This is a genomic window from Xanthomonas hortorum pv. cynarae (assembly GCF_002939985.1).
Taxonomy (GTDB): domain Bacteria; phylum Pseudomonadota; class Gammaproteobacteria; order Xanthomonadales; family Xanthomonadaceae; genus Xanthomonas; species Xanthomonas hortorum_D.
This window is the reverse complement of the sequence record NZ_MDFM01000011.1, coordinates 1-57671: the sequence shown is the minus strand read 5'-3', so window position 1 is coordinate 57671 and position 57671 is coordinate 1. Positions and strand designations below refer to the sequence as shown.

Sequence of the window (57671 nt, the reverse complement as noted above, 5' to 3'; positions counted from 1 at the left end):
CTGTGGGCACCCATCGCCGCGCACGGCATCAACAACGCCACGGCCCTGGCCGCGCTGTACTTTTTCGGGGTCGGCTGACCCGTTTGACGAAAAGTTAAGACGAGCCTGCCAAAATGCCCACAGGGTTCCAGGGGGAATGAATGAAAGCCAGGCTGTTGATCGTTGTTGCCGTCCTTACGCTGACGGCATGTGCCACCACAACTTCGCCGACCGGCCGCCGACAGGTGGTGGGAGGCGTCACGCAAGACCAACTCGACAAGCTTGGCGCGGAGTCGTTTGCGCAGACCAAGGCCAAGGAAAAGGTCAGCACCGACGGCAAGCAGAACGCCTACGTGCAGTGCGTGGTCAATGCGCTGGTGGCGCAATTGCCGCCGCAATGGCGCGAAACCCGCTGGGAAACCGCGCTGTTCGTCGACGACGAAGCCAATGCGTTCGCGCTGCCCGGCGGCAAGGTCGGCGTGAACACCGGTATCTTCACCGTCGCCAAGACCCAGGATCAGCTGGCCGCCGTGCTCGGTCATGAAATCGGGCATGTGATCTCGCGCCACCACGAAGAGCGCATCACCCGCCAGCTCGGCGCGCAGACCGGCCTGGGCATCATCGGCGCGCTGGCTGGCGCGGCCTACGGCGATGGCGCGGCCAGCGCGGTGAACCAGGTCGGCGGCATGACTGCGCAGACGGTGTTCCTGCTGCCCGGCTCGCGTACCCAGGAGAGCGAGGCCGACGTGGTCGGACAACGCCTGATGGCGCAGGCCGGCTTCGACCCTGCCCAGGCGGTGACGCTGTGGCAGAACATGATGGCCGCCAGTGGCAACCGCCAGCCGCAATGGCTGTCCACTCACCCCGATCCGGCCAATCGCATCCGCGAACTGCAGGCCGACGTCAATCAGCTCGAGCCGGTCTACAAGCAGGCGCGACAAGACGGCCGGGCGCCACGCTGTGGCTGAAACCGCCCCTGATACGTACCGAATATCGCAACACAGCATGGAAACCGTTTTCGGGAACTGAGACTTTCTGCTAAGTTTGCCGGCTCAGATTTTTCGTACAGCTTCCATTCCGCTTTTCGTACCGCCCGACGGCGGCTCGTCCGAGGTGAATCATGAAACTGCTCAAGCGCAAGCAAGCCCTGTTGTCCCTGTTCATCGCCGCGTCGCTGGGCGGGGCTGTCGTCGCCGATGCGGTCGCGCAGTCGGATCGCTCGTCCGAGCGTGCCAGCCGCAAGTCCAAGAGCAGCGGCAAGGCCGAAGAGCTGTACCCGCAGTCCACCCGCGCCGCGCCGACGATCAAGCCCTCGTCCAAGCTGGGCAGCAAGCTGCAGAAGCTGATCGAAACCTTCAACAAGGGCGAGGACTACCCTGGCGTGCGTACCCAGGCCGATGAAATCCTGGCCAATTCCGCTGCCAATGAAGCCGACAAGGCGCTGGCCGCGCAGCTTGCTGCACATGCTGCGTACAACACCGACGACACCGCCGCTGCCAAGAAATACCTGCAGCAGGCGATCGGTCTGAATGCGCTGGACAACAACGGCCAGTTCCAGTCGATGCTGATGCTGGCGCAGTTGCAGATGCAGGACGACCAGCAGGCCGAGGGCCTGGCCACGCTGGACAAGTACCTGGACGAAAGCAAGTCGCAGCGCCCGGAAGATCTGATCCTCAAGGGCCAGGCGCTGTATCAGGCCGAGCGGTACAAGGAGGCGATTCCGGTGCTGAAGCAGGCCATCGCCGCCTCGCCCGAGCCGAAGGACACGTGGAACCAGTTGTTGATGGCTGCCTACGCCGAGGCCGGCCAGACCGGCGAGGCCGTCGCGACCGCCGAGGCGATCGCCGCCAAGACGCCGAACGACAAAAAGGCCCAGCTCAATCTGGCCAGCATGTATATGCAGGCCGACCAGATGGACAAGGCCGCAGCCGTCATGGACAAGCTGCGCGCTGCCGGGCAGTTGACCGAGGAGAAGGAGTACAAGCAGCTGTACTCGATCTACGCCAACACCGAGAACAAGGAAAAGGACGTCATCGCTGTCATCAACGAAGGTATGCAAAAAGGCATCCTCAAGCCTGATTATCAGACATACCTCGCGTTGGCGCAGTCGTATTACTACAGCGAGGACGTGCCCAAAGCAGTCGAGAATTGGCAGAAAGCCGCACCACTTTCCAAGGACGGCGAGACCTATCTGAATCTGGCCAAGGTGCTGCATTCGGAAGGGCGTATCCCCGAAGCCAAGCAGGCTGCCCAGCAGGCGATCGCCAAAGGCGTCAAAAAACCTGAAGACGCAAAGAAGATCATCAACCTGAAGTAAAAAAGAAAATAAACCCCCGAAATCCCTGTGTTTTTAGTGGTTACAGGACTCGGGATTGGTATAAGCTTGGGAGTTCCTGCGGTGTCAAAGCCGTCCGAAAACCTGGGGATCATCACCGTGATCCGGGGCCCCCACTGAAAGAGCCATTGGCGCATGACGGAACAACTCGTTATCCACAGGCATGACTATGATGCCGGGAACCAGGGTCTGAGCTGGGCCCGCATTATCGGCATCGCGTTTGTAATTGCTTTGCACCTCACTGCACTGATGATGTTGCTGATCCCTGCAGTGGCGCCGAAGGCTCCGGCTGAGAAGGAGCGCACCACCATGGTCACCTTGGTGGATGCACCGCCTCCTCCCCCGCCGCCGCCGCCGCCGCCACCGCCGGAAGACAAGCCGCCGCCGCCGGTCAAGAATCTGTCGCCGCCGAAGCCGTCACCGGTTCCGCCGCCGCCGGAAGCTCCGGTAGTCGACGTTCCCGAACCCCGTCCCAGCGATATCGTCACGCCGCCGAGCCCACCGTCTCCGCCGCAACCGCCGAATGACATCGGCGCCAGTGTCGATATCTCGTCCAAGAACATGAACCCGCCGAAGTATCCGCCGGCTGCATTCCGTGCCGGTGTACAAGGTGAGGTCATCCTGATCGTGGATGTGGATGCAAGCGGCAACGTGACCAATGTGTCGGTCGAAAAGTCCAGCCGCAACCGCGACCTTGACCGTGCCGCGATGGACGCAGCACGCAAGTGGAAGTTCAATGCTTCCACTGTCAACGGGCAGAAAGCCGCCGGACGTGTCCGCGTCCCGGTCAACTTTGCTCTGAACTGATCCACGGGCCGGCTACGGCCGGCCCAGGATCCTGTCTTCCTTTCGCTCCACCCTTCATCACCACACACAACAAAGGTAAGCGTCATGCTGCAGGAATTCTTTATCGCCGCCGCTGCAGGGGGCTCCAATCCGTCGGCCGCTCTTTCGCAGATGGGCTTCGAGCATCTGATCACCGAAATGACCTCTCAGCCCGGCGACTTCGCCGTGTCCTGGGTCGTTCTGATCACCCTGATCGCCATGTCCGCTGCCTCCTGGTACTGGACCGTCATCAACATTTTCCGCGCCACCCGTCTGAAGAGCGCGGCTGACCGCGTCACCACCGCGTTCTGGGATGCCCCGAATGCACAGGACGCCATCCGCGCCATGGAAGAGCAGCCCGCTTCCGAGCCGTTCTCCAAGATCGCGCTGGACGCAGCCCAGGCTGCCGCTCACCACCAGCGTGCCGAAGGCACCAGCGCCGGCGGTCTGGGCGAGAGCCTGAGCCGTTCCGAGTTCGTCGATCGCGCCCTGCGTCAGGCCGTGACCCGCGAAAGCACCCGTCTGCAGTCCGGCATGACCCTGCTCGCCACCGTCGGTGCGACCGCACCGTTCGTCGGTCTGCTCGGTACCGTGTGGGGCATCTACGGCGCGCTGATCAAGATCGGTGCAACCGGTTCGGCTTCCATCGACGCCGTTGCCGGCCCGGTGGGTGAAGCGCTGATCATGACCGCGATCGGTCTGTTCGTCGCTATCCCGGCGGTGTTCGCGTTCAACTTCTTCTCCAAGGTCAACAGCTCGGTGATCGCCAAGTTCGACACCTTCGCTCACGACCTGCACGACTTCTTCGCCACTGGTTCGCGCGTTCGCTAATCCGTAGTAAAGAACGACTTCGCAACGATTTAGACGGAGCCCGTTATGGCCTTCAGTAGTGGAAACAGCGGTGGCCCGATGGCCGACATCAATGTGACGCCCCTCGTGGACGTGATGTTGGTGCTGCTGATCATCTTCATCATTACGGCACCGCTGATGTCCCATAAGGTCAAGGTGGAGCTGCCCGAGGCCAACCTGGTCCAGAAGGAAGAGCCGGAGAAACGTGCCGCGCCGATCACCCTGGCCGTCAAGGAAGACGGGTCGCTGTACTGGAACGACGAGCCGGTCTCCAAGGAAGCCTTGGAGTCGCGCCTGTCCACCGCCGCACAGCAGACACCGCAACCGCCGCTCAACCTGCGTGGCGACCGCACGACCAAGATGCGTACGATCAACGAGATCACCAAGATCGCGCAGGGTCAGGGCATGTTGGACATCGGCTTCGTCGCGACCAAAGAGAAGGGGCAGTAAGCCATGGCATTCAGTACCGGTGGAAACCGTGGCCCGATGGCCGACATCAACGTCACGCCCCTGGTGGACGTGATGTTGGTGCTGCTGATCATCTTCATCGTGACCGCGCCGATCATGACCTACCCGATCGCCGTGGATCTGCCGCAGCGGGTGCTCAACCCGCCACCGCAGACGACCGAACCGCCGCCGCCGATCGAGTTGCGGATCGACGCCAGCAACCAGGTGTTCTGGAACAACAGTCCAGTGCCGGTGGCTCAGTTGCAGCAGAAGATGGAAGAAGTGATCGCCAGCGATCCGACCAACCAGCCGGAACTGCGCATCGATGCGAACCAGGACGCGGAGTACGAGGTGATGGCCAAAGTCCTGGCTGCGGCAAAGAACTCGCAGATGAAGAAAATCGGCTTCATGCAGTAAGACATCGCAAGACCGCAACACAACAGTCATGACGCGACTGCAAACGCCACCGGAAACGGTGGCGTTTTTTTAAGCGTGATCGATTCGCAGCGCGACGCTTCGGCTTGCTGGTCGAGCATTGTTTTTGCACTGCGGCCAGTGCAGATGCGGAGTATTCAGTGATGGCCAAGGTATTGGCTGCGGTGAAGAACGCGCAGGCCGATCGCATCGGTTTTATGCAGTAGATAATGCAGTTACTACTGAAGTAAATGGTGCAGTAAATAGCGCAACGGGGCAGAAAAACTCTGCTCCGTTGCGAGTAATGGGATGCATAACGTGCAGCTGCCTTAAAGCAACCGAGAAAAACGACAAAACGCAGCGGCCGGCGCCATCAGGCGTCTGGACCGCATGTGAGAATTCGGTGTTATCTAAGACCTCAACACCGCCGAGCTACGTGTTTCGGTAAGTGCCGTTGCTTCGATAGACGCGCTTAGACGATTGAATCTCTCAAACGCTAGCCGACGCGCTGCGCAATATCTCCAGATACGCACGCACAGTCGCATCCAGACCTCGATACAAGGCTTCGCTGATCAGCGCGTGGCCGATCGAGACTTCGAGCACGCCGGGGACGGCGTTGAGAAAATCGCCAAGGTTGTCCTGCGACAGATCATGCCCGGCATTGATGCCCAGACCTGCGGCGCTGGCACGTTGCGCGGCGCCGGCAAACAGCGCGAATGCAGCGTCTGGCTGCCCGCTCAGATGCGCCTGCGCATACGGGCCGGTGTACAACTCGATGCGATCTGCACCAAGCACTGCCGCTTGAGCGATCTCGGCATTACCGGCATCGACAAACAAACTGACGCGCGCACCAATCGCCTTGAACGAGGCAATCAGTGCGGCGAGCTGTGCGGGGTCTTGCGCAAAATCGAAACCGTGGTCGGAGGTCAGTTGCCCGTCGCCATCGGGCACCAGGGTGACCTGCTCGGGGCGCGTGAGGCGACACAGCTCCAGCAGTCCCGGATAACCATCGCGCGGTGGCGCGAACGGATTGCCTTCGATATTGAATTCGACGCCGTGCTCGCGCGTCAGCGCGCTCAGCGCCAGCACGTCGTCGGCGCGGATATGCCGCTGGTCCGGGCGCGGGTGCACGGTGATGCCGTGCGCGCCGGCTGCGATGCAGGTGCGCGCAGCCTGCACCACATCCGGATCGTGCCCGCCGCGCGAATTGCGCAGCACTGCGATCTTGTTGACGTTGACGCTGAGCTGGGTGGTCACAACGTCGCTCTCAGGCCTGCGGCTCGCCGTCGCGCGTGGCTGCCAGTGCGGCGGCCTTGCGGGCCTCGGCGATCTCGCGCAGGCGGCGCAGCTCTGCCGGGTCGATCATGCTGCTGGTATCGCGCTGGGTATCGTCCATGCGCGATGCGAACCAGCCGCGCGTCCACAGCAGCAGCAGCAGCAAAGCCACCAGCAGCGAGACAACCAGCAACCACACGTGCGGCGTGCTGAAAGCCAGCACCAGCGCACCCAGTGCCATAAGCAGAAACAGCCAGTGCATGACGAGCTCCCCAATCAGTGGCGGCAGTGTAGCGCCGCGCCCGGCGCGGTTCCACGTGGGTGCGGCGCGTGCGGTTCAGAGCAGTGGCGACAGCAGCCGTGCGAAGGCTTCGGGAAGGCGCGAGCGCCACAGGGGGCGGCGGCGTACGAAGCGCACTTCCTGGGCTTTTTCCAGGTCGCTGCCGATCAGCCCGGCCAGTTCCGCCGCCACCGCCTGGTCGCGAAACAGCATCGACAACTCGAAATTCAGGCGGAAGCTGCGGCTGTCGAAATTGGCGCTGCCGACGATACTGATCTCATCGTCGACCAGCAGCGCCTTGGTGTGCAGCATGCGCGGACCGTATTCGTAGATGCGCACGCCGGCTTCGAGCAGTTCGTCGAAATACGAGCGTGCCGCGTAGGTGACCAGGCGCGAATCGCTGACGCGCGGCACCAGCAGGCGCACGTCCAGGCCGCCCAATGCGGCCGAGGTCAGTGCCATGCGCGCGGCCTCGCCTGGGACGAAGTACGGCGTGACCAGCCAGACCCGATGCCTGGCTTCGTGGATCGCAGCGACCATCAGCCGATGGATCGCCTCCCACGAGGAGTCCGGCCCCGACACCAGCACCTGCGCATCGACATCGCCTTGCGCGCGGGTTGGCACATCCTCCGGCCACAGCTGTTGACCGTGGAAGGCCGGGCGGCCCTGCCGGGTGGCGTAGAGCCAGTCTTCCAGGAAGACCAGCTGCAGGCTGCGCACCACGTGGCCCTGCAGACGCACGTGCAGATCGCGGTAGGCGTCGCTGCGCACCTGCTCGTTCTCGTCGTCGGTGACGTTGATGCCGCCGGTGAAGCCGATCCGCCCATCGATGACGATCACCTTGCGGTGGGTGCGCAGGTTCAACCACGGCCGCTTGAACGGCTTGAGCAGCTGCGAGGGATGGAACCAGGCGGTCTCCACCCCGGCCTCGCGCAGCGTGCGCAGGCTGCGCCGTGTCATCGCCGAAGAACCCACCGCATCCAGCAACAAGCGCACCTTGACGCCGGCGCGCGCGCGTTCCATCAGGGCCTCGCAGATTGCGGTGCCGCTGCGGTCCGGCTGGAAGATGTAGTACTCCAGATGGATGTGGTCGCGCGCGTGACTGATCGCCTCGATGATGGCGGCGTAGGTGGCCGCGCCGTCGACCAGCCAATGCACTTCGGTGGCGCTGCTGGGCGCCAGGCCGGTGGTGGACTGGGCGATCTTGGCCAGCTCGGTGCAGTCGGCATCGGGTGGGCAGACGCTGTCGTAGCTTTCCATGCCCGAGCGCGAACGGCCGCGACGCAGGCGCTGGCGTTTGACCTTCTGCGGGCCGAGCCAGTAATAGATCAGCAGGCCCAGATACGGCAGCGCGGCCAGCGACAGCACCCAGCTCAGCGTGGCCACCGGCTCGCGCTTCTGCAGCACGATCCAGCTGGCGATCCACAGCAGGTACAGCACGTAGGCGGCGAGGAGAAGCGCTTCGAGGTGGGGAATGGTGGCCAGCCAGTCCCACGCGCCCTGTGCAGATGCGAGCATGCGCGGATTCTACGGCCCGCACGCCTTACTGCGATGACCACGCGGCCAACGCAATGGCGGAGCACGGGTCTGAACGCTGCATCGTGTAGCTTGCGTCGTCGCGGCGTGTGAGATCTGCCGGCCGTACGATGGCGCGATGGCAACTGCAATCAAGGGCCGGGGTGCGACCGGCCATCTGCCCGGACGCTTCGAAACCACCACCCAACAGGCGGTGGACGACGGCTGGTACGCGGACGACAGCGAGGAGTTCGCCGCGCCGGCATTGCGTACGCAGGTCACCGAGGAAACCGCGCGCAGCATCATCAGCCGCAATCAATCGCCGGATATCGGGTTCTCGCAATCGGTGAATCCGTATCGTGGCTGCGAGCATGGGTGCAGCTACTGCTTTGCGCGGCCCTCGCATGCGTATCTCAATCTCTCGCCCGGACTGGATTTCGAGACAAAGTTGTTCGCCAAGACCAATGCGCCGGAGGTGTTGCGGCGCGAGTTGTCGCGGCCCAGCTATGTACCCAGCCCAATCGCATTGGGCATCAACACCGATGCGTATCAGCCGATCGAACGTAAGCACGCGCTGACGCGGCAATTGATCGAAGTGCTGTGGGAGACGCGGCATCCGTTCACGCTGATCACCAAGAACGCGTTGGTGACGCGCGATCTGGATCTGCTTGCGCCGCTGGCGCGCGAGGGGCTGGTCAACGTGTATTTTTCGGTGACCACGCTCGACCCGCACGTGTCGGCCAAGCTGGAACCGCGCGCGTCCGCGCCGCATGCACGCCTGCGCGCGATGCGTGCATTGCACGAGGCCGGCGTGCCGGTCGGGGTGATGGCCGCGCCGGTGATTCCGTGGATCAACGACCACGAACTGGAAGCGATCCTGCAGGCCGCCGCCGATGCTGGCGCCGACAGTGCCGGCTACGTATTGCTGCGGCTACCGCATGAAGTGGCGCCGCTGTTCCGCGACTGGTTGCAGACCCATCATCCACAACGCGCCGAGCATGTGATGAGCACGATCCAGCAGCTGCGCGGCGGCAAGGATTACGACAGCGCCTTCGGCACGCGCATGCGCGGACAAGGCGTGTATGCGGATCTGCTGGCGAGACGCTTCGCGCTGGCCCACCGCCGCGCCGGTTTCGATGCACGCCAGATGCCGCCGTTGGACACAGGCAAGTTTCGGCGCCCTGCTCCGCCGGCCAAGCCGGTCAAGGAGTCGCCGCAGGGGCAGTTGTTTTAGGGGCGGGGATTTGTGATTCGGGATTGGGGATTTGTAAGAGCAGCTGTGATTCGGCAGTTGGGATTAGAGATGCGTAACAGCAGCAGCACTGCAGTGCCCGCTCTTGCGAATCCCCAATCCCCAATCACGCATCCCCGCCGTACAGCGCCTGCGCCGACTGAAACAAAATCCAGCTCGTCGCAATGAACTTGTCGCCGCCGACCGGGCGGTTGCCGCGGTGGGTGTGGGTGAACGCGGTGGGAGCGATCAGCAGGCTGCCGGTGCGTGGGCGGGCCTTGCGCTGCTGGAACAGGAATTCGGTTTCGCCCTGCTCGAACTCCTCGTTGAGGTAGAGCGTCCACAGCAGATGGCGGTGCAGCGTTTCGGCGCTGGCATCGCGTGGATACAGCTCGCAATGCCAGTACGGATAACCGCCCTGGTCAGCGGTATACCACTGCAGATTGATCGCTGCCGGGCGCAGGCAGGTGCGCGCCAGATCGCCCAACGCCTGATCGCTCATCTGCACGATGTCTTCGGCAACCAGGCGATGCGGGCTGCCGTCGTCGGTGGTGACCTGCAGCATCAGCGGCGAGACCAACGCTTGCGGATAGCGCCGCAGATAGCTGAGCAGGCCTTCGAATACTGCTTGTTGCAGGCGGTTTTCCACCTCGGCCCACTCGGCCACACCGCTGATGCGCAGATCGCGGCTGTGTTTGAGTTCGGGAAACACGCCGCTGCCGATGCGCCCGGGTTGCAGCTGCTGGCTGTCGCGCATGCGTTGCACGATGGCGGCGCAATCCTGCCGCGACACCGCGTGGTCGGTGATCTGGATGAAATCGGGTTGGTCCATGCCATGACGATAGCAACCTCAACATCGGCCTGCACAGTTGGTGCCTCGATCGCACCCCACCTGGATCGTTTCGCTGCGCCATATCGCAGATTCAAGAGCTTCGGTTCGATGCAATGGTTGGAAGCAACTCGCTAGCCTTGCGTGTTTCGTTGATCAGCAGGATGAGTGGATGCCAAGGCCAAGCGTGAAAACTCCGCACGGCGTTGTTCCCCCGTCGCTGTCCCTGTCGATGACGAATGACGATGCTGCGCTCCGACAAGGCGCTGTAAGCGGCTGCAGCGTGTGCACGACAGAAAAAGAAAAACCCCGCCGAAGCGGGGTTTTTCATCACGCGTACCGGGAAGCGTCGATCAGAACTTGTAGTTGATCGAAGCGGCCAGCACGTCGCCCTTCACCTTGTAGCTGCCAGCCAGACGGTCGCCGGTGGCGCTGACGGTATCGCTGGTCGGGTCGCTGGTGAACAGGTGGGTGTAACCGAAGTTGTATTCGGCCTGCTGCGACGGACGCCAGCTCAGACCCAGCGACACCCACTTGCGGCTCGCATCCGGCACGCGCACGTCGCGATGCTCGGCGGTGGTCGGGGTCTGGTCGTACGCCACACCGCCACGCAGGGTCAGCGTTTCGCTCATGCGGTAGTCGGCACCGATTGAGGCGAAGGTGGTATCGCGGTAGGAGAAGTCCAGCACGGTATTGGGCTGATTGGAGGCGAAGTCCAGCGTCACCTGGTCGAACTTGCTCCAGGCGGTGCGGGTGACATCGGCCATGATCGACCACTGTTCGTTGACGTTGTGGGTGAAGCTGGCCGTGGCGCTGGCGGGCAGCTTCACGGTGGCGCGGCCGCTGGTGTCAATGAAGGTGCCGGGTGCTGCGTTTGCGAACACCGCCGAGGCGTTGCCCGGCATTGTGAAGTCGACATCGGCGCCAGTGATTTTGTGCTCCACTTCCGAGCGATAGGACAGACCGATGTGGGTGTTCTCATCGATGCTGAACAAGCCGCCCAGGGTAAAGCCCACTTCGGTGCTGTTGCCCTTCATCTTCAGCGAACCATCGGCATTGCCTGGTGCAAAGCCCGGAACCCGCGAGCGGGCCAGGATCGAACCGGCGTCCACCGCGTTGCGCAGTTGGATATCCAGACGCTCCGCAAACACCGAGGCGCCGAAGGACACGTACGGGTTCACGTCGTAGGAGAAGGCGACGTTGAAGTCGATCGCCTGCAACTCGGTCTTGGTGCCGTGGTAACGGCCGACCCAGTCGCGGTCGTATTCGGTCTTGAAGCCGAACGGCACGGTCAGCGAGGTACCCAGGTGCATGTTGTCGTTCTCGCCGAACGGCACATGGAAGTACATCGCCGGGACCGGCGCGATCATGCCGGCGTCGCCGCCATTGCCGCCGGAGACCGGGGCGCCGTTGGCATAGTTGCCGCTTTCAGGCTGGAACTTGGCCGAGAAGCTGATGGCGCTGACGTCGGCCTGGAACAGGCGACCGTCGAGCTGACGCATGCCGGCCGGGTTGTTGGCGATGATCGAGGCGTCATCGGGGGCGCTGCCGGAACCGGCGAAGGCGCGGCCAAGACCCTTGGCGCTGTTTTCCTTCAGCTGGAACGCGGCGCCGTGGGCCTGGCCAACGGCCAGCACACCGGCGATACCAACGGCCAACAGGGTGGCGCGGCCGAGAGTGGAAGCGGTAGACATAAGTTGTTGCTCTCCGGATAAAGACTGCAGTGGTCGGTACAGCGCCCGCGCCCAGCGCCGAACAGCAGCTGGAGCGCGCCGGAGACCCCCCCCCGACATACGACGCCGTACGCAGTATAACCACGACGATTAACCGAACAATAACGAAGTGCGTTTTGGCTGGCTGGACAGGTTGGGGATGGGTTCAGGAGCGTGAACCCGCTAGAGTGCCACTCCGATGTTCGTCTCTCTCCCCTCCCGCAAGAAACCTACCCCCCGCTGGGCGGTACCGTTGCTGTTCGCAACCGTCTGGCTGGCCTACCTGTGGTCGATCAGCCGGCCGGGCGAGGCACGCAACACGCTATGGCTGGACTGGGGCGCGCTGTCCAGCGGCGTCTCCAACTTGGGCGACTGGTGGGCGACCCTGCGCGACGGCAGCGTGCTGCGGCTGTTCACGGCCCTGTTCCTGCACGCGGACTGGTCGCACCTGCTCGGCAACCTGGTGTTCCTGCTGATCTTCGGGCTGCCGGCCGAGCGCATTCTGGGGCCGTGGCGGTTGTTGCTGCTGTTTCTGGTCGGCGGCGCGGCCTCCAACCTGGCGGCGATCTTTGCGATCGGCACGCCGGACCGGGTGATCATCGGCGCCTCGGGCGCGGTGTCGGCATTGATCGGCACCTATCTGGCGCTGTTTCCCGGCGCCAAGTTGGGCGTGGTGCTGCCGCTGGGGGTGTTTCTGGAATTCATCCGGGTGCCGGCGCCGTTGCTGATCGGGGTGTGGGCGATGCTGCAGGTGGTGTTCGCCTACATCGGCCCGGCGTTCGGCATGGTGGCGTGGTCGGCGCATATCGCCGGTTTCGTGTTCGGCATCGTCTATGGCCTGTACGTGCGCGCGGCGATCGCGCGGCGGCTGCGCAAGCGCCACGGGTTCTAACGCGGCGAGCGACGCGTGGTGGATGGCCCGACGACGCTGATGCAGGCGTTGCGTGCTGGCAGTGACCGGTTGCGCTGCCTTGGCCATGCTGGCGCGCCTATAATCGCCGGCATGGTCAAGCCTTTGTACAAAGTCACCTTCCTCAATCACGGCAAGGTGTACGAGCTTTACGCGCGTGAGGTCACCAGCAGCCATCTGTGGGGCTTCAACCAGATCGGCGAGCTGGTGTTCGACGTGCACGACGGGTTGGTGGTGGATCCCACCGAAGAACGGTTGCGCGAAGAGTTCGGCAATACCAAGACGCTGCACCTGCCGATGCAGAGCATCGTGCGGACTGCACGGGCGCACCTTGGGCATCTGGAGTTATGGGCGGATCGGCCAGCGCGTGGCCGGCTTCGGGCGTGCGTTCGGCATGCAGGTGCTGGTGTGGGGCGGCGAAGCCTCCTGCGCGCAGGCCGCGCGCGATGGGTTCGAGATCGCCGCCAGCCGCGAGGACCTGTTCGAACGCAGCGATGTGCTGTCGCTGCATCGGCGCCTGAGCGCGCAGACACGCCATCAGGTGACCGTGGACGATCTGGCGCGCATGCGCCGCGATGCCTTGCTGGTGAACACCAGCCGGGCCGAATTGATTGCGCCAGGTGCGCTGTTGGCCGCGTTGGACGCAGGCCGTCCGGCGCAGGCGGCGGTGGATGTGTTCGAACGTGAGCCGGTGCTGGATGCGCGCGATGCGTTGCTGCAGCATCCGCGCGTGTTGGCCACGCCGCATCTGGGCTATGTGGAACGCGACAGCTACGCGCTGTACTTCGAAGCGGCATTCGACAATGTGCTGGCGTTTGCCGCTGGCACGCCGCGCAATCTGGTCAATCCCGAGGCGTTGGCGATTGCGCGATAGCGGTTGTTTGAGTGGTGATCGCGTTCGGGAAGGCTTCTCGCGACTAGGGTCGCTCCTACAAAAGCATTCGCACTGCGGCACGGCTCGTTGCGTGACGTTACATCCGGTCAGCGCTACGGTTGACGGGTGATCGAGATGTGCGGGTAGATGGCGTTGCAGTGCCAGCGCACATTGATCGCGCCGAGTGCGCAGCGGGTGTAGCTCACCCGCTGCGCCGTGTCCGGATCACTTGACCGGTTCGGCCGGTTTGGGTTTTTCCGCAGGCGCGGTCGGTTCGGCTGGCGCCGCTGGCTTGGCTTTTTCAGCCGGCTCGGTGGGCTTGTCGGTGGGCTTGGGCTTGTCGCCGGTCGCCGGACGCGCTGCTGCCGGCTTGGGTTCGGCCGCTGTCTTGGCGGCCTTGGCCTTCTGCGCGGCCTGCGCCTTGGCTTTGAGCGCGGCTTGGGCCTTGGCTGCCGAACCGGGCTGCTTGAGTTCGGCCAATGCAGCAGCGATCGGGCCGTCGCCCGGCAGTACGTCGCCGGCGCTATAGCCCTCTTCGCCCTCGGCATCGCCACGCAGATGGCCGGGCAAGGTGGCTTCGCTGTAGTCGGTCAGGCTGGCCGGCAGGTCGGCATCGCCCGGTTGCTGTTCCGGGGTGAGCAGCACTTCCGGCACTATGCCGCTGGCCTGGATCGACTTGCCGCTGGGCGTGTAATAGCGCGCGGTGGTGAGCTTGACCGAGTCGCCGTTGTCCAGCGGCAGCACGGTCTGCACCGAACCCTTGCCGAAGGTGCGGCTGCCGATGATGCGCGCGCGCTGGTTGTCGCGCAGCGCGCCGGCCAGCACCTCCGAGGCGCTGGCCGAGCCGGCGTCCACCAACACGATGACCGGCACCCCGCCGAGCAGGTCGCCCGGGGTGGCGTCGAACTTGGCATCGCTGATCGAAATACGTCCACGGGTGCTGACGATGTTGCCCTTGTCGAGCAGATCGTCGGCGACCTGTACCGCGGCCGTCAGCAGGCCGCCCGGATTGCTGCGCAGATCCAGCACCAGGCCGCGCAACTTGCCGCCGGCCTGCAGTTGCTTGAGGTTCTTCTGGAAGTCGGCACCGGTGTCGGCCTGGAAGGTGCTGATGCGGATATAGCCGTAGCCCGGTTCCAGCAGCTTGCTGCGCACGCTGGCCACGCGGATGGTCTCGCGCTGCAGGGTGACGTCGAACGGCTTGGGCGTCTTGTCGCGCACGATGGTCAGCACGACCTTGCTGCCGGATTCGCCGCGCAGCGGCTCCATCGCCTTGCTGGCGTCGATCGGCTTGCCGTCGATGGCCACGATCACATCGCCGGCGCGGATGCCGGCGCGCGCCGCCGGGGTGTCGTCGATCGGGGCGATCACCTTGAGCGTGTTGTCCTGTTGCTGCAGCAATTCCACGCCGATGCCGTCGTAGGCGCCAGTGGCCTGTTCGTCGAAGGCCTCGGCGTCTTCCTTGTCGAAATAGGTGCTGTGCGGGTCCAGATCCGAGAGCAGGCCACGCACGGCGGCATGCATCAGCTTCTTGTCTTCGACCGGATCCACATACGCCTGCTTGACCGCGTTGTAGACCGCCACGAAACGGCGGATCTCTTCCAGCGGCACCTTGGACACGGCGGCTTCATTGGCTTCCGGATCGTCCGCAGTGGCCTGGGCGGCGGCGGTGCCGGCCTTCTGTGCCCAACCGGGCGACGCGAACAAGGCCAGCGACAGGGCAACGGACAGGACAGCTACGCGCATGAAGCACTCCGGAAGAGAGAAGACGCCCCACAACGTGGCGCCGCCTGGATTATGCGCGAAGCAGCGATAAATCCGCGTTGAATTGCCGTTGCCTGCTGCAACTGCGCAGATGCATGCGCGGTGGCGTCGCTGTGCGGTGCGCATCGTGCTGGCGATGACGCGGCCAGACGCGCTGCCGGGCATGGGCGACAGCGCACCGGGAGCGCCCGCCCGATGGCTGCGCAAGCAGCTTGTCCCGGTTCCCTGAGTGGTCGCCTCAATGGTCGCTTCAACGCGATGCACGTCTGGTCACCGGGACGCGGCAACGCGTGGCTCACCGCTCACCGCACCTGCACTCAGCGCCGCTGCAACCAGCTCGACGGATCCACCGGCTGCCCGTTGCGACGCAGTTCGAAGTACAACGCCGGCACGCCCTGCCCGCCCGAGCTGCCGACCTTGGCCACCGCCTCGCCGCGCTTGATCGAGGCGCCGGCATCGCGCAACAGCGTGTCGTTGTGCGCGTACAGGCTCATGTAGCCATTGCCGTGGTCCACGATCAGGATCATGCCGTAGCCGGTCATCCAGTCGGAGAACACCACCGTGCCATCGGCCACGGCGCTGACGGTGCTGCCCTTGGGCGCGCCGATCAGCACGCCCTTGCTGGTGTGGCCGTCCGGCAAGGTGGCGTTGAAGCGGGCCAGCAGGTTGCCCGACACCGGCCAGCTCAGCCCACCGACCTTGGGGGCCGGCGCGCTGGCGATCACCTTGGGCGGCGTCTTGCCCGGCCGGTCGGGACGATCGGTGCGATCGGTTTTGGCGCGCTTTGCCTGCGCGGCGGCTTCGGCTGCGGCGCGCTTGGCGGCCGCGCGCCGTTCGGCTTCGGCTGCGGCGCGCTTGGCGGCCGCGCGCCGTTCGGCTTCGGCCTTGGCGGCGGCCGCGCGCAGATTGGCGAGCAACTGTTCCAGCGACTTGGCGTCCTGGCCCAGGGCTTTTTCGCGTTCGGCGCGCTGTTTGTAGCGGTCGTCCAGCTGGGCGACGGTGACCGCCTGCTGCGAGCGATCCTTCTGCAGCGAAGAGGCCTGCGCTTTTTGCTGCGCACGCGCGCTATCCAGTGCCTGGCGCCGGCTGGCGATGTCCTGTTCCACTTTCGCCAAGGCCTCCAGCTGCGTGGTCAGCGCCTGGATGCGCTGTGCGCGCGCGTTCTGCACGTAGCGATGGTCGGCCAGCCGGCGCGTGGCATCGCCCACCGTGTCTTGCGACAACAACACCTTCAACGGCGCGTTGCGGCCGAGCTGATCGGCGGCGCGCAACAGCGCTGCCAGCTGCGCGCGCTGGGTCTGCAGGCCGCGCTGCAACTGCGCGCGATCCTGCTGCAGTTTGCTCAGATGCTGCTCCTGCTCGCGCATCGCCGATTCGGTTTCGCTCAATGCACGTGCGGTCTTGGCCACCTTTTCATCGGCCTGGCGTAGCTGCTGGGCGGCGGTGCCGCGCTTGCCTTCCAGTTCGCGCCGGTCGGCAGTGATGGTCTTCAATTCATCGCGCAGCTGCTGCAGTTTGCGCTCGGCCTCGCGCTGGCTTTGCGCGCTTGCACCGGCGCTGCCGAGCACTGTGCAAGCCAGCAGCGCGCAAGCCAGCATGGCCGCCGCCAGCCACGCGCGTGAGCGGCCGGTGGCGGGGGCAAGCGGCAGGCGCGAGCGCGGTGCGGGCGAAGGGGGCAACGAACGGTCCAGTGACTTCAGGCAGGTGCGCGATTGTAGCCAAGCATGGTGTGATCGCCGCCACGCCCCAGATCGCCGCCGCCGCGCGAGGTTCAGCATGAAGTCCCAGCATCTTCTCCTGATGGTGTCCCTGGTCTGCACGAGCGCCTGGGCCAACGAGGACATCAGCAAGGTCAATGGTCGCATCAGCGCCGAGGCCGGCCAATCCTATGGCGCCCTGGACACCGTCAACGGCTCCATCGAAATCGGTGCCGGTGCGCAGACCAAGAGCGTGGAAACCGTCAACGGCAGCATCCAGATCGGCGAGCGCGCGCGCACCGGTGGCGTCTCCACCGTCAATGGCGCGATCACGCTGGGCCAGAAAGTGGTGGTGTCCGGCGGGCTGGAGACGGTCAACGGCAGCATTCTGGTGGAGCGCGGCAGCCAGATCAGCGGCGGCGTGGAAACCGTCAACGGCAGCATCGGTCTGGTGGAAACCGAGCTCGGCAAGGGCATCGAGACCGTCAATGGCGATATCACCGTGGGGGTGGGCTCGCATGTGCATGGCGGGATCGAGGTCACCAAGCCCAATTTCAGTCTTTCGTTCAAGCCGTCGCGCAAGCCGCGGGTGGTGATCGGCCCCAATGCGGTGGTGGATGGGCAGCTGCAGTTCGAGCGCGAGGTCAACCTGTATGTGCATCGCACCGCCAGGATCGGCGCGGTTACCGGCGCCACTGCGCGCAGTTTCGACAGCGACGTGGCGCCCAAGGACTGACGCGCTCACCACAGTCAACGCCTAGAATCGGGGGACCTTCGCCGCACGAGGAGTCCCGATGCCCCGCAAGATCCTGTTGTGCCTGGCCGCGACGCTGGCCCTGGCCGGCTGCAAACGTGAGCCCGCCGACGCACCTGCCGCGCCCAGCGCGCAGACCCCGGCCGATACCGCACCCAGCGCACCGGTCAGCCGGCACGCGTTCTCGCCGGAGATGACGACCGGCGACTTCGCCGAGTTGGTCAAGACACTGGCCTCGGACGATTTCGAAGGGCGCGGCCCGGGCACCGCGGGCGAAGAGAAGACCGTCACCTATATCCGCGACCAGATGCAGCGCATCGGGCTGCAGCCGGGCAATGGCGATAGCTGGTTCCAGGACGTGCCGATGGTGGAAACCACCGCCGATGCAGCCACCGCACCCAGTCTGCGCAGCGGCGATCAGACCCGCGCACTGGCCTTCGGCACCGACATCGTGGTGGGCACGCGCACCGGCCAGGCCGAGGTCAAGCTGGACAACAGCGAGCTGGTGTTCGTCGGCTACGGCGTGGATGCGCCCGAGCAACAGTGGAACGATTACGCCGGCCAGGACTGGAAGGGCAAGACGGTGGTGATGTTCGTCAACGACCCCGGCTTCCACACCGGCGATGCCAAGCTGTTCGACGGCAAGCGCATGACGTACTACGGGCGCTGGACCTACAAGTTCGAAGAAGCCGCGCGCAAGGGCGCCGCTGCCGCGCTGATCGTGCACGACACGCCCGGCGCCAGCTACGGCTGGGATGTGGTGAAGAATTCCTGGGCCGGCCCGCAATACGACTTGCCGGCCAAGGACGACACCGATCCGCGCCTGCCGGTGCAGGGCTGGATCAGCGCCGAGACCGCCAAGCAGCTGTTCGCCAACGCCGGGCTGGATCTGGCGCAGGCCTACAAGGACGCCAGCAAGCGCGGCTTCAAGCCGGTGCCGTTGAAGGCCAGCTGGTCGGTGGACCTGAAGAGCACCATCGCCGAAAAGACCTCACGCAATGTGGTCGGCGTGCTGCCGGGCAGCAGCCACGCCGATGAGGCGGTGCTGTACATGGCGCATTGGGATCACCTGGGCAAGCATCCGGGCGAGAGTGGCGACAACATCTACAACGGCGCGGTGGACAACGCGACCGGCGTGGCCGGCATTCTGGAAATCGCCGATGCCTTCGCGCATCAGGATCCCAAGCCGGCGCGCTCGGTGGTGTTTGTGGCGGTGACGCTGGAAGAATCCGGCCTGCTCGGGTCCAAGTATTACGTGGCCAATCCGAGTTTCCCGCTGGACAAGATTGCTGCGGTGATCAACCTGGATGCGATGTCGGTGGCCGGGCGCGCGCGCGATGTCACCGTGGTGGGCATGGGCAGCTCGGAGCTGGAAGACATTCTCAAGCCGATCACCGCGATGCAGGGCCGCACGCTGCACGCTGAGGCCACACCGCAGAGCGGCTCGTATTTCCGCTCGGATCATTTCAATTTCGCCAAGGCCGGTGTGCCGGCGCTGTACGCCGATGGCGGCGAGGACCTGCGCGAGGGCGGCACCGCTGCCGGACGTGCAGCAGCCGAAGACTACGGCCGCAATCGCTACCATGCCCCTGGCGATGAATACGATGCGGCCACCTGGAAACTCGATGGCACCCTCGAAGACTTGCAGGCCGTGTATGGCGTGGGCAAGGAAGTCGCCGCTGGCGAGCGTTGGCCCAACTGGTATGCCGGCAACCCATTCAAGGCCGCGCGCGACCGCATGATGGTCGGCAAGCCGGGTGCGGGTGCAGTAGCGGATCCGCAGGCACCTGCCTCTGCTGCTGATGGCAAACAGGCCGATGGCAAGCAGGTAGCGCCGGCGCGTTGAGTACACCGAGTGCGCGCACGGCCTCAAGCACGCATGTGTGGGGTCGTGTTGCGATCGATCGAGTTGCGGCAGTGCGGGTGACAACAAGGCCGCACTGCCTGCGGTGTCAATAAACGGGGCCTCCAGTTGGAGGCCCTGTTCAGTGCTGCAGTGATGCCCGGCAAACGTGCTCAAACACCACCACGCGATTGCGTCAGTGATGGATCAGTCGTTGTCCGCGCTGACCACGTGCCCATCTTCCGGATCGATGTGCAGGTCGACCTTCTGTCCGCCACGTTGCTCGGCGTCGGCCTTCCACAGGCCGTCCTTGAACTTGAGATCGTGCACGTTGGAATAGCCGTTGGTTGACAACGCCGCGCGGATGTCGGCCTCGCTCAACTTGGAGGTGGTCTGGTCGCCGTACACGCGCCCGGTCACCGGGTCGATACGCACATCCACATCCTTGCCATCGCCGCTGCGCGCATCGGCGGTCCACACTCCGTGCTCGAACTTGACGTCGTGCACCTTGGTGTAACCCTTGCTGGTGAGCATGCTGGTGATTTCGGCGGACGTCAGCGCCTTGGCCGGCTTATCGGCAGCGGCCTGCGCGAATGCGCCATGCGATGCCAGCGCGAGTGCGCCGATCAGCGCGGTCTTCATCAATCGATGTGCCATGAGACTGCTCCTGCAGTGAAGTGTGCCCATGCTGGACGCGCTGTCATCGCCATCGGGTGAAAAAACCGACGTCGCGGTAGCACGAGTTCAGGCAGCTGAAATGCTCGCACTGGTCTTCATTCGCCTTGCACGTGATGTTTACCTTCCGCGGGAGGCGGCTGCAGTGGTAGGGCAAGGTCGTCGATGACGCGATCGGGATGGTTGCGCTGCGATTCGCACCGGCGCCAGAACGATGCACAGCCCGGACGGACGCATAAAATCGAGCCGCCTTGCGGCGGCTCGATCCGATTACATCAAGGTGTGACACCTGTTACGCCCACTGCCCACGGAGACAGGATCGACATCTGCGGCCGGTCGGTGCCGTCCTTGTTCGGCTGTAGGGTATACGCGTAGGAGCCCCACCAGGCACCTGCGGCCCACCACGTCCAGCCCAACCAGACATCGTCGTTTCTTTTCATGTACTTGAGCATGCCGTACAGCGCACTATTACAGGTCTTGTTGCTGGCACTGCCGAATTCGCCAAGGAAACCGCGCTTGTGATTGGCGCGTAGCCAGTCGGTGAAGCTGCGCAGACGATCGGCACCGATGCTGGAATTGACGCACACGTTGGTCGTGCCGCTGGAATCTGCGTCCAGATACTGATGCACCTCGAACGCATAGTTGTTGAGGGGATCGTAGATGGACGCCAGCGCGGTGGCATTGGAATAGCCATCGCTTGTGAGCGAGGACCAACTGTGCGCACCGGTCCAGAGAACGCCTGGGACCAGGATCAAATTGTTCGCACCGGTGGCGCGGATGGCGTCGATCGCCGCCTGGGCGCTACCGGCCCATCCGCTGGCAGACACGCCATTGGGCTCGTTCATCAGGCCGAAGATCACGGCATTGTCGTTGCGGAACACCAGCGCAAGACGCCGCCATAAATCGGCGAACGTGGCGTTTTGCACCTCGCTGCTACCGATCTTGTAGCCGTTGTATTTGGCGTAGTTGTGGATGTCCAACACCAGATACATGCCCGATGCCTTGGCGCGTGCCACCGCCTGTTGCACCAATGCCAGTTGCGCCGGATCCAATTCGCCGCGCGCACTCGGTTGCAGGCGCTCCCACAGGATGGGAAGACGAATGGTATTCATGCCTACACCTGCGAAATAGGTGTAATCGCTGGTTGCCGGATACATATAGTCCTTGTTGAGGACTCCCGGCTTTTTGGAAGACGCGAATTCTGCGCCTGAGAGATTGACGCCGGCGTATTTCAGTACGCGCGTTCTTGCGTGGGCGAGCGGCAACGTGCCGATCAGAAGGAACAGCAGGGCGCAACGAACAAGGTTGCGAAGCGAGTGAGAAACGGCAGACATAAAGCAACTCCTTAGACGACGGGGAAGATGCGTCACAGCACCCTTTGTGCTTGCGATCTGCGCGAAATACGCCGCATCCGTCGTCTTTAATGCATCTGCCGTACCGAATTTCCGGTTGCATTAACTGCGAAGTAAATGTGTCGAATGGAGCGCAGTCACATATCGCACAGGTCACTTTTCGAATCAGCGCGTTATAACGTGGGCATGGAATATGCGGAAAAGCAGGCTTTTCAAGCCGCGACAGATGCATCGCTGTGTCGAAATGCCATCGTATGGACGCGCTCGCTGTCAACGGTCCGGCGTCGGATCACTGACGTAACAATGCAGTAGCACGTGCAGCGAACGCATAAGCGTTTGCCGTCGTCGTCTATGTTTATCGCAGGCGTTATTAACTAAGCGATACGCTTTCCACGGTTGTGTGGCTGATGCGCCGGGCAGGACCATCCGGATGCATGCACGCGAGCTTGGCAGCAAGCTGCTGGGGCAACCAGCGCCCTAGCATTAGAGGATCACGCACCAACTGAAACACCGCCGTCCCCGGCGTCAGTCAGGTGGTGACGGCTTTTCAACTGCAATGAGGGTGTTGCACTTGGATAGTGAGTCCAAGCTGTGTGACCGCACGTTGCGATGACGCACACAAAAGAGCCGCCTTGCGGCGGCTCGATCGGATCATGGCGAGATCACATCAAGGGCTGAAGCGTGTCGCATGGGTCGCCTGTGGCGACAGGATCGACATCTGCGGCTTGTCGGTTCCATCCTTGTTGGGATGCACGTTGTATTCGTAACTGATGTTCCACCATGAACCGGCAGCCCACCAGGTCCAGCCCAGCCAGACATCTGCATTGGTTTCCATGTACCCGAGCATGCCCTGCAGCGCTGCATTGCAACCTGCGTTGTTGCCGGTGCCGAATTCGCCCAGGAAACCGCGTTTTTGATTGAGGCGCAACCACTCGGTGAAACTGCGAAGACGATCGGCGCCGACGGTGGCACTAACGCAGACATTGCTGGTGCCGCTGGAATCGGCATCCAGGTACTGATGCACTTCGAACGCGTAGTGGTTGAGTGGGTCGTAGATGGAGGTCAGCGCGGTGGCGTTGGAATACCCATCGCTGGTGGGCGAGTACCAACTATGCGCGCCGGTCCATAACACGCCGGGGACCAGAATCAAATTGTTTGCACCGGTGGCCCGAATGCTGTCGATGCCTGCCTGTGCAGCGGCTGCCCAGCCACCTGCCGATACCCCATTGGGCTCGTTCATCAGCCCGAAAATCACCGCGTTATCGTTTTTGAACACCAGCGCAAGACGGCGCCACAAATCGCTGAAGGTCGCAATCGGCACTTCAGGAGTGCCTATTTTATAACCGTAATATTTGGCATAGTTATGGATATCCAGTACCAGATACATGCCCGATGCCTTGGCGCGGGCCACTGCCTGCTTCACCAATGCCAATTGCGCCGGATCCAGTTCGCCACGCGCGCTGGGTTGCAGACGCTCCCACAAAATGGGCAGGCGGATCGTATTCATGCCAACGCCGGCGAAATAGGTGTAATCGCTGGCAGGTGCGTACATATAGTCTTTGTTGAGGACTCCCGGCTTTTTCGACGATGCAAACTCGGCACCGGAAAGATTGACTCCGGCGTAGGTGAGTGCGCGTGTCTGCGCATGAACATGCGGCAAGACGCCAAGCAGGATGAGAAGCAGTGCACAGCGAACAACGCTGCGCAGCGAGCAGGAAACAGAAGACATAAAGCAACTCCTTGAACGACAGGGACGATGCGTCGCAGCCGGTTGCGTGCGATTTGCGCCAAGTGCGCTGCATCGGTAGGACTTAATGCATTGGCTGTTCCCGATCGCGCAGCACACTGAGCGTTAAGTAAATGTGCGAGCTCACTCCCAGTCACAATTCGCCGGGGTCACATTCCGCACCAGCACGCTGTAACGCGCGGCAGAAAAAAGCGGCCGCGCACGCTTCGGCACACGGTCAGCGCGGACCGTGTGCTGTCGAAAGAACGTCGTATGGATGCGTCTGCTGCCAACTGCATGACGCCGATTCATTGGCGCCGTGCACGGTTACGCCTGCATGCTCAGCGCGTGCGAGGCGTGGTTTGCAGACGGATGCGAGGTGCCGCTGTTAGCGGGCGATACGCTGCGCGCGGGCGCTCAGGATCGTCATCTGTGGCTTGTCGCGTCCCTGCGCATCGGGCTGCACGTTGAATGGATAGGTCCGGTTCCACCATGCACCGGCCGCCCACCAGGTCCAGCCGATCAACACATCGCTGTTGGTTTCCATGTACCCCAACATGTTGTTGAGTGCGCTGTTGCAGGTCGCGTTGTTGCCAGTGCCGAATTCGCCCAGAAATCCACGCTTGTGATTCAGGCGCAGCCACTGGGTAAAACTGCGCAGACGTTCGGCACCGACGGTGCTGCTGACGCAACCGGCGCTGGTACCGCTGGAGTCGGTATCCAGGTATTGATGCACTTCGATGGCATAGCGATTGAGCGGGTCGCGAATGGATGCCAGTGCCACGGCATTGGATTGCCCGGCAACGGTGGAATACCAGCTGTGCGCGCCGCTCCACAGCGCACCGGGAACCAGAATCAGATTATTGGCGCCGGTTTTGCGGATGGTGTCGATCGAGGCTTGTGCCGCGGTGGCCCAGGATTGCGGATTGATGTCGTAAGGCTCATTCATCAGCCCGAAGATCACCGCGTTGTCGTTCTTGAAGGCGATCGCCAGACGGCGCCACAAATCGGTAAAGGTGCTGATCGGCACGCGGCTGCTGCCGATCTTGTTGCCGTAGTACTTGGCGTAGTTGTGCACATCCAGAATCAGATAGACCTTGGCGGCCTTTGCATTGGCGACCGCCTGGCGGATCAGTGCCAATTGCGCCGCATCCAGTTCACCGCCAGCCTTGGGTTGCAGGCGCTCCCACAGGATGGGTAGCCGAATGGTGTTCATGTGTTTGCCGGCGAAGTAGCGGTAATCGCTGGCAGCCGGATACAGGTAGTCGACGTTGAGCACGCCGGGTTTTTGCGAGGAGTTGATTTCTGCGCCAGAGAGATTGACGCCGGCATACTTCAGGCGATTGCCGCTCTGTGCATGTGCAAGCGGCATGATGACAAGCAGCAGAATTGAGAACGCGCAGCTAAGCAGCCGGCGTGTCCGGGGGGGAGAGGGCAACATGGGTGACTCCTGAAGCATTCGCGTGGGGAGATGCATTGCACTGGCGTGGACCTGCCACGTGCATGACGACAATGCGACGCCTACACCCTAGGCATATCCGTACATTCAAACTACGAATGCGAGATATCACTTAATTGGAGTTGTGAGCGACTTGGCACTTATTGCCAAACATACACGTGCTTTGATGTGGTGAGGCGCACATCGCGCGATCGTCATTGCCGCACACAGGTCGCACTCTGCGCGGCAGCACTGCATCGACTGCTGCGCATTCGAGATGGAGTGACGTTGCAGGTTGTCTTGCGATTACAACACTGCACATCGATGCAGTGGCGTGCCTTGCATCAACGCAGATCGCAATTGCACGTATAAAACTCACCTGGTGCGCGAACGGGACGTCGGCACTTGCGATGCATTGCACGTGAGGTTTGTGCGCTGCGTCGTGATTGTGGCAACACTCCATCACTGCGGATCCTGCAAGACGCGTCGCGCGATTGCGGGGCCACCGCGCATTTGCGGGTGGCGCTGTGCTGCCAGCGCCCGCACATCTGATGCTTCGGCATGGCGCATGTCATATATGCACGAAAAAAAAACGGTGGCCGCAGCATCTTGCTGCGACCACCGCATTCGAACAGACCGGCGTGTGTTACTTGGTGGCGCGGCGTGCGTACTTGCTCAGGATGGAGATCTGCGGCTTGTCGCTGCCATCCTTGCCCGGCTGCACGTTGAAGAAGTACTCCGGCTTCCACCATGCACCGGCGGCCCACCAGGTCCAGCCCAGCAACACGTCGCTGTTCTTTTCCATGTAGGTCAGCATGCCTTCCAGCGCCTGGTCGCAGACCGGATTGTTGGCGGTGCCGAATTCGCCCAGAAAGCCTTTCTGCTTGTTCTCGCGCAGCCATGCGGTGAAGCCGCGTAATTTCTCTTCGCCAACCGTGGCGCTGATGCAGACCGGCTTGGTGCCGCTGTAGTCGCTGTCCAGATATTGATGCGCTTCGAAGGCCAGGTTGTTGCCCGGGTCCTTGACGATCTCCAGCGCCTTGGCATTGGAACCGCCATAGTTGGCGCTGCGCCAGCTGTGCGCGCCGCTGTAGGCGGTGCCCGGCACCAGGATCAGGTTCTTGGCGCCGGTCTTGCGGATCGCGTTGATTGCGCCTTGCGCCGCTGCAGCCCAGTCGGTTGCGGAAATCCCGTTGGGCTCATTCATCAGCCCGAAGATCACCGACGAGTCGTCCTTGAATTCCAGCGCCAGCCGGCGCCACAGATCCGCCACTGCGGCGGCGGGCACATCGCTGGTGCCGATGCGCTTGCCGTTGTACTTGGCGTAGTTGTGCACATCCAGGATCAGGTATTGCTTGTTGGCCTTGGCCGCCGCCACCGATTTCTTCAGTAGCGCCAATTGCGCCGGATCCAACTCGCCGCTGAGCTGTGGCTGCAGGCGTTCCCACAGGAACGGCAAGCGGATCGTATTCATGCCTTTGCCGGCGAAATAACTGAAATCCGACGCGGCCGGATAGGTGTAGTCCTTGTACAAGGTGCCCGGCTTCTTGCGCGAATTGAACTCGGCGCCGGAGAGATTGACACCGACATATTTCAGGCCGGCAGATTCTTTTTTCGCGGCGGCGGGCTCTTTTGCCTGCGCCAATGGCATCGCGGCGAGCAAGGTCAGTGCGAGTGCGGCACTGCGTAACGAGGGGAAATGTGCGGGAGAGCGAAACATGAAGCCTCCTTCGGCATCGACGTGAGTGGCCGCAGGGGGAGGGCACGGCCAGCAGGGATGGTGCAGGGCTGGATGGTGGTTGGTCAGCGTAGAAGCTTTGGCGTTAGTGCGCCGTTCACGCCTACTGCAGCGATTTGATCGCGCAAACGCCTGCAAGGCGCACCACGCCGCTGCGGTGGCGTTCGCAACCCGACAGGCAAGACGCACTGTCGCAGGAGTGCGACAGGCGCCTGTTTTAAGCTAGAGGCTGCTTACTTTTGTCTCCTGCACCATCGCGGGGGACGTGACGCCCGGAGCCCCCTCATGAGCAAAGCTCACGCTTACGCCGCCCAGACCGCCGATCAACCGCTTGCACCGTTCGTGTTCGAACGGCGCGCACCCGGCCCCGACGATGTACAGATCGACATCGCCTATTGCGGTGTGTGTCACTCTGATCTGCATACCGCACGCAACGAATGGCACAACACGCTGTATCCGTCGGTGCCCGGCCACGAGATCGTCGGCCGTGTGACGGCGGTGGGCGATGCGGTCACTGGCTTCAAGGTCGGCGACCTGGCCGGTGTCGGCTGCATGGTCGATAGCTGTCGCAGCTGCGCGTCCTGCCAGGAAGGCGAAGAACAGTATTGCGAGCAGGGCTTTACCGGCACCTATAACGGGCCGATGTTTGGCGGCGAGAACACCTACGGCGGTTACTCGGACCACATCGTGGTCGATCAGAAATACGTGCTGCGCATCTCGCATAGCGACAACCTGGCCGCCGTGGCGCCGCTGCTGTGCGCCGGCATCACCACCTATTCGCCGCTGGCGCATTGGAAGGTCGGTCCCGGCCAGAAGGTGGGTGTGGTGGGCCTGGGTGGCCTGGGCCACATGGCAGTGAAGATCGCCAAGGCGATGGGCGCCACCGTGGTGTTGTTCACCACCTCCGAGAGCAAGCGCGCCGATGCGTTGCGTCTGGGTGCCAGCGAGGTGGTGATCTCCAAGGACGAGGCGCAGATGGCTGCGCAAGCCAACACACTGGACTTCATCCTCAACACCGTGGCCGCCCCGCACAACCTGGACCCGTTCCTGGCTGCGCTCAAGCGCGACGGGGCGATGGTGCTGGTCGGCGTGCCCGAGCATTCGCACCCTTCGCCGAGCGTGTTCAATCTGATCATGAAGCGCCGCACGCTGGCCGGTTCGTTGATCGGCGGCATCCGCCAGACCCAGGAGATGCTGGATTTCTGCGCCAAGCACAACATCGTCTCGGACATCGAAACGATTCGCGCCGACCAGATCAACGAGGCCTACGAGCGCATGCTCAAGAGCGACGTGAAGTATCGCTTCGTGATCGACATGGCCACGCTGGACAAGGCGGCCTGATTCCCCAACACGCCCGGCAATCGATGCAGCCCTGCAACAGGGCTGCACATCAGGTGCCTGCGAACGACTGCAGCGTGGACCCGGCAGTGACCGCGTCCACGCTGCTGCCGGATGACACCGGCCACCGGCTGCAAGCATCGCCGGACCGCGATGCGATCAACCAGGTCAGGCGCCCTGCGCAGCGGCCACTCTGCCGTCCTGCGCCGGATAGGGCGACACCAGCGGCGTCGTGGGGCGTGTGGTGCGCGCCAGCATGGGTGCGGAGAACAGCAGGTTCAGCGCGGGCAGGCGGCCCGGCGTGCGCAGCAGGCACAGCAGGGTGGGCGCCAGCACGCCGGTGCCCAACAAGGCGAAGAACAGCAGCGACCCATCGTGGATCCAGCGCGGCAGCAGATAGGCCAGCACGATGAACGGCGGGAAGTGGGTCAGATAGAACACCACCGAGTTGCGGCCCACATAGCGGATCGCCTGCGCGGCCGGTTGCTGGTTTGCCCAGATTGCTGCAGCGATCACCAGCGGCAGCGCGATCACCACCAGCGGCAGGTAGCCGATCCAGATACCGTGCAGCGCGGTGAGATTGGCGATCAGCACGATCGCGCACAGGCTCAGGCACGACAGTGACCAGATCCAGCGCGGTGCCTGCTGTAGCAGTGCCGGCACGCGACCGGCCAGCAGCGTGCCGATGTAGAAGAACGCGAAGTAATAGAACGGGTCGGCACCCTGGCGCAGCAATGGGCCCAGGCACACCGAGCCCAGCAGGGTCGTTGCCAGCACCAAGGGGGCCGGCAGCCGACGCAGCAGTGGGATCACTGCAAGAAACACGAACAGGTAGAACAGAAACCAGGTCAGTGCCACATTGCCCACCGCGATCCTGCCCAGGTCCAGCCAGGCGATGGGTTCGGCCTTGGCCAGCACCGAGCCTGCCTCGCGCAACGCGAAGATCAGCAGCGACCAGATCAGATAGGGATACAACACGTGCCGCAGCTTGCCGCTGAAGTAGGTCGCGATCCCCTTGTCCAGCCCACGCGCCACGAACAAGCCCGAGAGCAGGAACATCAGCTGCATGCGCAATGGAGCCAGCGAGCGGTTGATACGCTCGATCGACAGCATCAGCGTGCTGCTTTCTCCGGCTGCGCCGCTGCGTAGCTCGGGATAGGCGTCGAAAGCGAAGCCATAGGCGTGCAGGACGATCACCATCAGTACGCTGGCGCCGCGCAGCCAGTCCACCCAATCATCGCGTTTCTGGTTACCGGTAATGGTCTGGTACGTCATGAGGTTGCTCCTTCGGTGGGGCCCACGGCTTTGCCGCCGCGGTGTGCGACGACACGAATCAGGTCTGGATTCCACGGCGGTGTTGTCCACGCGTGGGAGGAGGGCGGATACCGTCGTTGCCGAGGACATCCGGGTAAGCGCAGAGCGTTGCGCGTGTCAGTTGAGGGGTGGCTGGGCTGCGTGATGCGGGGACGGCTTATATGTGACTTAGATCACACTTTTTTGGCGCATGCAATCGTCGAGGCTGCAGATAGATGCAGGCCTGTGTGTGCGCTGATGGCAAGGTCATGCGTGGGTGCGGGCGCCTTGCATGATCGATGGCCGCTTGAGTCTGCAGTTGCCGGGATGCAGTGGAGCGCGTGCTCAGCGGTAGGCGGCGTTGCGGTGTTGCGTTGTGGTCTACGCGCGCTGCCAGCATCAGCCTGATCGGCAGCAGGACAAATCACCGCACGCAGCAGCAAACGCCGCACGATCGCTTGAGCGAAGTGCCGATCGCGAAAGACAGGGGGATTGGTCGTGGAGCGTTCCGGGTCGGGCGAGGCGCGACCTTGCGGGATGCGATGCCCGTTGCGCATCGCCGTGGATGCATTGCGTTGCATCGCGGTGCGTCACGCGGGCATGGCCGCTCACGCAGCGTGCGGGTTGCCCGCACGCGAGCCTGCACCAGCGGTGGGCGCATCGCCCACCGCTGGCAATCACTCAGGCCGCAGCGGGTTCCTTGACCTGCGCCTTGACGCCGAGCAGCTGCACGATGCTGCCCGCCGCATCGCGGCCTTCGGCCACGGCGGTCACCACCAGGTCGGCGCCGCGCACGCAGTCGCCACCGGCGAACAGGCGTGGGTTGCTGGTCTGATAGGGCAGGCGGCCGTTGTCGTCGGCAGGGGCGACGATGCGGCCGTTGCTGCCGGCTTCCACGCCTTGCGAGGCCAGCCAGTCCGGTACGGTCGGCGAGAAGCCGAAGGCGATGATCACCACGTCCGCTTCCAGCAGCGATTCGCTGCCTTCCACCGGTACCGCATTGCGACGGCCGCTGGCATCGGGCTCGCCGAGCCTGGTCTCCACCACGGTGACGCCAATGGCTTCGTCGTCGGCGCCGGATTCGATCGACAGCGGCTGGCGGTTGAACAGGAAGCGCACGCCTTCCTCGCGCGCGTTGGCCACTTCGCGTGCCGAGCCCGGCATGCTGGCCTCGTCGCGCCGGTACGCGCAGGTGACCTTGGCCGCACCCAGGCGGATGGCGCTGCGCACGCAGTCCATGCCGGTGTCACCGCCGCCCAGTACCACCACGCGCTTGCCGTTGAGATCGGGCAGCGCCATCTGGTCTTCCCAGCCGGCGATCGGCCGGCCGTGCGGGTCGTTGCCGCTGACGATGCGGCTGTTCTGCACCAGGAACGGCAGCGCCGGCAGCACGTTCTTCAGATCCTGCCCGGGCAGCCCGCCATCGGTGTAGCGGTAGGCACCGGTGCCCAGGAACACCGCATCGAATTCGCCCAGCAACTGCTCGATGCTGACGTCGCGGCCGACTTCCACGCCCAGGCGGAACTGCACGCCCATGCCTTCGAGGATTTCGCGGCGTTTGCCGATCACCGACTTGTCCAGTTTGAAGCTGGGAATGCCGAACTGCAGCAGGCCGCCGATCTGCTCGTAGCGGTCGTAGACCACCGCTTCGATGCCGGCACGCACCAGCCGGTCCGCACACGACAGGCCGGCCGGGCCGGCGCCGATCACCGCCACCCGCCAGCCGGTGGGCTGCACGTTGCCCAGATCCGGGCGCCAGCCCATCTTGAAGGCGGTATCGACGATGTATTTTTCCACCGCACCGATAGTGACCGCGCCGAATTCCTCCAGCGTGCAGCTGCCTTCGCACAGGCGGTCCTGCGGACACACCCGCCCGCAGACTTCCGGCAGCGGATTGGTGGAATGGCACAGCGCGGCGGCTTCTTCGATGCGGTTTTCCTGCACCAGCTGCAGCCACTGCGGGATCGCGTTGTGCACCGGGCACTTCCAGCTGCAATACGGATTACCGCAGTCCAGGCAACGGCCGGACTGGTACTGCGCGTCGGCCTTGTCGAACTTGCCGTACAGCTCGCCCCAGTCACCGGACGTACGCAGCTCCACCGGAATGCGCGTAGGCATGGTCCGGGGCAGGTCGAGGAATTGGAAGGCTTGCTTGCGGCTCATAGGGCGGGAATCGGGAATGGGGAATGGGGAATCGCAAAGGCGGTTCTGCGAGACGGGAGTGGAGCAGACGAACCGGGCTTTTCACCATTCCCGATTCCCGATTCCCCAATCCCGTCACTCAGGCGGCGCGCCGCAGCGACTCTGTCAGCGACTCGATGCTGGCGGCCTTGGGTTTGACCAGCCAGAACTTGCCGATGTAGTCGCGGAACTCGTCCAGGATCTGCTGCGCCCAGATGCTGCCGGTCAGCTCGCGGTGGCGGCTGATCAGGGTGTGCAGGTGCTGGCGATGGTTCTCGAAGCCTTCGGCAGAGACGCGGTGGATGTCGATCAGCTCGTGGTTGTAGCGGTCCACGAAGTCGCGTTCGATATCCAGCACGTAGGCCAGGCCGCCGGTAAAGCCGGCGCCGAAGTTCAGGCCCACCTTGCCCAGCACCAGCACCACGCCGTCGGTCATGTATTCGCAGCAGTGGTCGCCTGCGCCTTCCACCACCGCCAGTGCGCCGGAGTTGCGCACCGCAAAGCGCTCGCCCGCGCGGCCGGCCGCGAACAGCTCGCCACCGGTGGCGCCGTACAGGCAGGTATTGCCCACGATCGGCGTGCTGCGCGCCTCGAAGCGCGCGCCACGCGGCGGACGCACCACCAGCCGGCCGCCGGCCATGCCCTTGCCGACGTAGTCGTTGGCTTCGCCTTCCAGCTCCAGCTGCAGGCCACCGGCGTTGAACGCGCCGAAGCTCTGCCCGGCGGTGCCGCGGAAGCGCAGGTTCAACGGCGCATCGCTCATGCCGTGGTTGCCGTGCGCGCGCGCGATGGCGCCAGACAGGCGCGCGCCGATCGAGCGGTCGGTGTTGTGAATCAGGAAGCGATGGTCGCCGCCGGTCTTGTTAGCGATCGCATTGGCCAGCAGGCCGTCCATCTGCGTGGCCAGGCTGTCCGGCGATTCGTACAGGCGCTGGGCGGCGCAATAGCTGCCGTCGTACTGCGCATGCGTGAGCAGGCGCGAGAGATCGACCTTGACCCCGGCGCGCGGCGAGACCTCCAGCTGTTCGAGCAGGTCGGTGCGGCCGACGATCTCGTCCAGCGACCGCACGCCCAGGTACGACAGCCACTGGCGCACTTCTTCGGCCAGCAGGCGGAAGAAATGCTCCACGCGCTCCGGCAAGCCGGTGAAGTAGTTCGCACGCAGGCGCTCGTCCTGGGTGGCCACGCCGGTGGCGCAGTTGTTGAGGTGGCAGATGCGCAGGTACTTGCAGCCCAGCACGATCATCGGCGCGGTGCCGAAGCCGAAGCTGTCGGCGCCCAGCAACGCGGCCTTGACTACGTCCAGGCCGGTCTTCAGGCCGCCATCGGTCTGCAGGATGGTGCGGTCGCGCAGGTCGTTGGCCACCAGCGCCTGGTGCGACTCGGCCACGCCCAGTTCCCACGGCACGCCGGCGTAGCGGATCGAGCTGATCGGGCTGGCGCCGGTGCCGCCGTCGTGGCCGGACACGGTGATCAGATCGGCGCCGGCCTTGACCACGCCGGCGGCAATGGTGCCGACGCCGGCATGCGCCACCAGCTTCACCGACACCAGCGCAGTCGGGTTGACCTGCTTGAGGTCGTAGATCAGCTGGGCCAGATCCTCGATGGAATAGATGTCGTGATGCGGCGGCGGGCTGATCAGGCCGATGCCGGGCTTGGCGTAACGCAGCCGGGCGATCAGTTCGTTGACCTTGTGGCCGGGCAGCTGGCCGCCTTCGCCGGGCTTGGCGCCCTGCGCGACCTTGATCTGCAACACCTCGGCATTGACCAGGTATTCCGGGGTCACGCCGAAGCGACCGGAAGCCACCTGCTTGATCTTGGAGCGCTTCTCGGTGCCGTAGCGGGCCGGATCTTCGCCGCCTTCGCCGGAATTGCTGCGCCCGCCCAGGCGGTTCATCGCAATGGCCAGCGCTTCGTGCGCCTCGGGCGACAACGCGCCCAGGCTGATCGCGGCGGTGTCGAAGCGCCGCAGCACATCGGCCGCCGGGGCGACCTCGTCCAGCGGGGTCGGGGTGTCGGCACGCTTGAGCTGGACCAGATCGCGCAGCGTGGAGGCCGGGCGCGAATGCACCGCATCCACGTATTTCTGCCAGTCGCCGGCATCGCCGGTGCGGGTGGCGCGCTGCAGCGTCATGACCACGTCGGGGTTGTACATGTGGTACTCGCCGCCGTGCACGTACTTGAGCAGTCCGCCCACTTCCGGCTTGAGCTGGTCGTTCCAGGCGCGTGCGGTGAGCTCGCGCGCCTCGGTGTCCAGCCGTGACAGGCCCACGCCGCCGATGCGTGCGGGCGTCTCGGCAAAGCACAGCTCCACCACGTCCGGGTCCAGCCCGACGATCTCGAACAACTGCGCGCCGCGATAACTGGCGATGGTGCAGATGCCCATCTTGGAGATGATCTTGGACAGGCCCTTGTAGATGCCCTTGCGGTAGCGGCGGCCGATCTGCGACTGCTCGCCGCCCTTGCTCAGCTGCAGGATGCCGCGCCGGCCCAGGTCGAACAGCGTCTGGTAGGCCAGATACGGATACACCGCAGTGGCGCCGAAGCCGAGCAGGCAGGCCATGTGGTGCGGGTCGCGCGCGGTGCCGGTTTCGATGATCAGGTTGGCGTCGCAGCGCAGCCCCACCTTGCACAGGTGGTGATGCACCGCGCCGGTGGCCAGCAGCGCATGCGCCATCGGCCGGTCCGGCACCGGGTAGCGGTCGGACAGCAGCAACATCACCGCGCCGGCGCGCGCGGCGGTCTCGGCTTCCTGGCAGATGCGTTCCAGGCCGGCCTTGAGGCCTTCTTCCACGCTATAGGACAGGTCGATCAGGCGATTGCGCTCGACGTACTGCTCCATTTTCAGCAGCTGGCGCAGCTTGCGCTGGCTGAGCACCGGCGAGTTGAGGATGACGTGGTTCACCGTCTCCGCGCCGGCGTGGAAGATGTTGGTCTCCTTGCCGAGCTGGGTGGTGAGCGACATCGCGATGCCTTCGCGCAGCGGGTCGATCGGCGGGTTGGTGACCTGCGCGAACGCCTGGCGGAAGTAGTCGTACAGCGGCCGGGTCTGGCGGCTGAGCACCGCCATCGGGGTGTCGTCGCCCATCGAGCCGGTGGCTTCCTGCTCGGTCTCGGCCAGCGGGCGCAGGATCTGCTCCACTTCCTCGGTGCTGAGCTGGAACAGCTTGTGGTAGCTGCGCAGGGTCTGCTCGCTGAAGGGTTCTTCCACCAGCGAGGGGTCGATCAACTCGGTCTGCAGATAGGTCACGCCCTGCTGCAGCCATTGCTTGTACGGCGCGCGCGCACGGTTGATGCGGTCGATGGCATCCGAGTCGAGCAGGTCGCCGCGCTTGAGATCGATCGCCATCATCTCGCCCGGGCCCAGCTTGCCCTTGCGGGTGATGCGCTCGGCGGGCAGTTCCCACACGCCGGCTTCGGAGGCGACCAGGAAGTGACGATCGGAGGTCAGCATCCAGCGCGCCGGGCGCAGCCCGTTGCGGTCGAGCATGCACGCCGCATAGCGGCTGTCGCAGGCGACGATGCCGGCCGGGCCGTCCCACGGCTCGGTGTTCAAACCGTAGAACTCATAGAACGCAGCCAGGTCGGCGTCCTTGAACTCCAGCGACTGGGTCGCCGGCGGCACCAGGATGCGCAGCGCCTGCAGCAGGTCCATGCCACCGGCGACCAGCAGCTCCAGCATGTTGTCCAGGCTCTGCGAATCGGAGCCATGCATGGAGATCACCGGGTCGAACTCGGCGATGTCGAAGCGTGGGGTCTGCCACACCTTGCTGCGCGCCTGCGCCCAGCGGCGGTTGCCTTCGATGGTGTTGATTTCGCCGTTATGCGCGAGCAGCCGGAACGGATGCGCCAGCGGCCAGCGCGGCAGCGTGTTGGTGGAAAACCGCTGGTGGAAGACAATCGCGCTGGAGGACAGATCGCTGCGCTGCAGGTCCGGGTAGAACGTGCTCAGCTTGTCCGGCAGCACCATGCCCTTGTAGCTGATGCCATTGGGCGACAAGGTGGTGACGTAGAAATTGTCCACTTCGCGCAGCGCCTGCTCGGCGCGCCGGCGCGCCAGGAACAGCGCCAGGGTGAAGCCGTCTTCGCTCTGCTCCGCGCCTGCATCGACGAATAACTGCTCGATACGCGGCAAGGTATCGCGCGCCAGCTGCCCGCACACGCTGTCGTCGGTGGGCACCACGCGCCAACCACGGAAGTGCACGCCGGCGGTGTGCAACTGGGTTTCCAGTTCGGCACGACATCGCGCCGCATCGGCATCGTCCAGCGGCAGGAACACCACACCGGCCGCGTAGCGCGTGCCCAGCGTAATGCCGGCATCGCGCGCCAGCCCGCGCAGGAACGCATCGGGTTTGCGGATCAGCAAGCCGCAGCCATCGCCGGTGAGCCCGTCGGCGGCCACGCCGCCACGGTGGGTCATGCGCGATAGCGCCGCAATCGCGGTGTCTACCAGCGAGCGGGAAGGTTGGTCGTCCAACTGGGCGACCATGCCAAAACCACAGGCGTCACGTTCGTCGCGCGCGCTGTTGTAGAGACCGTAGTCGTTGAGCCCTTGGCGAGTGCGGGGGGCCATGTCTGCCTCTTTGCGATCTGGAAGAGCGGCGACGACGTTGCAGCGCTCGATCCGTGGAGCGTTTCGAAGAGGTCACCGGATGATCGACTAGACCACAGTTGATGCGGTGCCGCAATACACCGTTACAGCTGCAACAAGGGCTGCTGCAACGCCCTGTGCCAGCTGGCTTGGCGCCCGTTCGCCAACAGGCGCCAGGCGGTGCTCAGCCGCAGCGCACCGAGGCGATCAGGTTCTTGGCATCCACTTCCAGATTGAGCCGTTCGCCGTTGAACTCCATCGTGGTCATCTGGCCGGGTTTGAGCACGCGTACCGACTTGGCGCCGGCATCGCTGCGGGCCTGTTCGCTCACTGCATCGGTCAAGGCCTGGCCGACCAGCGACTGCACCTGGGTGGCATCGCAGCTGCCGATCGGCGGGGCCTCGGGAGCGGCGGCCGGTGCGGGGGCTGCGGCTTGTTCGGCCGCTTGCTGCGCCTTGGCGGTGACGGCTTCCTGCTCGTCCGGTTGCGGCGAGCCGCAGGCACTCAAGGCCGCCAGCACGACCAAGGAACAGGCCAGGCGGGCGGTAGGCAGGACAGAGCGCATCGATGACTCCAGCACAGTGGGGGAGGTCCAAGCATAAGCAGAAAATCTGCTGACGGGCATCGCTTGCCCACATGGCGTTGTCGCAGCGTTGACGCTGCCTAGTCCTGCCCGGCTCAACAATCGGCGCCTGTCCTTCGATCCGTGCGCAATGAAAGCCAAACGTGTTCTTCGCAATGCCGCAGCCACCGCCAGCGCTGCCGGCAAGCTGGCCACCGTGGCCGCCAGTGCGGTGGCCGCCACTGCCGCAGCGGCGAGCGTGGCAGCGGTCGCGCAGGCCAAGGCCACCGCGCGTGCGGCTGGGCTCACCTACGTCAACGACCAGCAGCCCGGCATCAGCCGCCGCAAGGCCGGCAAGAGCTTCAGTTATCGCAGTGCCGACGGGCAGCGGGTGGCCGATGCCGATACCTTGCAGCGCATCCGCGCACTGGCCATTCCGCCGGCGTATACCGAGGTGTGGATCTGCGCCAAGCCCAACGGCCATCTGCAGGCCACCGGCCGCGATGCGCGCCGGCGCAAGCAATACCGCTATCACGCCGAGTGGGCGCAGGTGCGTGGCGAAGGCAAGTTCGAACGGGTGATCGCCTTCGGCCAGGCGCTGCCCAAGTTGCGCCGCCGGCTGCGCCGCGATCTGGTGTTGCCCGGATTTCCGCGCGAGAAGGTGCTGGCGATCGTGGTGGCGTTGCTGGCCGACACGCTGATGCGCGTGGGCAATGCCGAATATGCGCGCAGCAATCGTTCCTATGGCCTCACCACCTTGCGCAACCGGCATATGGAATTTCTGCGCGGCGGGCGCGCGCGGCTGAAGTTCCGCGGCAAGAGCGGCCAGGATCACGAGATCGAAGTGGACGACAAGCAACTGGTCAAACTGATCCGGCAATGCCAGCAACTGCCGGGGCAATCGCTGTTTCAGTATCGCGACGACGACGGCCAGCTGCAGCCGGTGGATTCGGGCGAGGTCAACGAGTATCTGCGCGAGGCGATGGGCGAGGATTTCACCGCCAAGGATTTCCGCACTTGGGGCGGTACGCTGGCGGCACTGCAACGCTTGGCGCGGTTGCCGTTACCCGAGCGCATGAGCGAACGCGCGTTGACCCAGGTGCAGAACGATGTCATCCGCGAAGTGGCCGATGCGCTGGGCAACACGCCCTCGGTGTGTCGCAAGGCCTATATCGACCCGTGCGTGTTCGAAGGCTGGCGCGCCGGCGAGCTGCAGGCCATGGCCACCGGCGTGCGCGGCGAGCGCCAATGGGAGGCGGCCACGCTGCGCTTTCTGACGGATTCGCGTAGCAAGCAAGGCAAGGCGGCCAAGATGACCAAGGCCACCAAGGCCACCAAGACGAAGCTCAGCCGCAGCAAAAAATCTGCGTGATGCTGTTGTTCGGCGAGATATCGCTGGTGAGGTGATCGGTAGCCCGGTCTGCGTCACGCCTATGTCTGTCTACTTGTAGATTTTTATCTGCAGCGTCCAGCACGCCCGCAATGCCACAGCTCACGACAAGCGCGAGCAGATCGTTGGCCTGCATCGTGTTTTACCTTGTGTAGGTGCGACGCTGGATGCGATAGGTCGTTGCAGGCGGAACGTTGCGATATGTGCGCCCGATCCTGACGGCCTCCAGATCGAGCGCATCGAGAATATGCGCCGGCACCGAGCATTTGAATCCATAGGTAAACAGATACAGCCGCCCGCCAGGCTTCAGCTGCAGGAAGGCGCCGCGCAGAATCGCAGCCACCTGGTGTGCCGGCATGTTCAACAGGCCAAGGCCGCAGACCACGGCATCGACGTACGCGCCATCGATGCGAGGCAGCGATTCAAGATCGCAGACATCCATCTGCAGCAAGCTTGCGCGCGGGAAGCGCTGCGTGAGCAACGCAGAAAAGGTAGCGTTGTACTCGAGCAGAACGAGGTTCTTTTCCTGCACGCCTTTGTCGATCATCGCCTGGGTAAACACACCGGTCCCCGGCCCGAGTTCGAGGACCCGACCGGTACGCGCCGACAGCTCGGAGGTGATGATGGAGGCGAGGGCGCGTCCGGAGGGGAGTATCGCTGCAACGGAGCAGGGTGCGGTGATCCATTCGCGAAAAAACGACGTCATATACGAACGAGCCATCTATCCTCACAACGTTGAAAGAGTTCGGCCAAGCTGCATCTGCGCGCAGCACTGCAGGATGCGCGATGGTGAAAAAACAAGGCTAAAGCAAGAGTCTGTCCGGAACCTGTTTTGGCTGCAGATCGGTGGCGAGAGTTCAGGTTTTTATCAGCATTGGTGCACTGGCGATTCGAATGCTTCGCTGCAATGCGCTGTCATCGGATAAAAAAACGATGCGTGATCGTCGGTGCAGGTGATGACCGCATATAACGCGCGGCGGTTGCATAAATGCCTGCATCGCACAGATGATCGACAGACAGTGGCGCCAGCCTGCGTGGCAGCCGACGCATCAGGCCATGTTTGCAATCGGTGCGCAGTGCGGCAGGTGTTGATCGGGCGAATGCGTGTCGAATGATCCTGACCAGCGATTGCCAAGACACGCGCCCAACACGGCCGTCACCGCATGCGCAGACGAGCTGCGTGCAGCGGGGGTTGTCTGGCGTGCGCATCGTAAGCTTTGAGGGGCCGGACATCATGGTGTCTGAATGACCGCCAGACCGCGCCATGGAGGTGAGCAACGTGGAAATCGGCGAGACATTGCGCACCGCCAGCAGCGGCGATACCGAACCGCAACCTGTCTAGCGCTCTGTGGACAACCGGTAATGATTATTCGTGTGCACATGCAATTGCGCGATGGTCTGGTGCCGTTATCGAGCATTGCGGTGTGGGCGCTGGAAAGCGGCCCGAGCGAAATAAGCCGCCACCATCGACAGCGATGTCACGGTGAGCGCAGATCTTGGCGGGATGGGTTGAGCAAGACGCTGCCGCTGACTAAGAGCGGCTAGCAAAACGTAGCGGGCAGTCGTCAGGTGTGCGTGGACGGCTCGGAGGAGCCGGAACGTAAAAGTGGTACATGCCGAATCCGAGCACCGGCCACGCGCGCCTGGCCGGTGCGCAGTAGTTTTGTTAGCCGCTCTAAGTGTTCTAGCACTGGACGCTGCACATGCAAGCAACCCTACATGTGCCCGTTCCGGTCGCTGTCATATGCACGGCAATGCGGATGCGCCTAAGACAACGCCAACGCTCAGCCGCAATAAATCGCGGTGATGTTGTTGTTCGGGCCGGTCTCGACGGTGAGGTGATCGCCACCGCTTTCGCTGGCGCCCTGGGCCGGATCGGCCAGGCCGCTGGCGGTGGTGCCGCCGGTGGCGCGTTCGCCGCGACGCACGCTGACCTGCAGGCTGTCGCTGTCCACGCGCGCACGTTCGATGGTCTGCGCCGCCGCGGCCAGGCCCACCGCGCCGCGCACCTTGTCGATATGGCACTGGCCGGAGATGACCCCGTCGATGGGCTGCACCTGCACGAGCTGGTTGGAGGCACAGGCCGAGAGCAGCAACACGGCAGCGAGCGGGGCGAGGGTGCGGATCATCGGGGAGCTCCAGCGGAAGAATGCCGCAAGCGTGAAGAAAGCGTTGTTGGCGTGGCATGAAGACTGCCGGCCGCACGCATCGCTGTGCCAAGCGTGGCATGCCCTACCGCGGTCCAAGACGCAGGGTGGAGGCCTTTTCGCGTGACGCAGATGGTCCAGCAGCTAGTTCCGCACCCGCGGCACTACCCGCGGTCCGATCACCCGGCTGATGAGCCCGGGCGACCTGGGCCAGTTGGTCAAGCCGTTCGTGTTCCTGGACCTGTTCACCGTCAAGCCGGGGCCGTCTGGCCTGAGTCTGCGGCGGGCGCTGCACACGCCCGCCCAGTGTTTTCGTTTTCGCTTTCGCCTGCGCCTTGTCTGCCTGTCTGCGCGATGCAGTACCGAGAAGCACTACATCACCGACCAGCGCAACGCACAGGCGCAGACCGGTAGCAGGGCAAGCGGCAGCGCACCCGCATGTATTTCACCCGCCGACACGCACACGTGTACGTGCTCGGTTGCATCTCCAACATCGTGGCAGTACCACGCAACCCCACACAATCAGAGGCTTCATCATGAAACTGCTCCATCTCGATTCCAGCATCCTCGGTGGTTACTCGGCCAGCCGTCAGCTGTCGGCGGCCACGGTTGCCAAGTTGCAGTCCGGCCACAGCGATGTCGCAGTGACTTACCGCGATCTGGCCGCCGAGCCGCTGGCGCATCTGTCCGGCGCGCATCTGGCGGCCCAGCAGAATCCCACCGGCGACCAGAGCCCTGAACTGGCGGCCGAACTGGCCACCAGTGCAACGGTGCTGCAGGAGTTTCTGGACGCCGACACCGTGGTGATCGGTGTGGCGCTGTACAACTTCACCATCCCGACCCAGCTCAAGGCGTGGATCGATCGCGTGCTGGTGGCCGGCAAGACCTTCCGCTACAACGCGCAAGGTGTGCCCGAGGGGCTGGCCGGCAACAAGCGGGTGATTCTGCTGGTGGCACGTGGCGGCTTCTATGGCGCCGGCTCGCCGATGGCATCGCTGGAGCATGCCGAAACCTACATGCGCACTGCGCTGGGCTTTGTCGGCGTGCACGCCCCCGAGGTGATCGTGGCCGAAGGCCTGGCCACTGGCGCAGACGCCCGCCAGGCGGGTATCGCCAGCGCCCAGCAGCAGATCGATGCGCTTGCTGCCTGAGTGGCGTCGCGGCTGAGGCGTGTCCAGCGGCATGAGCTGCGCTGGCGAGCATGCCACCGGTTCGCCCGGTGCCGATCATTCAAACGTGGCGAGACTGCATCGAGCGGACAGCATGCCGCTCGATGCACTGCGTTGCCCGCGTGGCAGGGCGCCAACAGCGCTTCAAGGGATGTCGGCGCCACGCTGCGTGCGCGTGCTCAGCGCTGATGGTGCTTCGGTGCGGGCGTTGCAACCGCCTTCTTCCGCATCACGACAATCACCGCACGCCGGGTATCGCGGCGCTATTTGCCAAGCCAGCCACCTCTTTGCATTCAGGCCCATTCAATCGCGTCGTCACGGCCCGGATAAACGCCGAGACCGCACGCGGCAGATGGTGTCGGCTTGGGTAGAGCGCGTACAGGCTCTGGCCCTTGCGTTGAAAATCCGGCAGCACCACGGTCAGGCGGCCTTCGTCGATATCCGGCCAGGTGAGTGCCTGCGGCAACAAGGCGATTCCGAGCCCGGCCACCGCCGCAAGCCGCAGCGCGCGGGCGGTGGTGGCGGCCATGCGCGCCTGCACCTGGACGTCTTCGGCAAGCCCGGACGGGCCGACCAGCGTCCAGGTGGCATAGCCGCTTGGATGCGGAAAACTGATGCAGTCGTGCTGCGGCAAGTCGTCCAGCCGCAACGGCCTGCCGCGTGCCTGCAGGTAGCCGGGGCTGGCCACCAGGACATCGTTGGTGTCGGCCAGGATCTGGCGGCCGACATAGCCCAGGTCCGTCATCACACCGCCACGAAAAGCCACATCGATGCGCTCGGCGATCAGGTCGGCCTTGCCATCGCTGAGCACGAATTCCAGGCGCACGCGCGGATGCGCGGCGAGAAATTCGCCCACCCATTCGACGCGAAAAAAATCCAGGCCACCAGGCTCTGCCCGGCCGAGGTCAGTCCGTCTACCGCATCGGCGCAACGTTCAAAGAAGGCTTGCCCGGCGTCGGTGAGGGTGAGCTTGCGGGTGGAGCGCTGCATCAGGCGCGTGTCCAGTTGCGCTTCCAGCTGCTGCACGCGCCGGCTCACGCTGTTGGGTGCAGTGCCCAGCCTGCGCGCGGCTTCGGCAAAGCTGCCGCTACGCACGACCTGCACATACAACGCGATGTCATTGAGATCGATCACCAGCGGCCTTGGCGCGTGTAAACGCGGAGTCTAAGCGTGGCGACTGCGCGTCGTCGATCATGGCGGTGTCGGGTGCTGTCTGCGGTAACTCAGGTGCACCGGCAGTAAAGCGCGTCATGCCTGCGGGTTTGCTGCGGGGCCCTTGCCCGCCCACCATCGCGGGACACGCCGCAAGTACATCCATGTAGGCTCTTACGCGGCATCCATGCCGCGTAAGGTCCCGCGCCGCTGGGCGGGCAAGGACCAGTCGAGATGGTCGGTGTGCATGTTTTCAAGCAACCAGCAAACTTTCTGGTGCGGTGTCCTCGCCGCTTGCGGGACCGTGTGGCGGCATGGATGCCGCCACCGAGCCTACACGGATGTACTTGCGGCGTGTCCCGCGAGCGGCGAGGACGCCGCGCCCTCGACTAGCTCAGCTTTTGACTGTATCCAGACGCCTCTACGACTCAAATCCTTGGCCGCTTTTGCATCTTGTGTCTCGATGCAATTAGACATTTCGGATAGATCAGATGCAGAGCGAATGATCTGCAGCTTGGTTGCAGGGCCCTTGCCCGCTCACCATCGCGGGACACGCTGCAAGTACGTCCATGTAAGCTCTTCTGCGGCATCCATGCCGCATAAGGTCCCGCGACGGTGAGCGGGCAAGGACCAGTCGAGATGGTCGGTGGGCATGCTTTCAACAAAGCAACCTACAAACTCTTTGGTGCGGTGTCCGCGGGCTTATTGCGTGCGCGTCAGCCCGTGGCGGTGCAGCAGCTGCCGCAGGCGACGCTGCACGCGCTGCAGATCGGCGTCGGCGGCTTCATCGAGAATGTCTTTGGCCAAGGCATCGAATTGCGGCCAGAACTGGCTGGGGTCGCGTACCCGCTGCGGCCACACCGACAACATCTTGCCCAGGTCGGAAAGCTGGTGATTGGTGTGGGTGCGTGTGCGCATGCTCATGTCGCGTCTCCCGGCCAGTCCAGGGCGACAGCGTGGACCGCACCGTCGTCAATCAGAGTGAAAGCAAGCTCGGCTTGCATCACCCCATCGATCTCCAGCCGGGCTTCGACACCGGGGCGCTGGGTGACGTCGATGACGTAGGTACTGCTGCCGAAGCGATAGCGCAGCTGGTACTCCGGCCAGCTGGCCGGGATGCACGGCACGATGTGCATGCGCTCGCCATGGCGTTGCAGGCCGAGCAGCGATTCGGTCAGCAGCCGGTACATCCAGCCGGCCGCGCCGGTGTACCAGCTCCAGCCGCCGCGGCCGGCGTGTGGCGCCACCGCATAGACATCGGCCGCCAGCACATAGGGTTCGGCCTTGTAGCGCTGTACGCCCGCCGCGTCGCGGGCGTGGTGGATCGGGTTGATCATGCCGGCCAGTTGCCAGGCCCGCGCGCTGTCGCCCAGATGCGCGAAGGCCATCGTCGCCCACACTGCGGCATGCGTGTACTGGCCGCCGTTCTCGCGCACGCCGGGCACATAACCACGGATATAGCCGGGATCGTGTTCGGTGTGATCGAACGGCGGCACCAGCAGCTTGACGATGCCGGTCTCGGCATCCACCAGTTGCTGACGCATCGCCTCCATCGCCTGTGCGCTGCGCGCCGGGTCCATCGCGTCGGACAACACAGCCCAGCTTTGCGATAGCGAATCGATACGGCATTCGTCCGAATCGCTCGAGCCCAGCGGTGTGCCGTCGTCGAACCAGGCACGCCGGTACCAGCGCCCATCCCAGGCATGCTGTTCCAGCGCGGTGCGCAAGGCGTGTGCATGCGCACGGCAGGTCGCTGCGAATGCGCCATCGTCGCGCTGCACCGCCACGTCTGCGAACCGCAGCAGTGTGTCGTAAAGGAAAAAGCCCAGCCACACGCTCTCGCCCTTGCCGTCCTTGCCGACCCGGTTCATGCCGTCGTTCCAGTCGCCGCTGCCGATCAGTGGCAGGCCGCGTTCGCCCAGGCGTGCCATGCCGCGTTGCAGGGCGAGCACGCCGTGCGCGTACAGCGACTGCACGTTGCCTGTGATGTGCGGCAGGTCGTAATACGATTCTTCCTCGGGCTTGAGTGCGCGCCCGTCGATAAAGCTGACGCGCTCGTCGAGCACGCTGGCGTCGTTGGTGACGTCCAGATAGCGGCACAGCGCCTGCGGCAACCACAGAAAATCGTCCGAGCACTGCGTGCGCACACCGCGGTCTTGCGGCGGGTGCCACCAATGCTGCACATCGCCCTGCACGAACTGATGCGCGGCGCAGCGCAGCAGGTGGGCGCGGGTGAGCGCCGGCTGCGCGTGCACCATCGCCATGCTGTCCTGCAGCTGGTCGCGGAAGCCGTACGCGCCACCGGACTGGTAGTAACCGCTGCGCGCCAGGAACCGGCAGGCGATGGTCTGGTAGAGCAGCCAGCCGTTGGCCAGCAGATCCACCGCCGGGTCGGGCGTGGTCACCTGCACGGTGCCCAGAATCTGCTGCCAATGCGCGCGCACTGCCAGCAGTGCGGTGTGCGCTGCGGCAACGCCACGGCTCTGGCGTGCCAGTGTCAGTGCGCTCTCGCGATCGACCGCGGCGCCCAGGCGGAAGACCGTTTCGAAGCTTTGTTCGGCTGCCAGCGTCACAGGGATCTGGATCGCCGCGCACGGGTCCAGGCCGGCACCCACGCGCCCGGACAAACGCTGCCGCGTGAGCGCGGCAGGTGCGGCCAGGCTGCCATTGCGCCCGAGGAACTCATTGCGGTCGGCGGTGATGCTGCGGTTGGGTGCATCGGCATCGAAGAACGCCACGCGCCCGTCGAACTCGGTGTTGTATGGATTGCGCGCGGTGAGCACGCTGCTGCCCAGGTCGACCTCGCTGACCACATGCAGTTGCGAGCGCGTGCGGATGTCGCCCAGCACCCATTCCACGTAGCCAGTGACGCTGAGCCGGCGTGGACGGCCGGAAAGATTCTTCAGCCGCAGATGGCTGAACTTGATCGGCCGCTCCACATCCACGAACACCCACAGCTCGCTGCCGATGCCGTGTTCGATATGGCTGTAGACGCTGTAGCCGAAGCCGTGGCGCACCGTGTAGCGGCCACTGCCGCGGCATGGCAGCGCCATCGGCGACCACACCTGCCCGGTGTCTTCGTCGCGCAGGTAGAACGCCTCGCTGGAGGCATCGCCGACCGGATCGTTATGCCAGGGCGTGAGCCGGAATTCGTGCGCGTTTTCGGCCCAGCTATAGCCGGGGCTGCTGTCGCTGACCACGCTGCCGAACTGCGCATTGGCCATCACGTTGCACCACGGCGCCGGTGTTGCGACGCCTTCGTCCAGGGTGATGCGGTACTCGCGGCCGTCGGCGGCGTAGGCACCCAGGCCGTTGTCGAACAGCACCGGTTCTTCGGCGGCAGCCTGCAGGGTCTTGTCCAGGTACGCGGCATGCGTGCTGGCCAATTCATCGGCGCTGTCCGGTTGCCGCATCGGCTCCAGCAACGGCGGCTGCGCACGCGCGCTGGGGTGGCGCTGCAGTTGCGCATCCAGCGTGCCGTTGGCATCGCTCAGAATCGCCCGTGCCACGGTCTGCAGCAGCACGCGGTCTTCCTGCGAGATGTGCTCGATGGCGCGCACGAAGATACCGCCGGGGCGGTCGAGCACATTGGCCTCGGGGTCGGCGGCGATCAGGCCCAGGATGGCGTCCTGCAATTGCTGGCGATAGCCGGCCTGGCTTTCGTTCCAGATCACCAGATCCGCACGCAGGCCTTTCAGGCGCCAGTACGCGTGCGCCTGCACCAGCTGGCGCACCAGGTCCAGATTGTCCGGGTCGGTGATGCGCAACAGCACGATCGGCAGGTCGCCGGAGATGGCATGACTCCACAGCGCCGACTGGCCGCGATGGTTGTGCAGCAACACCTCGTTGTCGGCGCGCAGTTGCGGGTCGACGAACAGCACGCGTGCGGCCAGCCGCTCGTAGAGCATGGCGTCTTCCAGCGAGGCGTTGATCTGCCGGCGGGTGACCTGGCTCTGGGTCAGCGCCAGATCGAATACGCGGTCGGCCAGACGGCGGTCGCGGTATTTGTCGATCAAGGCGGTGCAGGCGGCACGTTGGGTGCCCACGCCGTAGACCATGTCCACCTGCGCCTGTTGATCCGGCGCCAGCGAGATGCGGCAGCGGATCGCCACGATCGGGTCCAGCACCGAGCCGGCCGCGCCGGACAGGCTGGCCTGATCGCGCAGGGCCAGCGGATTGCGGGTGCTGCGTCCGCGCCCGACGAACGCGGCGCGGTCGGTCTCGTAGGAGATCGTCGCCACATCGGCATCGTGCACCGCCACCAGATGCAGCATCCACGGCTGCGCTTCGTCGTGCCCGCGCGGGCGCCGCGTGCACAACAGTGCCTGCTTGTCGGCCAGGATTTCGGTCTGCACGAACAGATTGCTGAAAGCCGGATGCGCCTCGTCGGCCTGCGCCGGCGCCAGCACCACTTCGGCGTAGGTGGTGATTTCGATCACCCGCGTCTGCCGCGAACGGTTACGGATGCGCAACCGGCGCAGCTCCACATCGTCCTCGGCGGAAATGGCGATTTCCAGATGGCTGTCGTAGCGCTGGTGGCTGCCCTTGAACTCGGCCTTGGCGTCGGAAAAGATCGCTTCGTAACGCTCCACCGGCACGCAGGTCGGCTGATGCGCGGCCGACCACACCGCGCCGCTGTCCACATCACGCAGATAGCAGAACGTGCCCCAGTGGTCGCGGGTGCCGTCTTCGCGCCAACGCGTCACCGCCATGTCGCGCGCGCGGCTGTAGCCGCCACCTGCGGAGGTCAGCATGCCGTGGTAACGCCCGTTGGAGAGCAGTTGCAGCGCCGGCTGCGGCAGGTTGGGGTCGCGATGGATGCGCAACGCCATACCCGCCTCGGTGGCCACCGGGCGCTCGGCTGCTTCGACCAGGCCTTTGACGTAGACGCCGGCACGCGGTGCGCGCTCCTGCAACAGCAATAACGTGGCCTGGAATTGCGGGTCGGCGACAAAGCGTTTTTGCATCGGCGCATCGCGCAACACGTGGTCCAGCGCCAGCAGCGCCATGCCCTGGTGATGCGACATGAACGAGCGCACCAGCGCGTGTTGTTCGCCACGCGGCACGCGCGAGGGCGTGTAGTCGATCGCTTCGTACAAACCGAAACGCCCGTCGAATCCCAGCGCCTGCAGCTGCTGCAGATTGCGGCAGGCCGCATCCGGTTCGACCATCAATGCCATCGCGCTGGCATACGGGGCGATCACCAGATCCTGGCCCAGCCCGCGCTTGAGCCCGAGCCCGGGTACACCGAAGGCGCGGTACTGATAATTGCGCCGCGTATCGACCGTGTTGTAGCCCGATTCGGACACGCCCCACGGCACCGCGCGCGCCGCGCCATAGCGGATCTGCGCCTGCACCGCGCCGCGCATCGAGCGGCTCAGCAATGTCTGCGGGTAGCTGGGCATCACCAGATCCGGCATCAGGTACTCGAACATCGAGCCGCTCCACGACAGCAGCGTCGGCTCGGCGCCGGTATCGGTGAGCGTGCGCCCGAGGGCGAACCAGCTCTCCTGCGGCAGCTTGCCCTGGGCGATCGCCACGAAGATGCCTAAGCGTGCCTCGGAAGCGAGCAGATCGTAACGGCCGCTATCCAGACGATGGTCGTCGACGTTGTACCCAATCGAGAGCAACTGCTGGGCGGGGCTATAGAGGAAGTCGTAGTCCATCTGCGCCAGTTGCCCGGCGATATGCGCAAGCCGTTGCAGCTCCAGTACGCGCTTGGCGGCCCAGGTCTGCACGCTCGGTGCGTGGCTGCCGTTGGCGAGCTGGCGCAGCGTGGCGACTGCAGCGCCGGGGGTTTGCGCCGCGTGCGGATCGGTGCTGGCAAGCGCCGGTGCGCAATGGCCCAGCTCGGCCAACGCCGCCTTGCAACTACTCACCAGGCGTTGCGCCCACGGTTCCTCATCCTCGCCACCGTTCGGCATCGAGGCCAGGATCAACTGGCTTTGCGCCAGCAGCAGGCGCAGCGCTTCATCGGCCTGGTGCAGGGTTGGCGTGGGTTGGTTGCGGATCGCCTGCACGCTGTGCGTCATCGCACTCAGTGCGGCGGTGACGGCGTCGCTGCGCGGCTGCGCCTGCAGGGTGAGCACGCTCAGGGTGTCGGCCAGCCCATCGAACACCGCCATCGAGACCGCAGGCGCATCCACCAGCGCCAGCAGCCCTTGCCGCAGCGTCAACAGATGCCCGACCAGGTTGCCGCTGTCGACGGTGGAGACGTAACGCGGCACCAGCGGCACCAGCGTCTCGGTGTCGTACCAGTTGTAGAAATGGCCGCGATAACGCGGCAGCGCTTCCAACGTGGTCAGCGTATTGGCCACGCGGCTCATCACCCCGGCCACCGTCAGGTAGCCCAGATCGTAGGCCGCCAGATTGGCCAGCAGGCCTAGCCCGATATTGGTCGGCGAGGTGCGGTTGGCCACCACCGTGACCGGGTATTCCTGCACGTTGTCCGGCGGCAGCCAGTGGTGTTGCGCAGTGCAATGGCTTTCGAAAAACGCCCAGGTGCGCCGCGACAATCCGCCGAGGAAATCGCGTTGTTCCTGCGACAGCTGCGCCACCGGCGCGGCGGGCTGCTCGCCCAGCCAAGCCATCAACCACGGCGCGCCCATCCATGCCAGCCCCAGCGGCAGCGCCGTCCACAACGCCAACGGCGACCACCATGCCACTGCGGCGATTACCAGCGCCGCACTGCAGGCGGCGCCGGCCATCAGCTGTTGTTCGGCATTGCCGCTGCGCGCGCTGCGCTCCACTTCGCTGGACGGCGCCCACTGCAGCAGATGGCGCTGGGTGATCGACATCCGCACCAGCGTGCGCGCGATGGCCGCCAGCTGCAGCCCCGCCTCGAACGGCAGGCAGGCCAGCACCACGCCGGTGCGCAGCAGGTGCTGACGCAGCCCCACCCCAACCTGGCGCGCGTGATGACGCAACCCCAGACCCTCGGGCGGATGCGCCAGCGCATACACCGCCGAACACAGACCCGGGAGCAGCCACAACACCAGCATCCATAGCGTCCAGCGTAAGGGAGTGGGCGAGCACAGCCAGCCGATCAGCAACAATGCAAACGCCGCCGGTGCCACCAGGCTGCGGCGCAGGTTGTCCAGCAGCTTGCCGCGCGACAACCACGACAACGGATTGCGCGCGCGCCGGCCACCTTGGTCGGGCACCCACGGCAGCAGCCATGGCAGCAACTGCCAGTCGCCACGCACCCAGCGCGCGCGGCGCTTGGCATCGGTGGCGTAGCGCTGCGGATGGCGCTCGTACAGGCGCACGTCGCTGAGCAAACCGGCGCGCACATAGCAGCCTTCCAGCAAGTCATGGCTGAGCACGCGGTTATCGGGGAAGCGGCCGGCCAGTACCTGCTCGAAGGTGGCCACCGCATAGATGCCCTTGCCGATGAAGGAGCCTTCGCCAAACAGATCCTGATACACGTCCGACACCACGCGGGTGTACGGGTCGATGCCCGGCTCGATGCCGAACATGCGCGCAAACCGCGATTCGCCACCCTCGCTCATGCCGGTGCCCAGGCCGGGCTGCAGGATGCCGTAACCGGCCTCGACGATCTGCCCGGCCGTATCCATGCGCGGCACATTCAACGGATGCGACATCGCCCCGACCAGCGCGCGTGCCGCATCGCGCGGCAGGTGGGTGTCGCTATCGAGCGTGATCACATAGCGCACCTGCACCAGCGCGGCGACATCGCCTTGCACCTGCAGGAATTCGTGGGCTGCCTGCAGCGGCGCATCGCCCGCGCACAACAGGCGGTTGAGCGCTTCGAGCTTGCCGCGCTTGCGCTCTGCGCCCATCCAGCAGCCTTCGCCCGCGTTCCACTGGCGTGCGCGATGCAGCAGGAAGAAGCGATCGCCGTGCGCATCGGCATAGGCCGCGTTGAGCCGGTCGATGTGCTGCGCCGCATGCGCCACCAATGCCATGTCGCCAGGCAACAGCGCTTGCGCGGCATCGAGAAAATCGGTGAGCAGCGCGAAGTACAACTGCTCGTCGCGGTTGGCCAGGTAATGCACCTCCAACGCGTCGACCAGCTCGTCGATGGCCTCGGGGCTGACCAGCATGCTCGGCATCACCACCAGCGTGCGGCAATCGGGTGGAATGCCCAGGCTCAGGTCCATGCGCGGCAACGGATGCGGGCGCACCCACAGTGTGGCCACCCAGTTGACCAGGGCGATGCCCAACTCGCTGGCGGCCAATAGCGCGATGCCGGCGGTGATCCACCATAGCGCTGGTGGCAATGCGCTCACGCCCTGCAGCAATACACCGCTCCACAGCACGGCGATCACGGCGATCGGCAGCAGGTACACCGGCAGCGCAACGCGTCGCGCGCGCGGGCGCGGTGGTTTCGGTGTGCCGGGTGCGGCTGGGTCGCGCAGCGCGCTACGCAGCAGCGGCAATCCCGTATCCACCAGGTAATAGCCCACGTGGCTGGCCACCGGTGCATCGGAGCCCGGCTGCGCGGCCAGGCGCAGGACGCACTCGGCCACCGCCGGCTCGTCGCGGTCCAGGCGCTGCGCCAGATGCTCCACCACATGCCGGTAGCTATCGCGGGTGTGGAAATCCATGCGCGCGTAGACGTCGGCCGGATCCTTGCGCAAGGTCTGCTCGACCACGCTCATGGCCTCGACGAAATCGCGCCAATCCATTTCGTCCAGAAACCGCAGGCTGCCGATGCTGTTGCTGATCGCCACCTGTTCGGCCGCCTGGCGTTGGCTCTCGGCATGCACCAGGCCTTCCACACTGTGGCCTTCGCTTGCCAGCCACTGCTCCACCCAGGCGCTGGCCATCGACAACACCGGCCCGCGGCCCTGGATGCCGCGCGTGAGCTCGGCCACGAACGCGCCGGTGGCCGGCGGCTTTGAGCGCGCCATGTCGGCCACCACCACCACCACGTCCTTGGGCTGCGCCGCCGCCGTGGCGTTGAGCAACGCGGCCCAATGCGCCGCCAGCCGGGTGTCGCGGCCATCGTGCATGATGTCTTCGGCAATGCGGCGCAGGTTGTCGATCAGCGCCAGCCGCAACATGATCGGAATCGCCCACAGCTCGCCGAGTTTGAGTGGCGCCACCTGTTGATAGGCTGCAATGAAACGGCTCAGCGTGATCGTATCCACGCGCCCGTCGCCATGCGCCACCACTTCCAGGCCCAGCTCGTAGACGCGCGGCAGGCCAACCGAGGTGGGCGTGCGCAGACGCGGCAATTGCCGGCTGTAACCGGGTGGAAGATGCTGACGCGCCAGGCGCATCTGTTCCTCGACCAGATAATAGTTGTCCAGCAACCACTCGCCGGCCGGATGCAGGCGCAAGCCATCGGCCGACATTTCGGTCAATCGCGCTGCGGCCGTGCCGAGTGCGCGTTCGTTGAACTTGAGTTGCGACAACAGCAGCTCGCGGGTTGGCCCGGTGTAGAGCACATGCGCCTGCGCCAGGCTGTGCCCCAGCGCCTCCATCTGCTCGTCGCCAAACAAGGCGGCGCCTTCAGGCACTGCATCCCGCACCGACGGATGCTGCAGGGTTGCTGCTGGTTGGGTAATCGACTGCCACCAGAGAGAGAACGCAGAAGCCTTCCGCTGTGGCGGCATGGAGACATAACCTGTGCAGCATAAGAGCCGCTAGAGGCGACGATCATGCGCGCTTGCCCTGTGTGGCATGTGAAGGCAGCAATGCGGACGCGTTGCAGTCGTTGGCTGATCGACGCACGCTTCACGCCGAGATGGGTGATGGAAGACTGCACGCCCGCGTCCACCCAGGCGGCGCAAAAAGCGCTGTACTGGCGGCGATGATCGCCGGTTGAAGATGCGGCCAGTGCTGCAGCTGGGATTCGTTTTTCGCGCCGGTGGTTCTGCGGCAACCGCACGCAACACGCCACAATGCCGCAGCCTGCGCGGCTGCCGATGGGATAACGAACATGCCGCTGAACACCGCCCTTTTCACCCGCAAGGTGTGCCACGCATGATGTCGACACGCAGGATCTCGATAAGCACGATCTCGATAAGCACAACAGCGCTGTGCTGCCTGGTGGTGTGCCAGCTGATGCTCAACAGCGCAGCGGCGGCCCAACCGACGCACGCCACGCTGTCAGTTGCCGGATTGGAGCAGCCCGCGCAGATCCGCGTGGATCGCTGGGGTGTGGCGCACATTTATGCCAAAACGGACAACGATGCGTTTTTCGTGCAGGGCTTCAACGTGGCACGCGACCGCCTGTTTCAGCTGGATCTGCTGCGCCGCAAAGGGCTTGGTCACTTGTCGGCGGCGTTCGGGCCTGCCTATGTGCAGCAGGATCGCGCCGCGCGGCTGTTTCTGTATCGCGGCAGCATGGCCGAGGAGTGGAACAGTTACGGACCCGACGCGCAGCGCGATGTGACGCGCTTCGTTGCCGGCATCAATGCCTACATCGATTGGTTGGGCACCCATCCGCACGCGCTGCCGTATGAATTCCGCACGTTTGCGTATCGCCCGGAAAAATGGGGGCCGGACGATGTGCTGCGCATCCGCACTACCGGCTTGAGCCGTAACGTCAAAAGCGAAGTGGCGCGTGCCAAGGTCGCGTGCAAGGCCTCGCTTGCCGTCGATGCTGTGCGCCAGAAGTTGCAACCGGCCTGGACCACCCGCGTGCCAGAGGGACTGGATCCTTGTCTGCCCGAAGATGTCTTGAAGGTCTACGAATTGGCGACGCAAAGCCCCAGGCTCAGCGCCGACACGCACGTGGCCGACGCGCAGACAACGCCACTGCGGCCAGGCGAGGACGCCTTCGCCGAAGGCAGCAACAACTGGGTCATCGCACCGCAAAAATCGGCCACCGGCCACGCGGTGCTGGCCGACGACCCGCATCGCGCCTACAGCGTTCCCAGCTTGCGCTATTTCGTGCATCTCAACAGCCCGGGGCTGGACGTCATCGGTGCCGGCGAGCCGACTGCACCCGGTATCGCGATCGGCCACAACCAGAGCAGCGCATTCGGGCTGACCATCTTCAACATCGATCAGGAGGACCTGTACGTCTACCGTCTGAATCCGGCCGATAACGCGTCGTATTGGTACAACGGCAAGTGGGAGCCGCTGCACACCGAACACGCCTCCATCGCGGTGCGCGATACCGCGGCGGTCACCGAGCAGCTGCAATTCACCCGCCACGGGCCGGTGATCTACGTCGATGCAGGCAAGCACATCGCCTATGCGATCCGTTCGGTGTGGAGCCAACCGGGCACGGCGCCCTACCTGGGGTCCTTGCGTTATCTCAGGGCGGACTCGTTCGAGCAATTCAAGGACGCACTCGTACATTGGGGCGCGCCGTCGGTGAATCAGGTCTACGCAGACGTCAAGGGCAACATCGGTTGGGCCACTGCCGGCATGACGCCGCGCCGCGTGCAGTCCGACGGCTTGCTGCCGGTGCCTGGCGACGGCCGCGACGAGTGGAACGGTTTCTGGAACGCCGATGTCCTGCCGTCATCGAAGAATCCCGCAGCAGGTTTCATCACCACCTCCAACGAAATGAACCTGCCTGCCGGCTACCCGTATGCGCAGCGCAGGATCGGTTTCGAATGGGCCAACGACGCGCGGCATGCGCGCATCACCCAGGTGCTGTCGCAGCTGCCAACGGTGAGCGTGCAGGATTCGGAAAAATTGCAGAACGATCAGGTGTCGTTGCTGGCGCAGCGGCTGGTCGCACTGATCAAGCCGCTGCACGCGCAAGATGCCGCCACCACGGCGGCGCTCGCGTTGCTCAAACCCTGGGATGGCACGGTGAGCGCCACCTCCTCCGCCGCCGCGTTGGAAGAAGTGTGGTTCAGCCGCTATCTCGGCGATGCCTACAAGGCGCTGGTGCTGCGCCCCTCCGAGGCGGCCACCTTCGGCATGCCGGATGCGGCGGTGTTGATGCAGGCACTGGAACACCCCGGCGCCGCGTTCGGCCCCGCACCGGCCGCACGCCGCGATCAACTGCTGCTGGAGTCGCTACGCAGCGCCTATCAATCGCTGGTCGACCTGCACGGGCCGGATCCTGCGCAATGGCCGTGGGGCAAGTTGCATACCAACAAGGTTGCGCATGCCATGAGCGCGGCGGTGGGCACCGATCACGCGCTGCTGGACGTGGGCCCGTTCGCCAAGGGCGGCAGCCCGTATACGCCCAATCAATCCAGCTACGACCCCACCACTTTCCGCCAGACCATCGGCCCTTCCGCACGGCTGATCATCGACCTGGGCAACTGGGATAACTCGCGCGCCATGAACTACCCCGGCCAATCCGGCGACCCGGCCAGCCCGCACTACCGCGACCTCGCACCGATGTGGCTGCAGGGTAGCTATTTCCCGTTGGTGTACACGCGTGCGGCGGTTGATGCGGTGACGGAGCAGATAATGGATCTGGTGCCGGCCGCACCGCCAAGCCCAATACCAAGCGCGACGCAAGGCGATCACCGCGACTGAAAACGCTCAGACCTCCATGCTTCCAACTCTGCGCAGATGCTTAGCGCGATGCCGGCTGGACCCGAACTTCCTAAGCGCAGCCCCACGGGCGACCTCAATGTTGGGATCAGGTGTGCGAGGAGATCTGGCTTGACGAACTTGAGCAGATCCTCGCGACGGCGGGCAGGGCCAAGCAGCCCGACAAAGGCGCACGACGATGCTGCCAGCGCCTGCAGCGATTCAAGATCGAGTTCGAAGTTGTGGTGCATCAACAGCACCGCATCCGGACAAAAAGTAGCCAGCACCTCAGTGAGGCGTATCTCGCCTGAGGCACGCACTGTCAGATCAATGGATGCACGTCCGGCGTACCAGGTGTCGAGTGCGAGATTGGTTAGTCATGTAGAGCGTGTCCTGCATGCAGTTGCTGAGGCCACGGATGACTTAGCACATGCGTTAGTTGACTTACAGCTGCTACCTGACAAAACGAGCATGACCGCCCGATCTGGAGGCACAGGCGAACAATTGATCGAACACGTCAATGATGGCCCTTGAGTGTGACAAGCCACGCTGGTTGCCCGTGATTGGTGGCCTTGCCGGCATACTGGCGGCGGCTCTCGCAAGTGTCGGTGGCTCACTACTCCAAGTCCAGCATGGCACTCGGTCTTGGCTATGGGAAGTGTGTGGCTGAAACTCGTACAAATCTATGTGTTAATCACTGTAGTGGAAGACGGACAGCTCTGTTCGGGCTTGCCAATCGTAGGTGTGATGGCCGAGAAGCCAGATAAGTTGATGAACAGCATGTACATCGCGAAAAAGGAGCAGTAGCTTGCGCATAAAGCTCAGGTAGGAAATGACTTCCTCACGTTGCTGACTAATACCCTCCTTGTGAGGGTAGTAACTGATCATTTGGCTTACTTCATCATACCTAACGGCGTTATGCGCAATCGCATTGCGAATTCCTGGATGCACCGCGGCCGGATTGAGGGGCACCCAACTGTCTTGCAGATATTTGAACTTTTCCGACAAAGTCTTGTTGGCAAAGTTATCGAGAGAGTTCAGAGCAACACCCTGTTGGATGGGCGCAAAAGAATTAAAGTCTCTGCGGTGGGATAGGTTGTTCAACGCAGCGATTAGATTCAATTGACGGGAGTATACTTCGCACATATCTTTATAAAGATCTTTATATGTGCCAAAGTCTTTTGAAGAGACGCGACCCGATGAAAGTAGGTCATCTGGACCCTGGATCAAGTCAAGAAAAATAGCCGGGCGGAGAGATATTTCGGCGCCATACGTCGGGGCGTATAGATCCACACAGTCATGCCGAAGATTTTCCAGGAACTTTGTTTTATGCAGATGTGCTAGAAAATCATCAAAAGCGGCAGGGTCGATCTCGGCCAATTTTTCAAGTCGCTGGACGGCCCTATCTGTCCAAATGCTGTCTTCTTCAACATTAATCAGGGCAGCGGAAACTGTTGATAGGAAACTATATAGAACATCGTCGAGGACGCCCTGCTCCAAAGATGGGCCAAAGTCGTGACCGATGAGTGCCGAGGCACGCTGCTTGAAGAGCTGCTTGTTCGCTCCGAAGTACAGACGGATAGTGCGGCGGATATCATCCTCCTGCAGTGCGAGTCGATTTAGTAAATTCATTTTTTCAGAAAACTTGATCATCAACGGCAGTGCATCATCTGGGTGCTCGGCTCGTAATGCCCTCATGGCTGCAAAAAAAGGAGTATTGCCGATTACGTATTTGCCGCTATGCACTGGGAAGTCCAAGTGCAGGTTGAAAAAGGGGTTACGCCCGTCGAATGGACCCCCATAGGAACGATCTTCAAGTTGAGAGGCATTTTTGAAGATGAGGCTACGACCTGAACCTGTACTAATATCTAACGTAATCTCCATCAGCGACCGGCAATGAGGGCAAGCCAGCTGCAATGGCTGAATTGGACGATTCGAAAATCCGATACGACAGTCCGTATCTTTGTCGCAGGTCCTGCAGGTTAATGTTATACCTAAATTCAATTCGCGCCTCTCTTATATTCTTCTAGGTTCCAAGGGGCTAATTGTATATTTATAAAATTAATTTAGAAAATGCAGTATTCATCATGGCATGAATCGCTAACCTTAGAGATTTTCCTTCTTTGGCATGCAGCCATTTCATATTACATCCAAGTAATCGAACAGCAGAATTTACATTGAGAGAAAGACATCTGGGTCGCCATTCCTCACCTTGGCGCAACACTAGGGGTAACTCATAGTCTTAAGAGTCAAATCGGAAGCGCGCTGATTGTTATCATTTTTTTGGATGCTTGAACGCAGCTCTTGGAGACGAAGCTGCAGGGCTTGACCCTCTGTTATATGTAATCGTTTAAGGCGAGCTACGCGGCCTGCTACGGTATTCAGCTGTTTGATGAAATCGACGTCAAGTAGCCCTTGGCCTACGCTTGCCTGCCGTTCGACTAAATAGACCGCAGCGCGGATCGCCTGTCGTTCAGGATTTGTCAGAGCCGCGCGCCGGTTTACTAGTAGTTTAGTTGCGCGCATTTTGTTATGGGCGCGCTGTATTTCTTGCTTTCCTCGATGTGCGCGGTAGCCCAAAGACGTCATCATTCCGTATAGTCGTGCGATATTGCGTGTCAACGCTTCTGGTTTCATGTTTAGGCGCGATGAGAAAGTGACATCGTCGACATAGCGTGAGTAAGTAACCCCTTCTGACGCTAGACTCAGGTACAGCGAGTGCTCTCGTCGCCAGAAAGCCAAGTTCGCAAGGTGAGAGCTTGTGACGGCGCCTTGGGGTAACTTTCCATCCTTGGTGGTTAAAGCTGTTAGAAGCCTTGCGACACTATCGGAAAATCCAAAGAAACCGCGCCACACTTCAAAAATTACGTTCGAGCTCGTGCTAGAGCGTGTTATGAACTTTGAAATAGAGCGGCTGCATTTCCAAGCATCAGGATCGTGAAGACGACAAAGTGCAAACCGGCCAA

Annotated in this window: 41 protein-coding genes, 1 other RNA gene and 4 pseudogenes (1 of these 46 running past the window's edge); 19 read left to right on the top strand and 27 right to left on the bottom strand. The window is 63.8% G+C overall.

Annotated elements, in window-relative coordinates:
* The 8 genes and pseudogenes from XcyCFBP4188_RS09595 to XcyCFBP4188_RS23050 all read left to right on the top strand — a co-directional run.
* Positions 1–78, top strand: partial view of a CPBP family intramembrane glutamic endopeptidase gene (locus XcyCFBP4188_RS09595; RefSeq protein WP_006451794.1) — the end only. Its footprint begins 759 nt before the window's first position; 78 of the gene's 837 nt are visible here — the last part of the coding sequence; its start codon lies beyond the left edge, outside the window; the stop codon is at positions 76–78.
* Between the two features lie 62 nt (positions 79–140).
* Positions 141–947, top strand: a complete 807-nt coding sequence (locus tag XcyCFBP4188_RS09590) for a M48 family metallopeptidase (RefSeq protein WP_006451795.1) — start codon at positions 141–143, stop codon at positions 945–947.
* A 152-nt stretch (positions 948–1099) separates the two neighbouring features.
* The gene (locus XcyCFBP4188_RS09585) at positions 1100–2296 is read left to right on the top strand and encodes a tetratricopeptide repeat protein (RefSeq protein WP_104592005.1); all 1197 of its coding nucleotides are present in this window, start codon (positions 1100–1102) and stop codon (positions 2294–2296) included.
* 153 nt (positions 2297–2449) lie between these two features.
* The gene (locus tag XcyCFBP4188_RS09580) at positions 2450–3121 is read left to right on the top strand and encodes an energy transducer TonB (RefSeq protein ID WP_006451797.1); all 672 of its coding nucleotides are present in this window, start codon (positions 2450–2452) and stop codon (positions 3119–3121) included.
* An 84-nt stretch (positions 3122–3205) separates the two neighbouring features.
* Positions 3206–3970, top strand: a complete 765-nt coding sequence (gene exbB, locus XcyCFBP4188_RS09575; protein ID WP_006451798.1) for a TonB-system energizer ExbB — start codon at positions 3206–3208, stop codon at positions 3968–3970.
* Between the two features lie 45 nt (positions 3971–4015).
* A complete protein-coding gene (locus XcyCFBP4188_RS09570) occupies positions 4016–4438 on the top strand; it encodes an ExbD/TolR family protein (RefSeq protein WP_023901932.1) in 423 nt (140 codons plus the stop codon).
* 3 nt (positions 4439–4441) lie between these two features.
* Positions 4442–4852: an ExbD/TolR family protein gene (locus XcyCFBP4188_RS09565; protein WP_023901933.1), complete on the top strand. Its 411-nt coding sequence runs from the start codon at positions 4442–4444 to the stop codon at positions 4850–4852.
* 134 nt (positions 4853–4986) lie between these two features.
* A pseudogene (locus XcyCFBP4188_RS23050) lies at positions 4987–5076 on the top strand (biopolymer transporter ExbD); the annotation flags it as partial.
* A 262-nt stretch (positions 5077–5338) separates the two neighbouring features.
* On the opposite strand, the gene XcyCFBP4188_RS09555 reads toward XcyCFBP4188_RS23050, so the two are convergent.
* The 3 genes from XcyCFBP4188_RS09555 to cls all read right to left on the bottom strand — a co-directional run bounded on the left by XcyCFBP4188_RS09555 (position 5339) and on the right by cls (position 7922).
* Positions 5339–6106: a pyridoxine 5'-phosphate synthase gene (locus XcyCFBP4188_RS09555; RefSeq protein ID WP_104592004.1), complete on the bottom strand. Its 768-nt coding sequence runs from the start codon at positions 6104–6106 to the stop codon at positions 5339–5341.
* A 10-nt stretch (positions 6107–6116) separates the two neighbouring features.
* The gene (locus tag XcyCFBP4188_RS09550) at positions 6117–6386 is read right to left on the bottom strand and encodes a hypothetical protein (protein ID WP_043888791.1); all 270 of its coding nucleotides are present in this window, start codon (positions 6384–6386) and stop codon (positions 6117–6119) included.
* 75 nt (positions 6387–6461) lie between these two features.
* Positions 6462–7922 (bottom strand): cardiolipin synthase, encoded by a 1461-nt coding sequence (gene cls, locus XcyCFBP4188_RS09545; RefSeq protein ID WP_104592003.1) that lies wholly within the window; start codon positions 7920–7922, stop codon positions 6462–6464.
* Positions 7923–8058: 136 nt separating this feature from the next.
* On the opposite strand from cls, the gene XcyCFBP4188_RS09540 reads away from it, so the two are divergent.
* A complete protein-coding gene (locus tag XcyCFBP4188_RS09540) occupies positions 8059–9153 on the top strand; it encodes a PA0069 family radical SAM protein (protein ID WP_006452246.1) in 1095 nt (364 codons plus the stop codon).
* A 124-nt stretch (positions 9154–9277) separates the two neighbouring features.
* On the opposite strand, the gene XcyCFBP4188_RS09535 is transcribed toward XcyCFBP4188_RS09540, so the two are convergent.
* Positions 9278–9982, bottom strand: a complete 705-nt coding sequence (locus XcyCFBP4188_RS09535) for a 2OG-Fe(II) oxygenase (protein WP_104592002.1) — start codon at positions 9980–9982, stop codon at positions 9278–9280.
* Between the two features lie 350 nt (positions 9983–10332).
* Positions 10333–11673, bottom strand: coding sequence for an outer membrane protein transport protein (locus XcyCFBP4188_RS09530; RefSeq protein WP_104592001.1), 1341 nt, complete (start codon positions 11671–11673; stop codon positions 10333–10335).
* Between the two features lie 217 nt (positions 11674–11890).
* On the opposite strand from XcyCFBP4188_RS09530, the gene XcyCFBP4188_RS09525 reads away from it, so the two are divergent.
* The 3 genes and pseudogenes from XcyCFBP4188_RS09525 to XcyCFBP4188_RS09515 form a co-directional block, all read left to right on the top strand.
* Positions 11891–12583, top strand: coding sequence for a rhomboid family intramembrane serine protease (locus XcyCFBP4188_RS09525; protein ID WP_023901941.1), 693 nt, complete (start codon positions 11891–11893; stop codon positions 12581–12583).
* A gap of 111 nt (positions 12584–12694) precedes the next feature.
* Positions 12695–12916: pseudogene (locus XcyCFBP4188_RS09520) on the top strand (DUF1820 family protein); the annotation flags it as partial.
* Between the two features lies 1 nt (position 12917).
* Positions 12918–13475, top strand: a pseudogene (locus XcyCFBP4188_RS09515) (NAD(P)-dependent oxidoreductase); the annotation flags it as partial.
* Positions 13476–13700: 225 nt separating this feature from the next.
* On the opposite strand, the gene XcyCFBP4188_RS09510 reads toward XcyCFBP4188_RS09515, so the two are convergent.
* Complete coding sequence (locus tag XcyCFBP4188_RS09510; protein ID WP_043910368.1) at positions 13701–15221, bottom strand: S41 family peptidase; 1521 nt, start codon at positions 15219–15221, stop codon at positions 13701–13703.
* A gap of 335 nt (positions 15222–15556) precedes the next feature.
* Positions 15557–16918, bottom strand: coding sequence for a murein hydrolase activator EnvC family protein (locus XcyCFBP4188_RS09505; RefSeq protein WP_104592000.1), 1362 nt, complete (start codon positions 16916–16918; stop codon positions 15557–15559).
* Positions 16919–17015: 97 nt separating this feature from the next.
* On the opposite strand from XcyCFBP4188_RS09505, the gene XcyCFBP4188_RS09500 reads away from it, so the two are divergent.
* Positions 17016–17672: a DUF4097 family beta strand repeat-containing protein gene (locus tag XcyCFBP4188_RS09500; protein ID WP_074056223.1), complete on the top strand. Its 657-nt coding sequence runs from the start codon at positions 17016–17018 to the stop codon at positions 17670–17672.
* A gap of 58 nt (positions 17673–17730) precedes the next feature.
* Positions 17731–19536: a M28 family metallopeptidase gene (locus XcyCFBP4188_RS09495; protein ID WP_104591999.1), complete on the top strand. Its 1806-nt coding sequence runs from the start codon at positions 17731–17733 to the stop codon at positions 19534–19536.
* 204 nt (positions 19537–19740) lie between these two features.
* Here the strand turns inward: XcyCFBP4188_RS09495 and XcyCFBP4188_RS09490 are convergent, their stop codons facing one another.
* From XcyCFBP4188_RS09490 to XcyCFBP4188_RS09470, 5 genes are all read right to left on the bottom strand, one after another.
* Positions 19741–20190, bottom strand: a complete 450-nt coding sequence (locus XcyCFBP4188_RS09490) for a PepSY domain-containing protein (RefSeq protein ID WP_023901948.1) — start codon at positions 20188–20190, stop codon at positions 19741–19743.
* A 293-nt stretch (positions 20191–20483) separates the two neighbouring features.
* On the bottom strand, positions 20484–21542 hold the full coding sequence (locus XcyCFBP4188_RS09485; RefSeq protein ID WP_043910363.1) for a glycoside hydrolase family 5 protein: 1059 nt from the start codon (positions 21540–21542) through the stop codon (positions 20484–20486).
* 685 nt (positions 21543–22227) lie between these two features.
* Positions 22228–23289, bottom strand: coding sequence for a glycoside hydrolase family 5 protein (locus XcyCFBP4188_RS09480; protein WP_074056226.1), 1062 nt, complete (start codon positions 23287–23289; stop codon positions 22228–22230).
* A 385-nt stretch (positions 23290–23674) separates the two neighbouring features.
* Positions 23675–24670: a glycoside hydrolase family 5 protein gene (locus XcyCFBP4188_RS09475; protein ID WP_172839283.1), complete on the bottom strand. Its 996-nt coding sequence runs from the start codon at positions 24668–24670 to the stop codon at positions 23675–23677.
* 700 nt (positions 24671–25370) lie between these two features.
* Positions 25371–26444 (bottom strand): glycoside hydrolase family 5 protein, encoded by a 1074-nt coding sequence (locus XcyCFBP4188_RS09470; RefSeq protein WP_043910354.1) that lies wholly within the window; start codon positions 26442–26444, stop codon positions 25371–25373.
* Between the two features lie 303 nt (positions 26445–26747).
* Here XcyCFBP4188_RS09470 and XcyCFBP4188_RS09465 point away from each other — a divergent pair, with 303 nt between their 5' ends.
* Positions 26748–27803: an NAD(P)-dependent alcohol dehydrogenase gene (locus XcyCFBP4188_RS09465; RefSeq protein ID WP_006452229.1), complete on the top strand. Its 1056-nt coding sequence runs from the start codon at positions 26748–26750 to the stop codon at positions 27801–27803.
* A 165-nt stretch (positions 27804–27968) separates the two neighbouring features.
* Here XcyCFBP4188_RS09465 and XcyCFBP4188_RS09460 read toward each other — a convergent pair whose 3' ends face one another.
* The 4 genes from XcyCFBP4188_RS09460 to XcyCFBP4188_RS09445 form a co-directional block, all read right to left on the bottom strand.
* The gene (locus XcyCFBP4188_RS09460; protein WP_006452228.1) at positions 27969–29075 is read right to left on the bottom strand and encodes an acyltransferase family protein; all 1107 of its coding nucleotides are present in this window, start codon (positions 29073–29075) and stop codon (positions 27969–27971) included.
* Positions 29076–29774: 699 nt separating this feature from the next.
* On the bottom strand, positions 29775–31256 hold the full coding sequence (locus XcyCFBP4188_RS09455; RefSeq protein WP_006452227.1) for an FAD-dependent oxidoreductase: 1482 nt from the start codon (positions 31254–31256) through the stop codon (positions 29775–29777).
* A 118-nt stretch (positions 31257–31374) separates the two neighbouring features.
* Entirely contained in the window at positions 31375–35847 is a 4473-nt protein-coding gene (gene gltB, locus XcyCFBP4188_RS09450) for a glutamate synthase large subunit (RefSeq protein WP_006452226.1), read from the bottom strand.
* Positions 35848–36049: 202 nt separating this feature from the next.
* The gene (locus XcyCFBP4188_RS09445; protein ID WP_104591997.1) at positions 36050–36430 is read right to left on the bottom strand and encodes an I78 family peptidase inhibitor; all 381 of its coding nucleotides are present in this window, start codon (positions 36428–36430) and stop codon (positions 36050–36052) included.
* Positions 36431–36488: 58 nt separating this feature from the next.
* On the opposite strand from XcyCFBP4188_RS09445, the gene XcyCFBP4188_RS09440 reads away from it, so the two are divergent.
* Positions 36489–37799, top strand: a complete 1311-nt coding sequence (locus XcyCFBP4188_RS09440) for a DNA topoisomerase IB (RefSeq protein WP_104591996.1) — start codon at positions 36489–36491, stop codon at positions 37797–37799.
* On the opposite strand, the gene XcyCFBP4188_RS22570 is transcribed toward XcyCFBP4188_RS09440, so the two are convergent.
* The 4 genes from XcyCFBP4188_RS22570 to XcyCFBP4188_RS09425 form a co-directional block, all read right to left on the bottom strand.
* Positions 37774–37953 (bottom strand): hypothetical protein, encoded by a 180-nt coding sequence (locus XcyCFBP4188_RS22570; protein ID WP_139051618.1) that lies wholly within the window; start codon positions 37951–37953, stop codon positions 37774–37776. The two genes, XcyCFBP4188_RS09440 and XcyCFBP4188_RS22570, sit on opposite strands and share 26 nt — an antisense overlap.
* A gap of 6 nt (positions 37954–37959) precedes the next feature.
* Positions 37960–38538 (bottom strand): class I SAM-dependent methyltransferase, encoded by a 579-nt coding sequence (locus XcyCFBP4188_RS09435; protein ID WP_043910350.1) that lies wholly within the window; start codon positions 38536–38538, stop codon positions 37960–37962.
* Positions 38539–39356: 818 nt separating this feature from the next.
* A non-coding RNA gene (locus tag XcyCFBP4188_RS09430) (sX9 sRNA) lies at positions 39357–39432 on the bottom strand.
* Positions 39433–39601: 169 nt separating this feature from the next.
* The gene (locus XcyCFBP4188_RS09425) at positions 39602–39946 is read right to left on the bottom strand and encodes a hypothetical protein (protein ID WP_006452222.1); all 345 of its coding nucleotides are present in this window, start codon (positions 39944–39946) and stop codon (positions 39602–39604) included.
* Between the two features lie 554 nt (positions 39947–40500).
* Between XcyCFBP4188_RS09425 and XcyCFBP4188_RS09420 the strand changes: the two genes are divergently transcribed.
* Positions 40501–41115, top strand: coding sequence for an FMN-dependent NADH-azoreductase (locus XcyCFBP4188_RS09420; RefSeq protein ID WP_006452221.1), 615 nt, complete (start codon positions 40501–40503; stop codon positions 41113–41115).
* Positions 41116–41371: 256 nt separating this feature from the next.
* On the opposite strand, the gene XcyCFBP4188_RS09415 is transcribed toward XcyCFBP4188_RS09420, so the two are convergent.
* The gene (locus XcyCFBP4188_RS09415; RefSeq protein WP_006452220.1) at positions 41372–41959 is read right to left on the bottom strand and encodes a substrate binding domain-containing protein; all 588 of its coding nucleotides are present in this window, start codon (positions 41957–41959) and stop codon (positions 41372–41374) included.
* Entirely contained in the window at positions 41917–42267 is a 351-nt protein-coding gene (locus tag XcyCFBP4188_RS23265) for a LysR family transcriptional regulator (RefSeq protein ID WP_006448802.1), read from the bottom strand. The genes XcyCFBP4188_RS09415 and XcyCFBP4188_RS23265 overlap by 43 nt, the downstream gene beginning before the upstream one ends.
* A gap of 216 nt (positions 42268–42483) precedes the next feature.
* On the opposite strand from XcyCFBP4188_RS23265, the pseudogene XcyCFBP4188_RS23655 reads away from it, so the two are divergent.
* Positions 42484–42678 (top strand): annotated as a pseudogene (locus XcyCFBP4188_RS23655) (hypothetical protein); the annotation flags it as partial.
* Positions 42679–42987: 309 nt separating this feature from the next.
* Here the strand turns inward: XcyCFBP4188_RS23655 and XcyCFBP4188_RS09410 are convergent.
* Both XcyCFBP4188_RS09410 and XcyCFBP4188_RS09405 read right to left on the bottom strand, forming a co-directional pair.
* Positions 42988–43209, bottom strand: a complete 222-nt coding sequence (locus tag XcyCFBP4188_RS09410; RefSeq protein WP_006450685.1) for a hypothetical protein — start codon at positions 43207–43209, stop codon at positions 42988–42990.
* Positions 43206–51869, bottom strand: a complete 8664-nt coding sequence (locus XcyCFBP4188_RS09405) for a glycoside hydrolase family 94 protein (protein WP_104591995.1) — start codon at positions 51867–51869, stop codon at positions 43206–43208. Before XcyCFBP4188_RS09405 ends, XcyCFBP4188_RS09410 begins: the two co-directional genes overlap by 4 nt.
* A 370-nt stretch (positions 51870–52239) precedes the next feature.
* Here XcyCFBP4188_RS09405 and XcyCFBP4188_RS09400 point away from each other — a divergent pair, with 370 nt between their 5' ends.
* Entirely contained in the window at positions 52240–54708 is a 2469-nt protein-coding gene (locus XcyCFBP4188_RS09400) for a penicillin acylase family protein (protein WP_104592041.1), read from the top strand.
* On the opposite strand, the gene XcyCFBP4188_RS09395 is transcribed toward XcyCFBP4188_RS09400, so the two are convergent.
* The 3 genes from XcyCFBP4188_RS09395 to XcyCFBP4188_RS23260 form a co-directional block, all read right to left on the bottom strand.
* A complete protein-coding gene (locus tag XcyCFBP4188_RS09395) occupies positions 54696–54992 on the bottom strand; it encodes an XdhC family protein (RefSeq protein WP_282433382.1) in 297 nt (98 codons plus the stop codon). The genes XcyCFBP4188_RS09400 and XcyCFBP4188_RS09395 overlap by 13 nt on opposite strands.
* A gap of 403 nt (positions 54993–55395) precedes the next feature.
* Positions 55396–56589, bottom strand: coding sequence for a hypothetical protein (locus tag XcyCFBP4188_RS09390; protein ID WP_146094043.1), 1194 nt, complete (start codon positions 56587–56589; stop codon positions 55396–55398).
* A 339-nt stretch (positions 56590–56928) separates the two neighbouring features.
* On the bottom strand, positions 56929–57671 hold a 743-nt coding region (locus tag XcyCFBP4188_RS23260; RefSeq protein WP_218972679.1), incomplete at its 5' end, for an RNA-dependent RNA polymerase family protein.

Bases quoted from the DNA above. Each gene is read 5' to 3' on its own strand.
- XcyCFBP4188_RS09390 (WP_146094043.1), bottom strand. From the start codon at position 56,589: ATGGAGATTACGTTAGATATTAGTACAGGTTCAGGTCGTAGCCTCATC.
- XcyCFBP4188_RS09455 (WP_006452227.1), bottom strand. From the start codon at position 31,256: ATGAGCCGCAAGCAAGCCTTCCAATTCCTCGACCTGCCCCGGACCATG.
- XcyCFBP4188_RS09490 (WP_023901948.1), bottom strand. From the start codon at position 20,190: ATGGCACATCGATTGATGAAGACCGCGCTGATCGGCGCACTCGCGCTG.
- XcyCFBP4188_RS22570 (WP_139051618.1), bottom strand. From the start codon at position 37,953: ATGCAGGCCAACGATCTGCTCGCGCTTGTCGTGAGCTGTGGCATTGCG.
- XcyCFBP4188_RS09585 (WP_104592005.1), top strand. From the start codon at position 1,100: ATGAAACTGCTCAAGCGCAAGCAAGCCCTGTTGTCCCTGTTCATCGCC.
- XcyCFBP4188_RS09570 (WP_023901932.1), top strand. From the start codon at position 4,016: ATGGCCTTCAGTAGTGGAAACAGCGGTGGCCCGATGGCCGACATCAAT.
- XcyCFBP4188_RS09525 (WP_023901941.1), top strand. From the start codon at position 11,891: ATGTTCGTCTCTCTCCCCTCCCGCAAGAAACCTACCCCCCGCTGGGCG.
- XcyCFBP4188_RS09510 (WP_043910368.1), bottom strand. From the start codon at position 15,221: ATGCGCGTAGCTGTCCTGTCCGTTGCCCTGTCGCTGGCCTTGTTCGCG.
- XcyCFBP4188_RS09445 (WP_104591997.1), bottom strand. From the start codon at position 36,430: ATGCGCTCTGTCCTGCCTACCGCCCGCCTGGCCTGTTCCTTGGTCGTG.
- XcyCFBP4188_RS09485 (WP_043910363.1), bottom strand. From the start codon at position 21,542: ATGTCTGCCGTTTCTCACTCGCTTCGCAACCTTGTTCGTTGCGCCCTG.
- XcyCFBP4188_RS09480 (WP_074056226.1), bottom strand. From the start codon at position 23,289: ATGTCTTCTGTTTCCTGCTCGCTGCGCAGCGTTGTTCGCTGTGCACTG.
- XcyCFBP4188_RS09530 (WP_104592001.1), bottom strand. From the start codon at position 11,673: ATGTCTACCGCTTCCACTCTCGGCCGCGCCACCCTGTTGGCCGTTGGT.
- cls (WP_104592003.1), bottom strand. From the start codon at position 7,922: ATGCTCGCATCTGCACAGGGCGCGTGGGACTGGCTGGCCACCATTCCC.
- XcyCFBP4188_RS09460 (WP_006452228.1), bottom strand. From the start codon at position 29,075: ATGACGTACCAGACCATTACCGGTAACCAGAAACGCGATGATTGGGTG.
- XcyCFBP4188_RS09400 (WP_104592041.1), top strand. From the start codon at position 52,240: ATGATGTCGACACGCAGGATCTCGATAAGCACGATCTCGATAAGCACA.
- XcyCFBP4188_RS09500 (WP_074056223.1), top strand. From the start codon at position 17,016: ATGAAGTCCCAGCATCTTCTCCTGATGGTGTCCCTGGTCTGCACGAGC.
- XcyCFBP4188_RS09410 (WP_006450685.1), bottom strand. From the start codon at position 43,209: ATGAGCATGCGCACACGCACCCACACCAATCACCAGCTTTCCGACCTG.
- XcyCFBP4188_RS09565 (WP_023901933.1), top strand. From the start codon at position 4,442: ATGGCATTCAGTACCGGTGGAAACCGTGGCCCGATGGCCGACATCAAC.
- XcyCFBP4188_RS09435 (WP_043910350.1), bottom strand. From the start codon at position 38,538: ATGGCTCGTTCGTATATGACGTCGTTTTTTCGCGAATGGATCACCGCA.
- XcyCFBP4188_RS09540 (WP_006452246.1), top strand. From the start codon at position 8,059: ATGGCAACTGCAATCAAGGGCCGGGGTGCGACCGGCCATCTGCCCGGA.
- XcyCFBP4188_RS09425 (WP_006452222.1), bottom strand. From the start codon at position 39,946: ATGATCCGCACCCTCGCCCCGCTCGCTGCCGTGTTGCTGCTCTCGGCC.
- exbB (WP_006451798.1), top strand. From the start codon at position 3,206: ATGCTGCAGGAATTCTTTATCGCCGCCGCTGCAGGGGGCTCCAATCCG.
- XcyCFBP4188_RS09465 (WP_006452229.1), top strand. From the start codon at position 26,748: ATGAGCAAAGCTCACGCTTACGCCGCCCAGACCGCCGATCAACCGCTT.
- XcyCFBP4188_RS09550 (WP_043888791.1), bottom strand. From the start codon at position 6,386: ATGCACTGGCTGTTTCTGCTTATGGCACTGGGTGCGCTGGTGCTGGCT.
- XcyCFBP4188_RS09470 (WP_043910354.1), bottom strand. From the start codon at position 26,444: ATGTTTCGCTCTCCCGCACATTTCCCCTCGTTACGCAGTGCCGCACTC.
- XcyCFBP4188_RS09535 (WP_104592002.1), bottom strand. From the start codon at position 9,982: ATGGACCAACCCGATTTCATCCAGATCACCGACCACGCGGTGTCGCGG.
- XcyCFBP4188_RS09590 (WP_006451795.1), top strand. From the start codon at position 141: ATGAAAGCCAGGCTGTTGATCGTTGTTGCCGTCCTTACGCTGACGGCA.
- XcyCFBP4188_RS09580 (WP_006451797.1), top strand. From the start codon at position 2,450: ATGACGGAACAACTCGTTATCCACAGGCATGACTATGATGCCGGGAAC.
- gltB (WP_006452226.1), bottom strand. From the start codon at position 35,847: ATGGCCCCCCGCACTCGCCAAGGGCTCAACGACTACGGTCTCTACAAC.
- XcyCFBP4188_RS09420 (WP_006452221.1), top strand. From the start codon at position 40,501: ATGAAACTGCTCCATCTCGATTCCAGCATCCTCGGTGGTTACTCGGCC.
- XcyCFBP4188_RS09495 (WP_104591999.1), top strand. From the start codon at position 17,731: ATGCCCCGCAAGATCCTGTTGTGCCTGGCCGCGACGCTGGCCCTGGCC.
- XcyCFBP4188_RS09405 (WP_104591995.1), bottom strand. From the start codon at position 51,869: ATGCCGCCACAGCGGAAGGCTTCTGCGTTCTCTCTCTGGTGGCAGTCG.